At 69.5% G+C, this 55,327-nt stretch carries 62 protein-coding genes (2 of these 62 only partly in view); 30 read left to right on the forward strand and 32 right to left on the reverse strand.

What is annotated here, in order from left to right:
* The 5 genes from HDC37_RS13125 to HDC37_RS13145 form a co-directional block, all read right to left on the reverse strand.
* Positions 1-1,557 carry the 5' portion of a cytochrome c biogenesis protein ResB gene (locus HDC37_RS13125; protein ID WP_179560823.1) on the reverse strand. Its footprint begins 168 nt before the window's first position, so the window shows 1,557 of its 1,725 coding nt (coding positions 1-1,557); its start codon is at positions 1,555-1,557; its stop codon lies beyond the left edge, outside the window.
* A complete protein-coding gene (locus HDC37_RS13130; protein WP_179560824.1) occupies positions 1,538-2,419 on the reverse strand; it encodes a cytochrome c biogenesis protein CcdA in 882 nt (293 codons plus the stop codon). Before HDC37_RS13130 ends, HDC37_RS13125 begins: the two co-directional genes overlap by 20 nt.
* A complete protein-coding gene (locus HDC37_RS13135; RefSeq protein ID WP_179560825.1) occupies positions 2,416-3,024 on the reverse strand; it encodes a TlpA disulfide reductase family protein in 609 nt (202 codons plus the stop codon). Before HDC37_RS13135 ends, HDC37_RS13130 begins: the two co-directional genes overlap by 4 nt.
* Positions 3,021-3,650 carry a histidine phosphatase family protein gene (locus HDC37_RS13140; protein ID WP_179560826.1) on the reverse strand — a complete coding sequence of 210 codons (630 nt, stop codon included), beginning with the start codon at positions 3,648-3,650 and terminating at the stop codon, positions 3,021-3,023. The genes HDC37_RS13135 and HDC37_RS13140 overlap by 4 nt, the downstream gene beginning before the upstream one ends.
* Before the next feature lie 83 nt (positions 3,651-3,733).
* Complete coding sequence (locus HDC37_RS13145; RefSeq protein ID WP_179560827.1) at positions 3,734-4,384, reverse strand: DedA family protein; 651 nt, start codon at positions 4,382-4,384, stop codon at positions 3,734-3,736.
* Positions 4,385-4,502: 118 nt separating this feature from the next.
* Between HDC37_RS13145 and aspS the strand changes: the two genes are divergently transcribed.
* A complete protein-coding gene (gene aspS / locus HDC37_RS13150) occupies positions 4,503-5,843 on the forward strand; it encodes an aspartate--tRNA(Asn) ligase (protein ID WP_179560828.1) in 1,341 nt (446 codons plus the stop codon).
* Between the two features lie 10 nt (positions 5,844-5,853).
* Here aspS and HDC37_RS13155 read toward each other — a convergent pair whose 3' ends face one another.
* The 5 genes from HDC37_RS13155 to HDC37_RS13175 form a co-directional block, all read right to left on the reverse strand.
* Positions 5,854-6,111 (reverse strand): glutaredoxin family protein, encoded by a 258-nt coding sequence (locus HDC37_RS13155; RefSeq protein ID WP_179560829.1) that lies wholly within the window; start codon positions 6,109-6,111, stop codon positions 5,854-5,856.
* A 75-nt stretch (positions 6,112-6,186) separates the two neighbouring features.
* Positions 6,187-6,480, reverse strand: coding sequence for a rhodanese-like domain-containing protein (locus HDC37_RS13160; RefSeq protein WP_179560830.1), 294 nt, complete (start codon positions 6,478-6,480; stop codon positions 6,187-6,189).
* An 86-nt stretch (positions 6,481-6,566) separates the two neighbouring features.
* Entirely contained in the window at positions 6,567-6,665 is a 99-nt protein-coding gene (locus HDC37_RS13165) for a 30S ribosomal protein bS22 (RefSeq protein ID WP_003792170.1), read from the reverse strand.
* 83 nt (positions 6,666-6,748) lie between these two features.
* Complete coding sequence (locus HDC37_RS13170; RefSeq protein WP_124294081.1) at positions 6,749-6,940, reverse strand: helix-turn-helix domain-containing protein; 192 nt, start codon at positions 6,938-6,940, stop codon at positions 6,749-6,751.
* A 126-nt stretch (positions 6,941-7,066) separates the two neighbouring features.
* Entirely contained in the window at positions 7,067-8,002 is a 936-nt protein-coding gene (locus HDC37_RS13175; RefSeq protein ID WP_179560831.1) for a TetR/AcrR family transcriptional regulator, read from the reverse strand.
* A gap of 76 nt (positions 8,003-8,078) precedes the next feature.
* Here HDC37_RS13175 and HDC37_RS13180 point away from each other — a divergent pair, with 76 nt between their 5' ends.
* Positions 8,079-9,005, forward strand: a complete 927-nt coding sequence (locus HDC37_RS13180; RefSeq protein ID WP_179560832.1) for an ATP-binding cassette domain-containing protein — start codon at positions 8,079-8,081, stop codon at positions 9,003-9,005.
* Complete coding sequence (locus tag HDC37_RS13185) at positions 9,002-9,796, forward strand: ABC transporter permease (RefSeq protein WP_179560833.1); 795 nt, start codon at positions 9,002-9,004, stop codon at positions 9,794-9,796. The genes HDC37_RS13180 and HDC37_RS13185 overlap by 4 nt, the downstream gene beginning before the upstream one ends.
* A gap of 6 nt (positions 9,797-9,802) precedes the next feature.
* On the opposite strand, the gene HDC37_RS13190 is transcribed toward HDC37_RS13185, so the two are convergent.
* Positions 9,803-10,216: a helix-turn-helix transcriptional regulator gene (locus HDC37_RS13190; RefSeq protein ID WP_179560834.1), complete on the reverse strand. Its 414-nt coding sequence runs from the start codon at positions 10,214-10,216 to the stop codon at positions 9,803-9,805.
* Positions 10,217-10,285: 69 nt separating this feature from the next.
* Here HDC37_RS13190 and HDC37_RS13195 point away from each other — a divergent pair, with 69 nt between their 5' ends.
* From HDC37_RS13195 to HDC37_RS13205, 3 genes are all read left to right on the forward strand, one after another.
* Complete coding sequence (locus HDC37_RS13195) at positions 10,286-11,722, forward strand: TrkH family potassium uptake protein (protein ID WP_179560835.1); 1,437 nt, start codon at positions 10,286-10,288, stop codon at positions 11,720-11,722.
* A complete protein-coding gene (locus tag HDC37_RS13200) occupies positions 11,715-12,386 on the forward strand; it encodes a TrkA family potassium uptake protein (RefSeq protein WP_124294084.1) in 672 nt (223 codons plus the stop codon). Before HDC37_RS13195 ends, HDC37_RS13200 begins: the two co-directional genes overlap by 8 nt.
* Before the next feature lie 150 nt (positions 12,387-12,536).
* On the forward strand, positions 12,537-12,914 hold the full coding sequence (locus HDC37_RS13205; RefSeq protein ID WP_179560836.1) for a nuclear transport factor 2 family protein: 378 nt from the start codon (positions 12,537-12,539) through the stop codon (positions 12,912-12,914).
* Positions 12,915-12,942: 28 nt separating this feature from the next.
* Here the strand turns inward: HDC37_RS13205 and proC are convergent, their stop codons facing one another.
* Positions 12,943-13,785 (reverse strand): pyrroline-5-carboxylate reductase, encoded by an 843-nt coding sequence (gene proC / locus HDC37_RS13210; RefSeq protein ID WP_179560837.1) that lies wholly within the window; start codon positions 13,783-13,785, stop codon positions 12,943-12,945.
* A gap of 96 nt (positions 13,786-13,881) precedes the next feature.
* Between proC and HDC37_RS13215 the strand changes: the two genes are divergently transcribed.
* The gene (locus HDC37_RS13215) at positions 13,882-15,006 is read left to right on the forward strand and encodes an alpha/beta hydrolase (RefSeq protein WP_257021480.1); all 1,125 of its coding nucleotides are present in this window, start codon (positions 13,882-13,884) and stop codon (positions 15,004-15,006) included.
* Positions 15,007-15,022: 16 nt separating this feature from the next.
* Complete coding sequence (locus tag HDC37_RS13220; protein WP_179560838.1) at positions 15,023-15,949, forward strand: LLM class F420-dependent oxidoreductase; 927 nt, start codon at positions 15,023-15,025, stop codon at positions 15,947-15,949.
* A gap of 12 nt (positions 15,950-15,961) precedes the next feature.
* Here the strand turns inward: HDC37_RS13220 and HDC37_RS13225 are convergent, their stop codons facing one another.
* Entirely contained in the window at positions 15,962-16,393 is a 432-nt protein-coding gene (locus HDC37_RS13225; protein ID WP_179560939.1) for a nucleoside deaminase, read from the reverse strand.
* Positions 16,394-16,471: 78 nt separating this feature from the next.
* On the opposite strand from HDC37_RS13225, the gene upp reads away from it, so the two are divergent.
* Positions 16,472-17,104, forward strand: a complete 633-nt coding sequence (gene upp, locus HDC37_RS13230; protein ID WP_179560839.1) for a uracil phosphoribosyltransferase — start codon at positions 16,472-16,474, stop codon at positions 17,102-17,104.
* A 200-nt stretch (positions 17,105-17,304) separates the two neighbouring features.
* On the opposite strand, the gene HDC37_RS13235 is transcribed toward upp, so the two are convergent.
* The 4 genes from HDC37_RS13235 to HDC37_RS13250 form a co-directional block, all read right to left on the reverse strand.
* Complete coding sequence (locus HDC37_RS13235; RefSeq protein WP_179560840.1) at positions 17,305-17,625, reverse strand: DUF3467 domain-containing protein; 321 nt, start codon at positions 17,623-17,625, stop codon at positions 17,305-17,307.
* 43 nt (positions 17,626-17,668) lie between these two features.
* Complete coding sequence (locus HDC37_RS13240) at positions 17,669-21,223, reverse strand: bifunctional RecB family nuclease/DEAD/DEAH box helicase (RefSeq protein ID WP_179560841.1); 3,555 nt, start codon at positions 21,221-21,223, stop codon at positions 17,669-17,671.
* Positions 21,224-21,512: 289 nt separating this feature from the next.
* Positions 21,513-22,040: a nitroreductase/quinone reductase family protein gene (locus tag HDC37_RS13245; RefSeq protein WP_179560842.1), complete on the reverse strand. Its 528-nt coding sequence runs from the start codon at positions 22,038-22,040 to the stop codon at positions 21,513-21,515.
* Positions 22,041-22,251: 211 nt separating this feature from the next.
* Complete coding sequence (locus tag HDC37_RS13250; protein ID WP_179560843.1) at positions 22,252-23,484, reverse strand: sugar MFS transporter; 1,233 nt, start codon at positions 23,482-23,484, stop codon at positions 22,252-22,254.
* 111 nt (positions 23,485-23,595) lie between these two features.
* On the opposite strand from HDC37_RS13250, the gene HDC37_RS13255 reads away from it, so the two are divergent.
* Positions 23,596-24,180, forward strand: coding sequence for a sugar O-acetyltransferase (locus HDC37_RS13255; protein WP_179560844.1), 585 nt, complete (start codon positions 23,596-23,598; stop codon positions 24,178-24,180).
* Positions 24,181-24,184: 4 nt separating this feature from the next.
* Complete coding sequence (locus HDC37_RS13260; RefSeq protein WP_179560845.1) at positions 24,185-24,757, forward strand: TetR/AcrR family transcriptional regulator; 573 nt, start codon at positions 24,185-24,187, stop codon at positions 24,755-24,757.
* A 126-nt stretch (positions 24,758-24,883) separates the two neighbouring features.
* Here HDC37_RS13260 and HDC37_RS13265 read toward each other — a convergent pair whose 3' ends face one another.
* The gene (locus HDC37_RS13265; RefSeq protein ID WP_179560846.1) at positions 24,884-25,825 is read right to left on the reverse strand and encodes a DUF2971 domain-containing protein; all 942 of its coding nucleotides are present in this window, start codon (positions 25,823-25,825) and stop codon (positions 24,884-24,886) included.
* The gene (locus HDC37_RS13270) at positions 25,822-26,871 is read right to left on the reverse strand and encodes a DUF1214 domain-containing protein (protein WP_179560847.1); all 1,050 of its coding nucleotides are present in this window, start codon (positions 26,869-26,871) and stop codon (positions 25,822-25,824) included. The genes HDC37_RS13265 and HDC37_RS13270 overlap by 4 nt, the downstream gene beginning before the upstream one ends.
* Positions 26,872-26,915: 44 nt before the next feature.
* On the opposite strand from HDC37_RS13270, the gene HDC37_RS13275 reads away from it, so the two are divergent.
* The 3 genes from HDC37_RS13275 (at position 26,916) to HDC37_RS13285 (ending at position 29,772) form a co-directional block, all read left to right on the forward strand.
* On the forward strand, positions 26,916-27,677 hold the full coding sequence (locus tag HDC37_RS13275; RefSeq protein WP_179560848.1) for a TetR/AcrR family transcriptional regulator: 762 nt from the start codon (positions 26,916-26,918) through the stop codon (positions 27,675-27,677).
* Complete coding sequence (locus HDC37_RS13280; protein ID WP_179560849.1) at positions 27,674-28,327, forward strand: GAP family protein; 654 nt, start codon at positions 27,674-27,676, stop codon at positions 28,325-28,327. The genes HDC37_RS13275 and HDC37_RS13280 overlap by 4 nt, the downstream gene beginning before the upstream one ends.
* Before the next feature lie 62 nt (positions 28,328-28,389).
* Positions 28,390-29,772, forward strand: a complete 1,383-nt coding sequence (locus tag HDC37_RS13285; protein WP_179560850.1) for a DUF2252 domain-containing protein — start codon at positions 28,390-28,392, stop codon at positions 29,770-29,772.
* A 130-nt stretch (positions 29,773-29,902) separates the two neighbouring features.
* Here HDC37_RS13285 and HDC37_RS13290 read toward each other — a convergent pair whose 3' ends face one another.
* Both HDC37_RS13290 and HDC37_RS13295 read right to left on the reverse strand, forming a co-directional pair.
* A complete protein-coding gene (locus HDC37_RS13290; protein ID WP_218869740.1) occupies positions 29,903-30,700 on the reverse strand; it encodes a CPBP family intramembrane glutamic endopeptidase in 798 nt (265 codons plus the stop codon).
* Positions 30,701-30,866: 166 nt separating this feature from the next.
* Complete coding sequence (locus tag HDC37_RS13295) at positions 30,867-31,076, reverse strand: hypothetical protein (protein WP_179560548.1); 210 nt, start codon at positions 31,074-31,076, stop codon at positions 30,867-30,869.
* A gap of 133 nt (positions 31,077-31,209) precedes the next feature.
* Here HDC37_RS13295 and glsA point away from each other — a divergent pair, with 133 nt between their 5' ends.
* The 6 genes from glsA to HDC37_RS13325 all read left to right on the forward strand — a co-directional run bounded on the left by glsA (position 31,210) and on the right by HDC37_RS13325 (position 36,129).
* A complete protein-coding gene (glsA, locus tag HDC37_RS13300; protein ID WP_179560852.1) occupies positions 31,210-32,139 on the forward strand; it encodes a glutaminase A in 930 nt (309 codons plus the stop codon).
* A gap of 186 nt (positions 32,140-32,325) precedes the next feature.
* Positions 32,326-33,003, forward strand: a complete 678-nt coding sequence (locus tag HDC37_RS13305; RefSeq protein WP_179560853.1) for a response regulator transcription factor — start codon at positions 32,326-32,328, stop codon at positions 33,001-33,003.
* Positions 32,996-34,357, forward strand: a complete 1,362-nt coding sequence (locus tag HDC37_RS13310) for a cell wall metabolism sensor histidine kinase WalK (protein WP_179560854.1) — start codon at positions 32,996-32,998, stop codon at positions 34,355-34,357. Before HDC37_RS13305 ends, HDC37_RS13310 begins: the two co-directional genes overlap by 8 nt.
* Positions 34,358-34,413: 56 nt before the next feature.
* Entirely contained in the window at positions 34,414-35,202 is a 789-nt protein-coding gene (locus HDC37_RS13315) for a hypothetical protein (RefSeq protein ID WP_179560855.1), read from the forward strand.
* A gap of 220 nt (positions 35,203-35,422) precedes the next feature.
* Entirely contained in the window at positions 35,423-35,593 is a 171-nt protein-coding gene (locus HDC37_RS13320) for a hypothetical protein (RefSeq protein ID WP_179560856.1), read from the forward strand.
* Positions 35,594-35,721: 128 nt separating this feature from the next.
* On the forward strand, positions 35,722-36,129 hold the full coding sequence (locus HDC37_RS13325; protein WP_179560857.1) for a GNAT family N-acetyltransferase: 408 nt from the start codon (positions 35,722-35,724) through the stop codon (positions 36,127-36,129).
* On the opposite strand, the gene HDC37_RS13330 is transcribed toward HDC37_RS13325, so the two are convergent.
* The gene (locus HDC37_RS13330) at positions 36,113-36,625 is read right to left on the reverse strand and encodes a DUF1990 family protein (RefSeq protein WP_179560858.1); all 513 of its coding nucleotides are present in this window, start codon (positions 36,623-36,625) and stop codon (positions 36,113-36,115) included. The two genes, HDC37_RS13325 and HDC37_RS13330, sit on opposite strands and share 17 nt — an antisense overlap.
* A gap of 54 nt (positions 36,626-36,679) precedes the next feature.
* On the opposite strand from HDC37_RS13330, the gene HDC37_RS13335 reads away from it, so the two are divergent.
* From HDC37_RS13335 to HDC37_RS13365, 7 genes are all read left to right on the forward strand, one after another.
* Positions 36,680-37,096 carry a pyridoxamine 5'-phosphate oxidase family protein gene (locus HDC37_RS13335; protein ID WP_218869742.1) on the forward strand — a complete coding sequence of 139 codons (417 nt, stop codon included), beginning with the start codon at positions 36,680-36,682 and terminating at the stop codon, positions 37,094-37,096.
* Positions 37,097-37,180: 84 nt separating this feature from the next.
* Entirely contained in the window at positions 37,181-37,546 is a 366-nt protein-coding gene (locus HDC37_RS13340) for a hypothetical protein (protein WP_179560859.1), read from the forward strand.
* Positions 37,547-37,737: 191 nt separating this feature from the next.
* Positions 37,738-37,947 carry a hypothetical protein gene (locus tag HDC37_RS13345; protein ID WP_179560860.1) on the forward strand — a complete coding sequence of 70 codons (210 nt, stop codon included), beginning with the start codon at positions 37,738-37,740 and terminating at the stop codon, positions 37,945-37,947.
* A gap of 143 nt (positions 37,948-38,090) precedes the next feature.
* The gene (locus tag HDC37_RS13350) at positions 38,091-38,570 is read left to right on the forward strand and encodes a nucleotidyltransferase domain-containing protein (RefSeq protein ID WP_374939187.1); all 480 of its coding nucleotides are present in this window, start codon (positions 38,091-38,093) and stop codon (positions 38,568-38,570) included.
* A 45-nt stretch (positions 38,571-38,615) separates the two neighbouring features.
* On the forward strand, positions 38,616-39,062 hold the full coding sequence (locus tag HDC37_RS13355; RefSeq protein ID WP_179560862.1) for a GNAT family N-acetyltransferase: 447 nt from the start codon (positions 38,616-38,618) through the stop codon (positions 39,060-39,062).
* Positions 39,063-39,065: 3 nt separating this feature from the next.
* The gene (locus tag HDC37_RS13360) at positions 39,066-39,383 is read left to right on the forward strand and encodes a hypothetical protein (protein WP_179560863.1); all 318 of its coding nucleotides are present in this window, start codon (positions 39,066-39,068) and stop codon (positions 39,381-39,383) included.
* A 67-nt stretch (positions 39,384-39,450) separates the two neighbouring features.
* Positions 39,451-41,529 carry an NAD(+) synthase gene (locus HDC37_RS13365; protein ID WP_179560864.1) on the forward strand — a complete coding sequence of 693 codons (2,079 nt, stop codon included), beginning with the start codon at positions 39,451-39,453 and terminating at the stop codon, positions 41,527-41,529.
* Between the two features lie 698 nt (positions 41,530-42,227).
* On the opposite strand, the gene HDC37_RS13370 is transcribed toward HDC37_RS13365, so the two are convergent.
* The 3 genes from HDC37_RS13370 to HDC37_RS13380 form a co-directional block, all read right to left on the reverse strand.
* On the reverse strand, positions 42,228-42,782 hold the full coding sequence (locus HDC37_RS13370) for a hypothetical protein (protein WP_308472216.1): 555 nt from the start codon (positions 42,780-42,782) through the stop codon (positions 42,228-42,230).
* A gap of 128 nt (positions 42,783-42,910) precedes the next feature.
* Complete coding sequence (locus tag HDC37_RS13375) at positions 42,911-43,354, reverse strand: hypothetical protein (RefSeq protein ID WP_179560866.1); 444 nt, start codon at positions 43,352-43,354, stop codon at positions 42,911-42,913.
* A 74-nt stretch (positions 43,355-43,428) separates the two neighbouring features.
* Positions 43,429-44,622: a phosphotransferase gene (locus HDC37_RS13380; protein ID WP_179560867.1), complete on the reverse strand. Its 1,194-nt coding sequence runs from the start codon at positions 44,620-44,622 to the stop codon at positions 43,429-43,431.
* A gap of 90 nt (positions 44,623-44,712) precedes the next feature.
* On the opposite strand from HDC37_RS13380, the gene HDC37_RS13385 reads away from it, so the two are divergent.
* Positions 44,713-46,278: an ATP-binding protein gene (locus HDC37_RS13385; protein WP_179560868.1), complete on the forward strand. Its 1,566-nt coding sequence runs from the start codon at positions 44,713-44,715 to the stop codon at positions 46,276-46,278.
* Positions 46,279-46,288: 10 nt separating this feature from the next.
* A complete protein-coding gene (locus HDC37_RS13390; RefSeq protein WP_179560869.1) occupies positions 46,289-46,945 on the forward strand; it encodes a response regulator transcription factor in 657 nt (218 codons plus the stop codon).
* Between the two features lie 180 nt (positions 46,946-47,125).
* Here the strand turns inward: HDC37_RS13390 and HDC37_RS13395 are convergent, their stop codons facing one another.
* The 4 genes from HDC37_RS13395 to HDC37_RS13410 all read right to left on the reverse strand — a co-directional run bounded on the left by HDC37_RS13395 (position 47,126) and on the right by HDC37_RS13410 (position 53,173).
* Complete coding sequence (locus HDC37_RS13395; protein WP_179560870.1) at positions 47,126-48,598, reverse strand: MFS transporter; 1,473 nt, start codon at positions 48,596-48,598, stop codon at positions 47,126-47,128.
* Positions 48,595-48,783 (reverse strand): hypothetical protein, encoded by a 189-nt coding sequence (locus HDC37_RS13400; RefSeq protein WP_179560871.1) that lies wholly within the window; start codon positions 48,781-48,783, stop codon positions 48,595-48,597. The genes HDC37_RS13395 and HDC37_RS13400 overlap by 4 nt, the downstream gene beginning before the upstream one ends.
* Before the next feature lie 152 nt (positions 48,784-48,935).
* Positions 48,936-52,022 (reverse strand): AAA family ATPase, encoded by a 3,087-nt coding sequence (locus HDC37_RS13405; protein ID WP_179560872.1) that lies wholly within the window; start codon positions 52,020-52,022, stop codon positions 48,936-48,938.
* Positions 52,019-53,173: an exonuclease SbcCD subunit D gene (locus tag HDC37_RS13410; protein ID WP_179560873.1), complete on the reverse strand. Its 1,155-nt coding sequence runs from the start codon at positions 53,171-53,173 to the stop codon at positions 52,019-52,021. Before HDC37_RS13410 ends, HDC37_RS13405 begins: the two co-directional genes overlap by 4 nt.
* An 89-nt stretch (positions 53,174-53,262) precedes the next feature.
* On the opposite strand from HDC37_RS13410, the gene HDC37_RS13415 reads away from it, so the two are divergent.
* Positions 53,263-54,024 (forward strand): alpha/beta fold hydrolase, encoded by a 762-nt coding sequence (locus HDC37_RS13415; RefSeq protein WP_179560874.1) that lies wholly within the window; start codon positions 53,263-53,265, stop codon positions 54,022-54,024.
* Between the two features lie 3 nt (positions 54,025-54,027).
* Here the strand turns inward: HDC37_RS13415 and HDC37_RS13420 are convergent, their stop codons facing one another.
* From HDC37_RS13420 to HDC37_RS13430, 3 genes are all read right to left on the reverse strand, one after another.
* Entirely contained in the window at positions 54,028-54,342 is a 315-nt protein-coding gene (locus HDC37_RS13420) for a hypothetical protein (RefSeq protein WP_179560875.1), read from the reverse strand.
* Entirely contained in the window at positions 54,342-54,581 is a 240-nt protein-coding gene (locus tag HDC37_RS13425; protein WP_179560876.1) for a hypothetical protein, read from the reverse strand. Before HDC37_RS13425 ends, HDC37_RS13420 begins: the two co-directional genes overlap by 1 nt.
* A 429-nt stretch (positions 54,582-55,010) precedes the next feature.
* Positions 55,011-55,327, reverse strand: partial view of a DUF1622 domain-containing protein gene (locus HDC37_RS13430; protein WP_179560877.1) — the 3' portion only. Its footprint extends 100 nt past the window's final position; the window shows 317 of its 417 coding nt (coding positions 101-417); its start codon lies beyond the right edge, outside the window; it ends in the stop codon at positions 55,011-55,013.

The raw sequence follows: 55,327 nt of genomic DNA on the forward strand, positions 1-55,327 counted from the left end.
CATGCGGCGACGCGGGACGAAGAGGCCCGCGAGCAGCCCCACCATGGCGAGAACCGAGAACGCCAGCACCCACGGCGCGCCCACATCGCGGTGCACCGACAGCGACACGTAGCGCTTGACGGACTCGTCGTACCCCTGCGCTCCCTCGGTCGCCTCGTCTTCGAAGGTGATCGTCCCGCGTCCGCCGGGCAGGTCGGCGGTGTCGCCGGGGGCGAGCTGGATCGAGTCGACGCCGGTGTCGCCACCGGTCAACCGGTCCATGTCGCCGGTGTCGAGCGCGTATACCGAACGAGGAATACCGCCGTCGATCCCCAGGTCGCCCTCGTAGACGTCGAGCGAGACGACGGGGTTGATGAGCGCCGGGTAAGCCGAGGTGAATGCCCCGGTGTCCAACGGAGCCTCGGTCGGGTAGAAGAACCCGACGAGGCCGAGCTGCTCCGACAGTCCGTCGGGGATCTTCACCACGCCGAGCGAGGTCATGTTCGTGTCCTGCGGCAGGAACGGCACCGCCTCGGAGAACACCACCTCGCCCGCGGGATCGCGGACGGTGAGGGTCGGGGCGTACCCGTTTCCCATCAGGTAGATGCGGTCTCCGGCGAGCTCCAGCGGCGCGTTGACGCGCACCACGCCCTCCTGCGGCTCCTCCCCGGCGAGCTGCGTGGTGAGGTTTGCGGCGAAGTCGCCCGCCTGCCCCGCGCCGTTGGAGCCGACCGGCTGGTAGGTCACCTCGAAGTCCTCGAGGGTCATCGAGTAGGGCACGAGCTGCTCTTCGTCGACGAACCGGCCGGGGTTGAACGAGGAGTAATCGAGCAGAGAGTTGACCCAGGTGCGCCCCTCGATGATCACGCTCTGCCCGGTGTAGGTGAAGCCGCCGCCGATGCCGACCGCGAGCAGCACGCCGACGAGCGCGCCGTGGAACAGCAGGTTGCCGGTCTCGCGCATGTAGCCGCGCTCGGCCGACACCGACAGCCCGTCGTCGTATCGCTCAACGCGGTAGCCGGCGCGACGCAGCTGATCGTGGGCGAGGTCGATCGCGAGGCGCGCGTCATCCGTAGCATCCTCCGACGGCACCGGCACGACCCGCGTGCGGTGGTCCTCCAGCCTCGCCAACCGCGCAGGTGTGCGGGGCGGACGGGCGCGCAGGGCCTTCCAGTGGTGCTTGGTGCGCGGGATCACGCAGCCGATCAGCGAGATGAACAGCAGGATGTAGATCGCCGAGAACCAGGGCGAGCTGTAGACGTCGAACAGGCTCAGGTTGTCCAGCACCGGCGCCAGGTCGGGGTTGTCGGTGAACCACTGCGTGACACCGTTCGGGTCGGCGCCGCGCTGCGGGAAGATCGAGCCCGGCACGGCGGCGATGGCGAGAAGCAGCAAGAGCACGAGCGCCGTGCGCATCGACGTCAGCTGCCGCCACGCCCAGCGCAGCCAGCCGACGATCCCGAGGGCGGGTTGGTCGGGTGCGGATGCGCCGGAGTCGGCGTGGTCCGCAGGCCGCAGCGGATCCGCGGCGACACCGCCACCGACAGCGGCGCCGGCGTCAGAGCGGGAGCGGGACACTGAGGAACACCCCCTGCAGCTGCGCCATGATGGCGGTCCAGACGCCGGTCACCATCAGCAGGCCGAGGATTACCAGCAGGGCGCCCCCGACGAGGTTGACGGTGCGGATGTGGCGGCGAAGGAACGCCACCGATCGCGTCGCCCAGCCGAAGCCGAGGGCGAGCAGGATGAACGGGATGCCGAGGCCGAGCGAATATGCCAGTCCGAGCATGCCCGCCCGTACCGGGTCGCCGAAGTTCCACGACATCGCGAGGATGGCGCTGAGCGTCGGGCCGATGCAGGGCGCCCAGCCCACGCCGAGCGCGAGACCGAGCAGGGGTGCTCCGACGAGGCCCAGGCTGCTGCGGATCTGCGGCCGCGCGATTCTCTGCGCGAACCCGAAGACCCCGATGAACACCAGGCCGAGGAGGATGACCACGACACCGAGCACCCGCGTGATGAGGTCGGTGTACTCGACGAAGAAGCGCCCGAGCGTGCCGCCGAAGATGTTGATGGCCATGAACACGACGGTGAAACCGGCGATGAAGAGCAGGGTGCCGAGCACGAGGCGTCCCCGGGCAGGACGCGCACCCGCGGCATCCTCGTCACCGACCGCTCCGCCCGCGTCCGCGCGCGGGGAATCGGTTGAGAGGAGGACGCCCGAGGCCGAATCGTCCGCGTCCGGGCCGATCGTCCGCGCGCCGGCCGGCGCGGAAGCGCGCACCGCCGCTGGTCGCGGGGCCACCGCACCGCCGATGAACCCGAGGTAGCCCGGCACGAGCGGCAGCACGCACGGCGAGAGGAACGACACCAGCCCCGCCGCCACCGCGATCGGCAGCGCGAGCCAGAGGGCGCCGTCGGCGACCAGCGCGGAGATGTTCACGACGGGTCCGCCAGTTCGCCCACGATGGTGTCGAGCACCGACGCGTCTTCGAGCTGGCCGATGATCCGCGCTGCGACCCGCCCTTCGCGGTCGAGCACGAGAGTGGTGGGCGTGGCGTTCAGCGGCGTCCGCTCGGCGAAGGCGAGCTTGATCGAGCCGTCCTCGACGGCGAGCGCGCTGGGGTAGGTGACCCCGTAGGTCTCGGCGAAGGCGAGCGACGCCTGGGCCGAGTCGTAGGTGTTCACCCCGAGGAACGACACGCCCGCGTCGGCGTACTCCTGGTTGACCTCCTCGAGGAACGGCGCCTCGACGCGGCACGGCGCGCACGCGGCGTACCAGAAGTTCACCACCAGCACCTCACCGGCGTAGTCGGCCTCGGTCACCGTCGAACCGTCGTCGAGGACGCCCGAGAAGGCCACCGGCTCCCCGCGATCGGCCTCGGGGATCTCCACGACCCGGAAGTCGCCGGCGATGAACCCGGTGTTCGCGCCCTCCCGATACTGCTCGGCGAGCGGATCGCTCGTGCAGGCGGCCAGCCCGCCGACGAGCACGAGGGCGAGAAGAGCGGATGCCGCGGCCCGGCCGCGACGCATGAGGGAGGTCATACGGCCCCCTCGTCGCGCGCGCCGGCCAGACTCGCCGGTTCGACGTAGCCGACCTCGGTCCACTTGTTCTTCACCATCTCGAAGCTCGTCACACTCGACAGGGCGCAGCGGCGCTCGCGAGGATCGTGGCGGGACGGGAGGCCGGCCGCGGCGAGGTGGGTGACCCAGATCGGCAGCTGATGCGAGACGATGACCACGTCGCCGCCGTCCACCGCCTCCCACGCCTCGGTCATCGCCGCGTTCATCCGCGCGATCACCTCGTTGTAGGGCTCACCCCAGCTGGGCAGGGCGGGGCGGCGCAGGTGCCGCCAGTTCCACGGGTTCAGCAGGGCTCGAAACATCCGCTTCCCCTCGAACACGTTCGTCGGCTCGATCACGCGCTCGTCGACGATGGGCTCGAGACCGAACGCCTCGGTAAAGGGCTCGGCCGACTCGCGGGTGCGCTGGAGCGGAGAGCACACCAGGCGACTCACCCCGCGCCCGGTCTCGCGGACGTATGCAGCCGCCTCCTGCGTCATCCGTCGCCCCTCGGCGCTCAACCCGTAGCCGGGGAGGCGGCCGTAGAGCACGCGACGGGGGTTGTCGACCTCCCCGTGACGCACGAGATGGAGGCGATCGGCGGGCACATGCCCAGTCTAAAGGCGCCGCTTCTGGGGAGATTCTGAACCATGCTCGGCGTCGAGAGATCGGCTCAGCGACGCCCTCGGACTCAGCCCTCGGCCTGTCGTTCGTGCCTCAGCGACCTCACACGCGACACCACGAACCACACCACCGCGATCACCACCGCGGCGATGACGAGATACTGCAGGATCTCGGCGTACTGCTCCACGACGGGCCATGCCTCGCCGAGGAAGAAGCCCGAGAGCACGAAGATCGTGTTCCAGATAAGACTGCCGCTGGCGGTGAGCAGACCGAACTTCCACAGCGGCATGCGGGTGATGCCCGCGGGGATGGAGATGAAGCTCCGGAAGAGCGGGACCATCCGTCCAAAGAACACGGCCTTCCCGCCGTGACGGTGGAACCACGCCACCGTCTTATCGATGTCTTCGCCCTTCATCAGGGGGATCCGATCGGCGAGCCGCCGCAGCCGGTCGACGCCCAGCCACGCACCGAGGCCGTAGAGCACGAACGCACCGACGATCGACCCGAGCGTGGTCCAGATGAGCGCCTCGGCGAGCGTGAACGACCCTCTGCTGGCGGTCAGTCCCGCCAGCGGCAGGATGACCTCACTGGGGAGGGGCGGGAACAGGTTCTCCAGCGCGATGCCGATGCCGGCCCCGACCGGGCCGATCACCTCCATGAGCGAAACGGTCCAGTCGATGAGTGCACCCAGCCATGAACCGTCGCTTTCCGAAGCCATCCGTCCAGGGTAGGCGGTCGAGATCACCGGCACCTGTGCGTCAGCCGCCGGGTCTTCTCCGGGATACCCCCCACCCCTGGCCGGGGGCGCCGAGACCCGCCGACTAGACTCGACCCTCGTGAGCGAACGTGTGCTGGTGGAAGAACTGCAGGGTCGTGCCGACGGGGCGGTCACCGTCTCGGGATGGGTCGAAACCGTCCGGGACCAGAAGAAGGTGCAGTTCGTCATTCTGCGCGACGAGACCGGAGCGGTGCAGCTGGTCAATCCCGCCACACGGCCGACGGAGGAACCGTCGGATCAGGATGCCGCGGCGCTGGCCCTCACGGAGACGATCTCCGGCCTCGCGACGGGAACCTTCCTCACCGTGCACGGCGAGCTCAAGCACGACGAGCGCGTCAAGCTCGGCGGGGTCGAGGTGAAGATCGGATCGCTCGAGATTGCCGCCGCCGCGCTGCCTGAGACCCCCATCGCCGCCGACAGCGGCATGGACAAGCGCATGGACTGGCGCTTCCTCGACCTCCGTCAGCGCCGCAACAACCTCATCTTCCGCGTGCAGACGACGCTCGAGCACGCGATGCGGTCGTACTGGGTGGAGCGCGACTACATCGAGATCCACTCCCCCAAGCTCATGGCCAGCCCGTCGGAGTCGCGCGCCGAGCTCTTCCAGCTCGAGTACTTCGGCGACCAGACCGCGTACCTCGCGCAGAGCCCGCAGCACTTCAAGCAGATGGCGCAGGCCGCCGGCTTCGGCAAGGTCTTCGAGATCGCCGACGCGTTCCGCGCCGACCCGTCGTTCACCAGCCGCCACGCGACCGAGTTCACCTCGATCGACGCTGAGATCAGCTGGATCGACTCGCACGAAGACGTCGCCGCGATGCAGGAGGAGCTCCTGGCCACCGCGTTCGCCGCGGTCAAGGAGAATCACGGCGACGAGATCCGCGAGCTGTTCGGCATCGAGGTCGAGGTGCCCGCGGTGCCCTTCCCCCGCATCCCGCTCGCCGAGGCGCGCGAGATCGTCGCCGCCCGCGGCTACGAGATCCCCCGCGCCGACGGCGACCTCGACCCCGAGGGTGAGCGCCAGCTGTCGGCGCATGTGAAGGAGACCTTCGGGCACGACTTCGTGTTCGTCACCGACTACCACGCCGAGATCCGGCCGTTCTACCACATGCGCAACGAGGAGACCGGGCTCACCAAGAGCTACGACCTGCTCTTCCGCGGCACCGAGATCACGACGGGCGCACAGCGCGAGCACCGGGTCGAGGTGCTCGAGAAGCAGGCGGCGGAGAAGGGCCTCGAGCTTGAGGGCCTCGAGCACTACCTCGACTTCTTCCGGTACGGCGTGCCCCCGCACGGCGGCTTCGGCATGGGCCTCGCGCGGGTGCTGATGCTGCTGCTCGGCGAGTCGTCGATCCGCGAGGTGACGTTCCTGTTCCGGGGTCCGACGCGCCTCGCGCCGTAGTCCCTGAGCGTCAGGACTGTCTGGCTTCGCGAAGCGCCGTGCCCAGGCGATCGGCCGATACGCGCCAGTAGGTGTGAAGACGTCCGTCGATGAGCACGACGGGGATCTTCTCCCACCATTCGGCGTGCAGCGCAGGGTCGTCGACGATGGAGCGGTGCTCGACCGTGACCTCATCCTCGGGGAAGTCGGCGACCACGGCCTCGACGACGCCCTGCGCGACATCGCACAGGTGGCAGTCGGGCTTTCCGATGACGGTGAGAGTGGTCACACCCGCCATTTTACGCGGCGCACGATGGTCGGGGTCGGTGTGCGGTCGGCCCCTCCTTCGCCGATGCGCCCGGCGTCAGCGCTCGATCGGGAAGCCCGCCTCGGCCCACGCGCTCGTGCCGCCTTCGACATTGGTGGCGTCGTAGCCGCGCGCCTCGAGTGCCTCGACCACACGGGCCGAGCGCCCGCCCACGGCGCAGACGACGCGGAACGGCCCCTCGGGCAGCTCGTCGATCCGCTCACCGAGCGTCGACATCGGCAGGTTGATCGCACCGGGCACGCGCCCCTCGGCGAACTCATGCTCCTCGCGGACGTCCACGAGGGGGAGATCCGGGTTCTGCTGCAGTTCCTGAACGGTGATCGTCTTCATGATTCCTCCGAACGTCGGGCACCGGGCGACCGCGCCACGAACACGAAGCGCCCGTCCATCGGACAGGCGCTCGGTGTCGGTGCCGCTTACTTCTTGTTGCGGCGCTGGTGGCGAGTCTTGCGAAGCAGCTTGCGGTGCTTCTTCTTCGCCATGCGCTTGCGGCGCTTCTTGATGACTGAACCCACGGAAAACCTCACTATGTCGGGGTCTGATCGCACGGGCACGCACGATCGGGAACGGGCAAAAGCGGAAAATGCCTCGGGTCAGTCTAGCCGACGTCGGCGATGGGCCGTTGCAAGGCTTCGGTGACCGCGGATTCGGGCACGCGGTAGCTCCGCCCGAAGCGGACGGCGGGGAGCTCGCCCGCGTGCACGAGGCGGTAGACCGTCATCTTCGACACCCGCATGAGCTCGGCCACCTCAGCGACGGTGAGGAAGCGGACATCCGGCAAATCAGCCACGGTGCCCCCTTCCGGCGCTCGGCTCGCTTTTTGCAGTTCTGCTGGGCCTACTTTATGGGGTCGCCGCGACGCGTGTAAACCCGTGTGACTCGTGAGTTCTCCGCAGTCCGCCGGCGCCGTGCACCGTCACTGCCCCGGGGAACCCTTCGGGCGACGTTCGCGGGCTTCACGCGCCGCGACACGCATCGCCGTCCGCGCGGTTCGCAGTGCCTTCTCCGCCTGCCGGACTGCCCGGCGAGCCTCGCGATATCGGCGGTCGTCGGCGATGTCGACGTCGTCGGACTCGGGCCACGATGCGGATGCCGGGGCGGGAGCGAGGTCGGCAGTGAAGGCGTCGATGTGGGCGGCGACGCCGTCAAGACTGAGTTCGAGGATGAACGCGAACGGGTCCGCCTCATCGAGGAAGACACCCGCGTCGATGGCGGCGCGCAGGTCGGGGAACGCGTCGGCGGTGATGAGGTGGCGGAACACCGCGTCTTCGCTCCGGGCGACCGCCTCGGCGTCCGCTCCTCGGTCTCGCTCGATGCGGGCATACGCCGCGAAGACGATCCCCGCCCATCGGGCGTGGCCGGTGACCATCAGCACCACAGCGAGGCGTTCACTGGCCGGAAGCGGCGTTTCGGCCAGGACATGGAGACATGCATCCATCCAGGCGGCGCTGTTCGGCGTTGTCGGCGCCCCGGCGATCGGAATATCCAGCAGCCAGGGATGCGCCAAGTACAGCGCCACTTGCTCGCGGTAGATGGCGCGAATACCCTCCCGCCAGTTCCCCGCCGACCTCGCCTCGTCGGACGGAAGACCTGTCGCCTCTTCCTGCATGAGGAGGATGAGGTCCTCCTTCGCACTGACGTAGCGGTACAACGACATCGGGGTGTAGCCGAGCTTCGCTGCGACCGCAGCCATGGACACCGCCGACAGACCCTCCGCGTCCGCGATCTCGACGGCGGCCTCCACGATCCGCTCGACGCTCATCTCGCGCTTCGGGCCCCGCTGCGGGCTCGCCGCGACGCCCCACGCGAGGGCGACGCCGCGAGGAAGGGCGAAGTCGCCGTCATCCGTCATGAGTCCACACTAGAACTATCTACGTTATAAACAGTATGTTACGGTCATAAACAGTTTATGGCGTAGAGGAGCGGGAATGGGTACGCAGGAACACCACGGAGACGAGGAGGCGTTCGCGATCCGGATGACGGGCGTCGTCAAGCGCTACGGCTCGCGACAGGTCCTCGACGAGATCGACCTCGCCGTCGCGCGGGGCGAGATCTTCGCGCTTCTCGGCGCGAACGGGGCGGGGAAGACCACGACGGTCGAGATCCTCACCACGCTGCTGCGTCCTGATGGGGGCAGCACCCAGGTCGCGGGATGGGACGTGGCTACGCACCCCGATGAGGTGCGTCGACGCATCGCACTCACCGGCCAGTCCGCCGCCGTCGACGACGTACTCACCGGTCAGGAGAACCTCGTGATGGTGGCGCGGCTGTGCGGACTGTCGCGGCGTCGGGCACGATCGCGCGCAGCCGAACTGCTCGAGCAATTCGCCCTCACCGACGCCGGAGCACGCCGTGCCGGGACGTATTCGGGCGGCATGCGACGACGTCTCGATCTCGCCCTCAGCTTCGTCGTGCGCCCGGAGGTGCTCTTCCTGGACGAACCGACCACCGGCCTCGACGCGCGCAGTCGTCGCGAGCTCTGGCAGGTCATCCGCTCGCTGCGCGACGCGGGCACCACGGTGCTCCTCACCACGCAGTACCTCGAGGAAGCGGACGAACTCGCGGATCGGATCGCTGTGCTCAACGGCGGCCGGATCGTCGCGACCGGCACCCCCGCGGAGCTGAAGGCCCGCGTGGGCGACGAGTCCGTCGAGGTGCGTGACGCGGACGGGTCGCTGCGCGGCCGCATTCCCACCGACGGCAGCCTTTCGGCTGTCCGCGCGGCCATCGATGAACTCGTCACCGCCGGCATCGACGGCACCGTCGTCCTTCGGCGCCCGACCCTTGACGAGGTGTTCTTCACCCTGACCGAATCGCCGTCCCCTCACGACCTTCACGACAGGATGCCCGCATGAGCACCGTGGCCGCCGCCCCTACCGTCCGTCCACGCCTCGCCGGCACGACAGCCGAACGCGTCTTCGTCGGCCGCAGTCTCCTCCACTCCCTTCGAGACGGCGAGTCGCTCCTGATGGCGATCCTCCTGCCGGTCCTGTTGATGCTCATGTTCACCTTCGTCTTCGGCGCCTCGATCGATCCCACCGGCGACTATGTGAACTACGTCGTGCCGGGCATCATCCTCACCTGCGCTGGGTTCGGCGCATCATCCACGGCCCTGTCGATGGCGAGCGACATGCGCAACGGCATCATCGACCGGTTCCGCACGATGCCCCTTCGCTCGAGCGCGGTGCTGACCGGGCACGTCGTCGCGAGTCTGGTACGAAACCTCGTGGCCACGGCAGTCGTCGTCGGGGTGGCGCTGCTCGTCGGATTCCGCCCGACGGCGGACATCATCGGGTGGATCGGAGCGCTCGGTGTCGTGGCCCTGTGGATCCTCGCCATCACCTACCTGTTCGCGGCGATCGGGCTCGCCGCGGGAAGCCCCGAGGGTGCGAATGCCTACGGCTTCATCCTCCTGTTCCTCCCCTACCTGTCCAGCGCCTACGTGCGGGTCGAGACCCTGCCGGAGTGGCTGCAGTGGGTCGCGGCGAATCAGCCGGTGACGCCGATCATCGAGACGATCCGGGCTCTGCTCATGGCCGAGCCGGTCGGCGACACCCTGTGGTGGGCGCTCGGCTGGTGCCTGGTGATCCTCGCCGCCGCCGTCGTCTGGGGCTCGTGGCTGTTCCGGCGTCGCACACGCCGCTGACGCGGGTCAGCGCCCGGGAAGCTTCTTCAGCGCGTTCGCGACGGCGTGCTGAGCGGATGCCGCGGCGCGCCCCACGAGCTCGGCAGCGTGGGCCGCGGGCTCAGGCAGGGAGATCAGCGCAGCAGCGTCGGCGGCGACGAGCTCAGGGGTGTCCAGGAAGGGCACGAGCCAGTCGTCCACCTCATCCAGGGGCGCGGCAAGCAGGCTGTAGTAGCGGTGCTGGCCGACCTCCCGCACCGAGACGAGGTGCGCCTCGCGCAGCACCTTCAGGTGCTTCGACACCGTCGGCTGGCTGACACCGAGGGCACTGACGATCTGCGACACGCTCGTGCCGTTCTCACCGGCGGTGGCGCGATCGAGCAGAAGCCTGAGGATGTCGCGTCGCGTCCCGTCTGCGATCACGTCGAAGATGTCCGCCATGGCTTTAGGTTAGTGCCGCCCAGCGGCGGAGTACCATGACTCAGGTTTTCTCGGCGAAAGGGGCGGCGCATGCCGACGGGCCAGGCACGTGCGCTGCGGCGCCGACTCCTTGCCGCCGGCGAACGCGCCTGGGACGCGCTGCGGAACCTCACCACCTCCTCCCCCGCGCGCTTCGCGGTGCTGGTGTTCGCGTCGCTGATCCTCGTCTTCACCGCGCTGCTGTCGCTGCCGGCGGCGACCGTCGGCGAACGCCTTCCCCTCGCCGACGCACTCTTCATGGCGGTGTCCACCATCTGCGTGACGGGCCTCGCAACCGTCGACGTCGCGACGACATTCACGCCGCTCGGCCTCGTCATCATCTTCATCGGCGTCAACATCGGGGGCATGGGCGTGCTCACGCTCGCCTCGATCCTCGGCCTCATCATATCCAAGCGCCTGGGGCTGCGCGCCAAGCTCATCGCCGCCAGCGACACCAACCCGCTCCGCAGCCACGGCGGACCCGTGAACGAGGGCCAGGCGGTGCGGCTGGGCGAGGTCGGCCAGCTCTTGCGCACGGTCGCCCTGTCGACCCTCGTGATCGAAGCAGCTGTCGCGATCGCGCTGTGGCCCGCGCTGGTCTTCGCGGGCATAGGCCCGCTCGAGGCTCTGTGGGAGGCGCCCTTCTACGCCGCGATGGCCTTCACGAACACCGGATTCACCCCCAACGTCGGCGGGCTCGAGCCGTTCGCCGACGACTACATCCTTCTGACGATCCTGATGATCGCGGTGTTCCTCGGCAGCATCGGCTTTCCGGTCATCTACGCCCTCTGGAAGAACGTCTGGCACGTCAAAGCCTGGTCGCTGCACACGAAGCTCACCCTGATCACGACGGCGGTGCTGTTCGTCGCCGGCGCCGCGGCCTTCCTCACGCTCGAGTACGACAACCCCGGGACGTTCGGCTCGATGGACGCCTGGGACACCACGTTCCAGGCCTTTTTCCTCTCCGCAATGACACGCTCCGGAGGATTCTCGGTCGTCGACATCGGCGAACTCAACGGCTCGTCGCTCGTCGTCGGGTCGATGCTCATGTTCGTCGGCGGCGGCTCCGCGTCCACGGCGGGCGGCATCAAGGTCACGACCTTGGCCGTCCTGGCTCTCGCGGTCTGGTCAGAGGCGAAAGGCCGCCAGTCGGTCGAGGTCTTCGGTCGGCGCATCCCCAGCGACGTGCAGCGCGTGGCGCTGTCGGTCGTGGCGTGGGGCGCGACGATCGTCGCTCTCTCGACGATCACCATCGCGCAGATCACCAAGGCGCCGGTCGACGAGGTGCTCTTCGACGTCATCTCCGCCTTCGGAACCGTGGGACTGTCGACCGGCCTCACCGCTGAGCTTCCCGACTCCGCCGTGTACGTCCAGGCACTCACCATCTTCATGGGCCGCATTGGTACAGTGACTCTCGCCGCGGCCGTGGCCGCGTCATCCCGTTCGCAGCTGTATTCGCTGCCCGTGGAAAGGCCGATCGTTGGGTGATCGCATCAGGGGCGACGCGCCCGTCCTCGTCATCGGGCTCGGGCGCTTCGGCGCCGCCTGCGCCGGCGAGCTCGACCGGCTCGAACGCGAAGTGCTCGCGATCGACGAGAGCCTCGAGCTCGTGCAGAAATGGTCGGACCGGGTCACACACACCGTGCAGGCCGACGCGCGCAACATCGATGCGCTGAAGCAGATCGGTGCGCAGGACTTCCAGGTCGCCGTCGTCGCGGTCGGGTCGCTCATCGAGGCATCCGTCCTCATCACCGCCAACCTCGTCGACCTGAAGGTGCCGCAGATCTGGGCGAAGGCGGTCTCGCAGTCGCACGGCAAGATCCTCGCCCGCGTCGGCGCGAACCATGTCATCTACCCCGAGCGAGAAGCCGGCGAGCGCGTCGCCCACCTCGTCAGCGGTCGGATGCTCGACTTCATCCGATTCGACGACGACTTCGTCTTGGCCAAAATGTACCCGCCGAAGTTCATCCGGGGCGTGGGACTCAACGAATCCGGCGTCCGCACCAAGTACAACGTCACCGTGGTCGGGGTGAAGAGCCCCGGCAAACCGTTCCGCTACGCGGAGGCCAACACGGTCGTCACCAACCACGACCTCATCATCGTCTCGGGGACCAACTCCGACATCGAGCGGTTCGCGGCGCTCGACCGCTGACCGGGCGCGTGCGCAACTCCTGCAGAATCGGCCGAATGGCCGTGTGGAATCGGTTGCATCGGCCCTGAGCGCACGAATTGCAGGAGTTACGCACACGCCGCGTCCGTCAACCCTGTCGCGGCCATCGGAGGACGGCGCCAGAATGCCCGCATGACGGACAGAAAGCAGACGGATGCCGCGGCGCGCCGCTTCATCGAGGCCTACCTGGTCGCCTGGCGATCCAACCAGCCCGACGACATCCGAGCCCTCTTCACCGAGGATGCGGAGCTGCGCTTCGAACCCTGGACGCCGGCGTTCACCGGTCACGACGCGATCGTCGCCGAGTGGCTGCGACGACAGGACGAGCCCGGCTCCTTCACCTTCACCTGGGATGTCGCGGGCATCGACGGCGACCGGGCGTTCATCCCGGCTGAGACGGCCTACACCGGCGGCCGGAGCTACAGCAACCTGTGGGTGATCGACCTCGCCGAGGACGGCCGGGCGCGGTCGTTCGTGGAGTGGTGGATGGACCGGTCGAAGACCAGCTGACCCGCGCTGCGGCACACGTCGCGCAGGCTCATGCCCCCGCGGCGAGTTCCTTCGCGCGCGCGAGCGCCGCGTCGGTCGCCCGCGCGAACACCTCATCGAGACGGGCCTCCTGCAGCACGGCGACGGCGCGCTCGGTCGTGCCCTTCGGGCTCGTGACGCGGCGCCGCAGCTCGGCGGGGTCCTCCCCCGTCGCCGCGAGCAGCGCCGTCGCACCGGCGAAGGTGTGCTCGACCATCACGCGGGCGTCGGCCTCGCTGAAGCCCTTGCCGATCGCCGCGCGCGTCAGCTCCTCGATGAGGAGGAACACATACGCCGGCCCCGACCCCGAGATCGTCGAGAGCGCATCGATCTGCTCCTCGGGCAGCTCGATCACCGTCCCCACGGTCTCGAAGAGACGCCGCACGACGGCCGCGTCAGCCTCGTTCGCGCCGCTCCCCGCCGCGACACCCGTCACGGCCCTCCCGACGAGCGCCGGCGTATTGGGCATGGAGCGGAACACCGCGACATCCGTCCCGAGGATCCCCTCGAACGTCGCCAGGGTGACCCCGGCAGCCAGGCTCACGACGATCGTTCCGGCGCGCAGGTGCGGGCCGATCTCACGGAGCAGGTCGGGGACCATCGCGGGCTTCACCCCGATGAGCACGATGTCGGCCTTCGCCGCCGCCCGCACATTCGCGTCGGGGTCGTCCTCGAGGGCGAGGCTCGTCACCGAGGGAACGGATGCCAGCTCCTCGGCCTTCGCACGGGAGCGGTTGGTCGCGATGATCCCTCCCGTGGCGAGGGCCGATGCCGCGATGCCCCGGAGGACCGCTCCCCCCATCGACCCTGCTCCGAGGACGGCGATGGACGGGAGAGTGTAGGCGTCGGTCATCCCGCCATCCTACGAACCCACCCCAGACGCGCCAGGGGCCCCGGGCTATAGTCGAAACGGCGGGGCGTGGACGCCCCGGGCGAGAAGGAGACCGCGATGATCATGCCCCCGAATTCGCTCTTCGACGGCATCACCTCCCGCATCCTCGACACGCCCGACGTGGCGATCAACATCCTCGAACGCCGCGGCGACGATCCCCAGACGACGCCGCAGAAGACGGTCGTGCTGGTGCACGGCAACGTCTCGTCGGCGCTGTTCTGGCAGCCCACCATGCTCGATCTTCCGAGTGACCTGCGCGTGATCGCGATCGACCTCCGCGGGTTCGGCGGCAGCGAGCACACCCCCGTCGACGCCACGCGGGGGGTGCGCGACTTCAGCGACGACGTCTTCGCCGCGCTCCAGGCGCTCGGCATCCCCACCGCGCACTTCGTCGGCTGGTCGATGGGTGGCGGTGTCGTGATGCAGTACGCCCTCGATCACCCGGTGCTGAGCCTGACCCTGCAGGCCCCCGTCTCGCCCTACGGCTTCGGCGGCACGCGCCGCGACGGTTCACGCCTCACCGACGACGACGCCGGCTGCGGCGGCGGCGGGGCGAATCCCGACTTCGTCGAACGCCTCATCGCCCACGACACCGGCGACGCGGCCCAGACCTCGCCGCGCAGCGTCTTCCGCGCGGCCTACGTCGCGCCCGGATTCACGACGCCCCACGAAGACGTCTTCGTCGAGTCGATGCTCACCACCTCGACCGCCGAGGGCAACTATCCCGGCAACTCGGTGCCCAGCCAGAACTGGCCGGGATTCGGCGCGGGACACCTCGGGGTGCTCAACACCATGGCGCCGAAGTACTTCGACGTCTCGGGCATCGTCGGCCTCGACGACAAGCCGCCGATCCTCTGGATCCACGGCAGCGTCGACGCGATCGTCGCCGACGGCTCGTTCTACGACTTCAACCACCTCGGCGCGCTCGGCATCGTCCCCGGGTGGCCGGGGTCGGAGGCGGCGCCCGCTCAGGAGATGGTCTCGCAGACCCGCGACGTGCTGAAGGCGTACCAGGCCGCCGGCGGGGAGGTCACCGAGGTCGAGCTCGAGGGTGCCGGGCACTCTCCGCATCTGGAGCGACCCGACGAGTTCCGCCGCGCGCTGCTTCTGACCATCGGCTACACGGGCGACCGCCCCGACGCTCCGCCGACCGAGGCGATCGTCATCCGTTCGGCCGACTGACCGGCCCGAACGCGCGATGGAGTACTGCGTCTTCACCGAGCCGCATCTCGGTGCGAGCTACGACGACCAGCTCGCGTTCGCCCGGGCCGCCGAGCGCCACGGGTTCCACGGATTCTTCCGCTCCGACCACTATCTCAACGGCCGCGACGAGGGCCTTCCCGGACCCACCGACGCCTGGACCACCCTCGCCGGGCTCGCGCGCGAGACGAGCAGCATCCGCCTGGGAACCCTTGTCTCCCCCGTCACCTTCCGCCACCCCGGGGTCCTCGCGATACAGGTCGCGCAAGTCGACGCGATGTCGGGCGGCCGAGTCGAGCTGGGGCTGGGTGCGGGATGGTTCGAGCGGGAGCATGAGGCCTACGGCATCCCGTTTCCGAAGAACCGTTTCGACCTCCTCGAGGAGCAGCTGCAGATCGTCACCGGGCTCTGGGAGACACCGGTGGGCGAGGGCTTCAGCTTCCTGGGCGAGAACTATCGATTGGTGGATGCCCCGGGGCTGCCGAAACCGGTGCAGCAGCCGCTGCCCCTCATCATCGGCGGCGCCGGGCGCCGGCGAACTCCCGAGCTCGTCGCGCGTTTCGCCCGCGAGTACAACGTCGGCTTCCCCACCGACGCGCAGATATCCGAACGCCTCGACAACCTCCACGCCGCCTGCGAGCGGGTGGGTCGCGATCCCGCGACGATCAGGCTGTCGGTGGCGATGTCGGTGATCGCCGGCGCCGACGATGCCGAGGTCGCCCGCCGTGCGGGCCGACTCGGGAAGACGCTCGATGACGTGCGGGACGGGGTCAACCTCGTCGGCGGGCCCGCCGAGATCGGCGAGCGCGTGGAACGGTGGCGTTCGTTCGGCATCGAGCGGGTGTACTTCCAGTTCCTCGACAACCAGGATGTCGCCCACGTCGACTACGTCGGCGAGGCGGTGCTTCCGGCGCTGCCGCGCTGACGAGCAGCCCGGTCAGCGCTTCGCGGCGAAGAACTCCTGCAGCAGCGCGGCACCGTCGTCGGCCCGAAGTCCCCCGACGACTTCGGCACGCACCGGCAGCCGACGGTCACGCAGCACATCGTGCACCGACCCGGCCGCGCCGGCCTTCTCATCCCACGCGCCGAACACCACCCGGCTCACGTGCGACTGCAGTGCCGCGCCTGCGCACATCACGCACGGCTCGAGCGTGACCACGAGGGTGCACCCGGTGAGATTCCAGGAGCCGAGGGATGCCGCGGCGGCGCGGAGCGCGACCACCTCGGCGTGAGCGGTGGGGTCACCGATGGTCTCGCGCAGATTCCTTCCTTCGCCGATGACGTGCCCCGTGGCATCCGTCACCACCGCCCCGACCGGCACTTCACCCTGGGCGGCGGCTTCGGCTGCCAGTGCGAGCGCGCGCGTCATGGCGGCGTCGTCGGCGGGGTCGGGTTGCACGTCTCCAGCGTACGGACCGACACCCCCGCCGCGGGTACCCTGGGAGCCATGCGCCTCCACGTCGCCGACCACCCGCTCATCACCCACAAGCTCACGGTGCTGCGTGACAAGACGACCTCGTCGCCGGTGTTCCGTCAGCTCACCGAGGAGCTCGTCACGCTTCTCGCCTACGAGGCGACGCGGTCGGTGAAGGTCGACCCGATCGAGATCCAGACCCCGGTGTCGCTGACGATGGGTGTGAAGATCAGCGAGCCGCGCCCGATCGTCGTGCCGATTCTGCGCGCCGGACTCGGGATGCTGGAGGGCATGGTCAAGCTCCTCCCGACGGCTGAGGTGGGATTCCTCGGCATGGTGCGCAACGAGGAGACCCTGGAGCCCACGACCTACGCCGAGCGCCTGCCCGACGACCTCTCCGATCGGCAGTGCTTCGTGCTCGACCCGATGCTGGCAACCGGTGGATCGCTGGGTGCGGCTGTCGAGTTCCTCTTCAAGCGAGGAGCGCAGGATGTCACCGCCATCTGCCTCCTCGGCGCACCCGAAGGGGTCGCTGCGATCGAGCGTCAGGTCGGCGACAAGGACGTGACCCTGGTGCTCGGCGCGCTGGATGAGCGACTGAACGAGAAGGGGTACATCGTGCCCGGCCTCGGTGACGCGGGTGACCGCCTGTACGGCACGGTCTAACGGGGACTCTGAGCCTCGTCCTGGCGACGATTCGCGCGGCTTTCGGACCGCTCTGAGACGAGTGTGGCGCGGTGTCCGCCCCTCGCCGAACGGACACCGCGCCTGCGCCTTGCGGCGCGGAACCAAGGGTATGACGGCGCCGATTCCCTTTCTTAGGGGGTTGACATCGTCACCTCGAATCGCTACCCCGCGGGACTGGCTCAGTCGGGTATGACAGGCTCGATCGGAGGCTTGCGGCCGGTCTCCTGCTCCCAGAATTCGAGCTGCTGCGTGAGGGCCTTGGCGAGCTCGAACACCTGCTCCGGAGGGATGCGGATACGGCTGACCACGCGCGCCGGCACGATCGTGCGACGCTCCCCCGTCTCGGGGTCGGTCTCATCATGCGGCGGCTGGGCGAGGGTGAGGAAGTCCATCACGAACACCGTCGAGCTGTGCCAGACGTTGGCGAAGTCGGCGTAGTTGCCTCCGATCAGATCGGGCGGCAGATCGATCTCGAATTGACGGGGCACCTGGTCGGACATGCAGCAGTTCCTCCTCGCCGGGGTGATGGGGCGTCTGGCGAGTCTATGGGGCCGCCATCGCCGGCTGAACGGGGTTGCGCTCGGCGTCCTCGACGCTCGATACGGCCGTGGCGGCCGCGTGGACACCGACGAGGCGCGCGAAACCGCTCAGGCGCGCGACGCCCTCGGGGGTGCGCGGCAGATCGTCGAGAAGCCCCGGCGAATAGACCAGATACGCGGTGTGCATCGCCCGCGAGATGGCGACGTTCAGGCGGTTACGAAGGAGGAGGAACTCCAGGCCCCGGGGCGCGTCGCGCCCGGAGGATGCCGCGAGTGACACGATCGCCACTGCCGCCTCCTGCCCCTGGAACTTGTCGACCGTGCCGACCGGCACGTCGTCGAACCCCGCCGCGGTCAGCGCCTCCTCGACCAGCACCTGCTGAGCGTTGTACGGGGTGACGACGATGATGTCCTTTCCCGCCAGGGCTCGCGGTGGTGTCAGCGCCGCACCGCCGGTGTCGTCGATGTCGATGCCGGTCCACTCCCGCCCGACGAGGTCGCGGACGAGCTCGACGACGACCGCCGCTTCCTCGGGCGAACGGGTGGCGTTGCCCCGATGACGGAGCGGCAGCGGATGAAGGCCCGGCGTCACACCCTCGAGAGCGCGCATCGCAGTCGCCCGCTGCGCGGCGAGCTCGCCCCGGTAGGACAAATCGGAGACGGCGCGGGCCACGGCGGGGTGCATGCGCCACGACCGGGCGAGGAAAAATCCACAGTCGGGCGGGATGACGTCGGCCCCGTCCATGACCCAGCCGAGCGCGGAGGTGTCGACCGGTTCGGGGTGGGTGCCCTGGCTCACCTGTGGCAGCTGCTGCGGGTCGCCGAGGAGGAGCAGGCGGGACGACGCGAGCGAGACCGCGATGGTCGAGGCGAGAGAGAACTGCCCGGCCTCGTCGATGACGAGGAGGTCGAGGCTCCCCCGCGGGATGCGTCCCTCATGCGCGAAGTCCCATGCCGTGCCGCCGACGACGAATCCGGATGCCGCGTGCTCGGCCGTGAAGGCTGCGACCCCGTTCTTGGGGATCGGCGTGAAGCGCACCCGCTCCGCGTCATCCGGCTTCTTCAGCGCCTTGCCCACCCGCTGCGCGGGCACGCCCGCCGCGACGATCCGGTCGAGCATGTGCTCGACGACGGCGTGCGACTGGGCGACGACGCCGACCTTGTAGCCGTGCTCGGCGACGAGGCGGGCGATGACGTGCGAGCCGACGAAGGTCTTGCCCGTTCCGGGCGGTCCCTGCACGGCGAGGTAGCTGCGGTCGAGGTCGAGAAGGGCGGCGGTGATGTCGCCGATGTCGTCGCCGGTCTGCGGTGGCAGCGCGCCGGTGCGGGTGCGGGGCGGACGGCGGAGCAGGATGTCGGTGGCCGGGTCGTACGGCAGCTTCGGCGCGGCGGCGGCGACGGCGTCGGCCCAGGCGTCGATGGCGGTCTGCTGGTTCAGTGCACGGGGTGGTGCGGGCGGGGTGAGCGCGAGGGGGAGCTCAGTCCAGGTCTCGCCGTCGATCGCGAATTCCTCCACGATGGCGCCGTCGTCGAGGGTCTCGATGACGGTGACCCGGTGGTCGGCGTGGATCCAGCGTGGTTTGTCGGCGAACGGGAACGACACCGGCAGCTCGTAGAGCGCGAACGGGTCGCTGCCTTCGCTGATGCGTGTGCCGGGCGCGAGCTCGCCGCGCAGTTCGAGGCGGCGGCGGAGGGTGCGCTTCCCCTCCTCCTGGTACCAGTCGGTGACGACGTGGCAGCGCGAGGAGTCGAGCATGATGACATCGCGTGTCTCCTCCCACACCGACGCCGGCTCGCGCAGGCGCAGGAAGTGGGTGGCCCAGAACGACTTGGCCTCGCGCGGGTAGTAGTCGATCGCGGCCGCGCCGAGCCGGAGCGCACGCGACTCCGCCGAGTCGGCGTCGCGCTGCGCGGAGAGGGCGTTGAGCCGGTCGGCGCGCTCGGACGGGGTGTAGACGTGCTCGTCGGGATCGGGGTTCGGGGTGGGGCGCAGCTGCGCTTCGCGAGCACGGTCGACGAGCCAATCACGCAGGCGCAGCGTCGAGACGCAGTCGTAGCGGTTGTAGTCGGCGAGGTCGTCGAGAATGCGGGCGGCTTCAGCCGCGGCATCCGGTCCATCCTGCTGCAGCGCCCGGGCCTGCACGTACTTGACGATCGAATCGTCGCCCTTCTGGACGTCGCTCGTGCGCACCTCGTCGCCCATGTAGAGCGGTTCGAGTTTCTTGATGGAGTACGAGCGCGAGCCGACACGGAGAGCCCGACGCACGATCGGGTAGAGGTCGACGAAGACCCCGTCGCGCAGCAACTGGTCGACATCGGACTCGCGCACGCCGTAGCGCGCCGCCATCGCCAGAAGGTGCGTGGGCTCGTAGGGCGCGTAGTGGTAGATGTGCAGGTCGGGGTGGGTCTGGCGCCGGAGAGCCACCATGTCGAGGAACCGTTCGAGCGCCTCCTTCTCCTCGGCGAAGGAGTGCGCCCACAGGGCCGAGTAGTGCTCGTTCAGGTCGACCCAGCCGAAGAGGTAGTCGATTCCCCAGGTGGTCCCCTCCCCCTCGGTGTAGAGCGGGTCGCCTTCGAAGTCGAAGAAGACGTCGCCCTGACTCGGACGCGGGAGGGCACCGAGGGCCTGCGGCTGCACGACCTCGTAGTTCGGGATGTCGCCGGGCGAGCTCAGCTGCAGCCGCGCCTGGGTGCGCAGCAGCGCGATGGTGTCGGGATTCATGCCCGCCGGCGCGGTCTCGAGGCGCGCCAGGTCGTCGATCGTCTCGACTCCCGCGGCGCGGAGTCGCTCGCGCTGCACCGGCCGCATGCCCGCGACGAGGAGAAGGTCGCCGGATGCCGCGACTTCAAGGTCACAGGTCGCGCAGCGTCCGCAGGCGACGACGCCGAGGTCGCCGCGCGGGTCGCCCCACGCGATCGGGTCGCCGGTCGCCCCGAGGTCGAGGCGGCGGTCGGCGATGAGGGCCTGCAGGCGATCGCGTCGCAGCTGGAACACAGGGAGGAGGTCGTCGACCTCGTGGCTGCTGGTCGTGCCGTCGCCGAGGAGGAGCTCGACGCGGTCGGAGCGCGGGATGCCGAGCCGGTCGAGCTGGGCGACGTACGCGGCGAGCTGCATGAGCGCAGTGACCCGGGCGTGACGGGCGAGCTTGGTGTCTTGCACAATCCACGCGCCGAACTCGTCGCGGACGAGGAAGTCGGCGAACCCGACGAAGTCGTGGGTGGCGAATGTGGCCTGGTAGATGACGTCGGCATCGGAATTCAGGGCGGCGTCGGTGAGCCGCACCGCCTCGGCGAGCGCGTCGGCATCGGAGGAGCGGGTCTCGGGGATCTCGACGACGCCGTCGCCGAACTGCTCGCGGTACCGGGCCAGAACGCGGCGTTCGTGCTCGCCGCCGAGCTCGCCCGCGCGACGCAGGGTCGGGTCATCCGGCTCCTCTACCGGGTCGACGCGACCGAGCTTGGCATCGATCGCCCGCAGCCACGCGAACTCGCATTCGGCGGCCGCTTTCAGGTCGCTCGCGCTCCAGACGATTCGGCCCTCGGCCTCGATGTACCGCACTCTGCCCTTCCCGCCGGCTCATCGGAAGAACCGTCCTCACGACCATAACCGGGGCCGCCGACGTCTCTCGGGGCGCAGCGCTAGCGGTGGAGCGTTGAAGCGCCCACGATCGTGCAACTCAGCGGGCGGGGTAAGTGATTCGCTCTGTGCTCGCGTCACAACTGGGTGCACTCGGGCCGGGCGACGCCCGGTGATCCATCGGGAACGGGCGCGACTCGGTGCCCGCAATCAAGCGGTTTCAACCGGACGTCGGGTTCTTGTGTGATTCGCGTAGTGCGGTGCGCCTCTCTCAGGTGGCGGTTGGGGTGAGCCGCGCGATTGGGAACACTCGCGTCGTCCGGGTCTTGTAGTAGCCGAATGGCGGGTACATGCGTACGAGTTTGTCCCACAGCCATGCACGGTCGGCCTCATCGATCACCTCGGTGAGCGACGCGGTCACGGTGGTTGGACCGTCTTCGATGGTGGCGGCGCCGGCGGCGCGAAGGTTCAACCACCATGAGGGGTGCGCGTCGGCACCGGAGTAGGCCGCGCAGATGACGTAGTCGCCACGGTCGCGCACGAACACCAGCGGCGCGGTCCGCGGCTTCCCGCTCGTGCGGCCGGCCACGGTCAGCAGCAGCGTGGGGTACGAGCGCGCCTGCGCGCGTCCACGGGTGAGCCGGTAGAGCCGGGTGTGCGCGACCGTGCCGAAGCGCACGAACGGCCGCGCGGCTCGCGTGCGCGCGAAGCCTGTGGCGATGCGCCACACTCGCGAGGCGACGCGAGAGAGGAACCCGGCGATCCTGGCGTCGGGCGTGGCCGGGGCATCACTAGTCATTTCACGCAGGGTAGCGGGCGTCGCTGCGATCCGATGCGTCACGACCGGCTACCACGACGTACCCGTGATCCGGAAAGGAACAGAAGGGGTCCGGCGGCGAAGCACACCGCACGCGGCTCGGACTGCACCTCACCCGTCCTGTGCGCGCGGTCTGCGATCACGGACGGCGGCGAGCGTCGGCTCCGCACGTCTCACCGCCGACAGACCTCCCTCACCCCGTCATCGCGGGAGTGTGCTCTCGGCGCCGCACGAGGCGGTTGAGACCCTCGGACGTGAGCAGGCCCACACCCACCAGCACTGCGAGGAAGAGCGGGAAGATCCACAAGCCCTTCCATGTTGAAATCACGCCGAAGAGCGGCGGTATGAACGTGGAACCCGTGTAGGCGGCGGCCATCTGGATGCCGATGATCGCCTGCGAGTTGCGGCGGCCGAAGTTGATCGGGGTCGAGTGAATGATCGCCGGATAGATCGGGGCGCATCCGAGACCGAGGATGGCGAGCCCGACAAGCGCGATCGCATTCGGCTGCGGCACCGCGAGCATCACGATGCCGAGGGCGACGGTGAGGAAGCCGCCGCGGATCATCCACCGGTCGCCGACGCGGTCGGCGACGAAGCCCGCGATGAATCGTCCCGCCGTGATTCCCAGCAGGAAGAGTGAGGCGAATGCGGCCGCCGTGGCGACGTCGACCCCGCGATCGATGACCAAGTAGGTCGATGCCCACAGGATCGCCGTGCTTTCCAGCGCGCAGTAGGCGAAGAAGGCAATCAGGATCAGGATGACGCCGGGAATGCGGATCGCCCGCGCAAGGGGAACGTGCGTACGGCCCCTCTTCGCCTCGCCGTCAGCGTCGAGCCCGTGGTCGGCTCCGCCGCGGTCACTGGCAGGGACGAGTGGATTGACCCTGCGCCACATCGGGATGCTGACGAACAGGGCGAAGGTGAGGATGACCTGGAGCAGTCCGACGATGAAGTAGGCGCTGGACCAGTTACCACCGCCCGCCAGCGCGTAGCTCATGATGAACGGGCTGATCGAGGCGCCGAGACCCCAGCAGGCGTGCAGCCAGTTCATGTGGCGCGCGGCGTAGTGCAGAGCGACGTAGTTGTTCAGTGCGGCATCCACCGCGCCCGCGCCGAGCCCGTACGGGATCGCCCACAGGCACAGCACCCAGAACGAACTCGACGTGGAGAATCCGACGAGAGCGGCCGCAGTCATCGCGACACTGACCGAGGTGACCAGTCCAATCCCGAAACGACGGGTGACCCGCTCCGAAGCGAGGCTCGAGAGGATGGTGCCGCCCGCAATGATCATGGTGACGATCCCGGCGAACGCGATCGGTACCCCGAGGTCTCGATGCATCACGGGCCACCCGGCCCCCACGAGGGAGTCCGGCAGGCCGAGGCTGATAAAGGCGATGTAGATGATCGCGAGGAGGAGCGAGTACACGGTGCGGCGGCTTTCGATTCGCGGGAGCAGGCGGAGGACGCGCTTAGATCACGTTGGTACGATCGTACACACTATATGTACGTTCGTACACATTCGAGGTAGGGTGAGGTTATGACCGATGACTACTTCGCCGGGGACCCGCGGACAAACCGCGAGCGGATGCTGGCGGGCGAGCTCTACATCGCCGATGATCCGGAGAGCGGGCGCCTGCATCGGAGAGCCGTGCAGCTCGCGGACGCGTACCATCGCGCCGAAGTCGCGGGCGATCCGTCAGCCCGCGACCTGCTGGTCGATCTCGTCGGGAGTCTCGGTGAAGGGGCGCACGTCAACGCCCCCCTGTTCGTCGATTACGGCGAGAACATCCACATCGGCGCCCGCACCTTCGTCAACTACAACCTCACCGCGCTCGACGTCGCCCCGATCACGATCGGTGAAGACTGCCAGATCGGACCGAACGTTCAGCTTCTGACTCCCACCCATCCGACCGATCCGCAGCCACGCCGGGACAAGCTCGAAGCCGCCGAGCCCATCGTCCTCGAGGACAATGTGTGGCTCGGCGGTGGTGTGATCGTGTGCCCCGGCGTGACCATCGGGAAGGACTCGGTAGTCGGTGCCGGGTCGGTCGTCACGAAGGACATTCCCGCCGGCGTCGTCGCCGTGGGCAACCCCGCACGCGTCATCCGCTCGATCGGATAGCGACGTGGCCCCTCCGGAGCGACCCGCCGGATCCCGACGGGGTCGTCGAAACGATCCCGACCGGCGCGACCGGATCATCGACGCGTGCCTCGCCGTGATCGCGCGTGCGGGGGTCGCCGGCACTTCGCACCGCAAGGTCGCCGCCGAAGCCGGCGTCCCGCTCGGCGCGATGACCTACTACTTCGGCAACATGGACGAACTCCTCCGCGAAGCGTTCACCCGATTCGCCGAGACGATCAGCGACCGATTCGAACGACGGATGGCGTTCGCCTCGGACGCGATCGCCGCGCGCGATGCGGTCGTCGCAATCATCCTCGAGGACGTCTTCGGCGACGATCGCGAACTCGTCCTCTCGCACGAGCTGTACACGCTGGCTGCCCGTCAGCCCGCGTACCGTTCGATCACCACGGCCTGGATGGAACGCAGCCGCGCGGCGCTCGAGCGGCACTTCGACCCCGCGACCGCCCGGATGCTCGACGCGCTCATCGAGGGACTCACGATCCACCGTGCCCTCGATTCCCACCAAGGAGACAGCCGCGACGTCCAACTCGCGGTTTCCCGCATCGCGGCAGGGTGAGAGACCGATCGCCGCCGATGGCTCACGCTCCGGACGAAGCCCCGGGTCGACCCACGCTGACGTACGACGACGAAGCGCGTCGACCGAGCGGGGGCCCGTCGTTCGACGAGGCGGTGTGTACCGTCCTCACTCGCGGAACGGGATCCGCGAAGAGATGATCGGCACGTCCCGCATCCGATGGTGTGTCAGCAGTGCCGCCACGGCGCTGCGGGCAATGGCTCCGTTGGGGCTGGGCGAGATCGCGATCGCGCGGATGGGAAGCGGGGCCGGGCGTGAGGTGACGGATGCATCTGCGTCATCGGAGTCACCGGTGAGTTCGAGGTAGGGCGTCACTCCGTACGCGGTGTGGCGGAACCGCGCGACGGGCGCTAACGCCCGATCAGGCGAAAGGGGACTGAGGAGCGTCGTCGTGTGCCGCGTCTCCTGCTCTTCTCGGAATCCGGGGTGCTTGATCAGGAGGAGCGCTTGCGAGGCGGCTTCCACCGTCTCTTCGAGGGCTGCGAGGTATTGCCGCATGGTGGGGGTCGCGTGTTCTCGCATGACCATGACGCGCTGAAGCTCGTTCTCGAATTTCTCGTAGACGGTGCTCACGAGCTCTTGTTGGCCGGCCGGGTCATATCTGACCGGACTCCATGGGTGGTTGCTGATGATGAGGTCAGTGCAGGCACCAGGGTCGGCTACGAGTACCTTCAGGTGGGCGGGTGGGTCGAGCCCCAATGCGTAGGATTCCCCGCGGCCGCCGTAACTGCGCCACATCGCCAGCGAGTCAGGCGATCGAGATGCGCTGAGAATGAAGAACCACTCCGCTGATCGGCGGGGGGTTTGGGTTGACTGCCGAAGTCGCTGCTGAATGTCGCGGAAGAGCTCGTGGTCGTCGTCGGCGAGGGCCTGGAAACGTTCGAGCAGCAAGCGCTGACCGAGCGCTACCTCGCTGGTGTCATTGAGGAAACCAGAGGCGGTCGACCAGAGAACTTGCCGACTGAGGATGGACAGCAGTCCGGTCCCGTCGGTGTAGTGCCATACCAGCCCTTCCGGCGCGGGCGGGATGTCTTCGTAGGGCGTACTCACGTGGTGGCGACCTCGATCGTCGGAAGGGTGCGAGAGGTCATCAAGAGGTTGCGTATGGCGAAGATGCCTTCACGCAGGCCGCCGGTGTCGATCCAATTGGGGTGATCGGATGGGTCAGGGCCGAGAACCAGTTCGTAGTGGCCGTCCGCCGACGCAACGATGTCACGTGCAGTGCGGAAGCATCGGGTGACGCGGTAGTCGGAGGTGTTGAACCATCGATCGTAGAAAACGAACGAGGTGTAGACCGCGTCGGGCATCGTTCCCCTGACGCGGAGACTCTCGCCGTCGCCGAGCGACACCCAGCATCCGTCGTAGGTGTTATCCCGGGTGGGAAACAGGGCCCCGGTGTACCGCGGCCGATGCACGGCGGCATCTGCGGGCGGGTAGCTGTTCACGCTGGCGGTTCTGAGCGCGTCCGTCACTCCGATCGTGGACAGAACCTCATCACGGAAGTAGTGGACCGCGTTACGGGAACGCGCGGACGAGGACATCGACGGGACGTCGCCGCCGACACGCGTGATGCGAACATCCGGGCGCGGGTGGCGGATGTCGGAGTAGTAGAGGCGGACGATGAGGACATAGTCGGCTTCCGCGAGCGGCACCCACGGGTGCCCCTCGCGTGCCGGACCGCCCACCGCGACATCGATCTCCTCTGGACCGTGCGGCGCGGCGTGCGCTCCCCCGACATTGCCGGTCGGCGCGTTGTAACCCGAACCGCGGCCGTAGACCTGGATGCCGATGTAGGTCGCCTCGGGCGCGACTCCGGTCACTCTGTACACCCCGTCGGGGTGCACCGGTGCGGAGAGGTAAACGGTGCCTGGGTTGTCGCCGCCGTACTTCCGCCACGGCAGCTCCCAGTCTGTGAATTCGGGTTGCGCCGGATCACCCTTCTGGAACCACATCTCGTCGGCGAGGGTGAGGGCAGAGTGCAGGAAGAACCGCGCTCGGTCGTACTCGCGCTCGTCCTTCCCGCGCAGCTCGTTCTCCACGAGCGCCGTCATCTCGGAGATCGCGTCGCTGTACCCGGCGAACTGAAGAGTTCCCATAGTCCATGTTTACAGAAAGCATGAATATGTAACAAGATGTCGTTGTGCACGGCCGAGCTCCCTCTCCCTCCGATGGCGGCGATCAGTCCAAACCGCAGCGGTCGACCCCCGGAGAGCGGACACGCGCTCGCCTTCTCGACTGCGCGGTCACGGTTTTCGCGGAGACACCTCGAGGTGACGTGCGTCTGGCAAACATCGCCCGCTGCGCCGGCGTCACCAGTCAGGCCATCTATCGGCACTTCCGCAATCGTGACGATCTGTATTACGCGGCAGTGGCGCACGATATCGAGCGACTGCAGAACAACGTGCTCACCGACATCCGGTTCGACGCGCTCCCGCACATGACGGGTCGCTTCTGGGAGAGCTACCAGCAGCACGCCGGAGACCACCCACTGGCTCGACTGGCGGTCTCGAGCCGCGATCCTGTGGTGCTGAACTACCTCGTAGGTCTTCCATCGTCGCAACGCATCTTCGCCTCAGGAGCGAGAGACTTGGCGGCTTCCCAGCGGGCCGGTCTCATCCGCGCGGACGTGAATCTCGACAGCTTCGCACACACCGTTCAGTCCATATCGATGCGCATGATGGTTCCCTTCATCTTCGACGGTGCGTATGAGGGTGCGGACTGGCAGGAAGCGGAGCGCTTGCTTCTCGCTGCGCTGTTCTACCCTGTTCCCGACCTGTCAGACGATGCGTCCCGACGCGAGATCGAACGTCGTATGGCCGAGGCGGCGAAGGAGATCGCCCGCGAACGAGGCCAAGATGAGATCCGGGTCCCGCTCCCGCCCACCGGAGGGGAAGCGGTATGAACGCGCCCGTGATCGCCACTTTGCTCCCTATCGCTGTGGGAGTCGCTTTGAGTCCTGCCGCCATCGTTCAGCTCATCCTCGTGCTGCTGTCGCGGAGACGCATCCTGAACGGCGTGGTGTTCGTCATCTCCCTCCTTCTCTTCAACGCCGCGGCGATGCTGGTAGGCGGCTGGGGCGCAGCCGCTGTGGGGGAACGGTCCGATGCCGAGCCGTCGCTGGGGGTCAGTGTGGTGATGATCACTCTCGGCGCCCTGCTTCTCGTGATCGGAATCCGGAATTGGCGGCGGCGTCACGACACGTCCGAACTCGCCGTTCTCGCGACGATCTCGGAGATGGGACCCGGCGCGGTCGCTGTTCTCTCCTTCGGCGCCACCTTCGTCAATCCCAAGAACCTGCCGCTGCTCGTGTCCGCGGGGGCAACGGTCGCGTCAGCGGCCGCGCCACTGCTCTCGGGGCTGGTCTTCCTGCTTGTGGCGACCCTGCCGTACTCCGCCACGATCGTCTACGCCCTCGCCGGCGGAGAACGCGCGGCCCGGAATCTGGACAGGGCACGGGCATGGCTGGTCGCGCGGAATCGACTGATCATGGGCGTGCTGTGCATCGCGTTGGCGATCGTCCTGGTTGCAAGGGGTGCAGCCGGGCTGTTGTAGGCGAGGGCCTGTCATGGCGCTACCGACGAGGTGCCCGGGCGAACGGGCAGGCAGGAACAACCATGGAACTGACCGGATACGAGGCTGAGGCGCTGCTGACGAGAACGCGCCCGGACAGGGAGACCCGCCGGGCGCGTGGAAAGGCCCGTCGCAAGCAGGTCCCCCGGGGCGCCCATGCCGAGGTGCCCACCGCCGAGGCACGCCGTGACCCGCTCAGCCTGCTGCGAGCGCAAGACAGCACGAGAGAGCCGAGTCTGGTTTCCCTCCGATACGAACGCATGTCCGCGAACCCCTTCGCCTATCTGCGCGGGTCAGCTGGTGTGATGGCCAGCGATCTGAGCCTCGTCGCCGACAGCGGCATCCGAACCCAGCTCTGCGGCGACGCTCACCTTGCGAACTTCGGTCTCTTCGCCAGCGCTGAACGGACACTGGTGTTCGACCTGAACGACTTCGACGAGACGCTCGCAGGACCATTCGAATGGGATGTGAAGCGCCTGGCCGCCAGCGTGGCTGTCACAGCACGACTGCTCGGGCTGTCCGACAAGCACACCCGCGACGCCGTCAGAGCAGGCGTCGCCGAATACCGCGGGGCGATGTCGCGCTTGGCGATGCTCCCCACCCTCACTGCCTGGAACACCCGCGTCGATGGAGCCGCGCTTCGCAACCGTCTCAAAGGCACCCCGCTCGGAAAGGCCATGGCGGCCGCGGCCGAGAAGTCGACACGGAAGACCAGTTCGTCGGCAGCGCGAACCCTCACGGAAGGCGCGGGCGCACAGCGCCGGTTCCGGAGTGAACCCCCCCTGCTGGTGCCGGTACCCCGCGCCGATTTCGACACCTTCCTCGCATCCCTCACCGACATCTACCGCGGATACCTCGAGACAGTGCCGATCGACCTGGTCGCGCTCCTCTCCCGATTCGCATTCGTGGACCTGGCTCACAAAGTCGTCGGCGTCGGCAGCGTGGGAACGCACGCCATCGTCGTCCTGCTTCAGACCGGCGACGACGAGCCCCTCGTGCTGCAGCTGAAACAGGCCGGCCCTTCCGTCCTCGAGACGTACCTGGGCGCCAGCCGTTTCGCGAACTCCGGGCAGAGAGTGGTGGCCGGCCAGAAAGCGATGCAGGCTGCCGGCGATCCGTTCTTGGGCTGGTCTCGTGCGCACTCTGGCGCAGGACCGACCGAGGACTTCTACGTCCGTCAGCTCCGCGACTTGAAGGCGTCCATCGAGGTGGAGAAGCTCAGCCGGAACGCTCTCGTGGTCTATTCACGAGTCTGCGGTGGAGTTCTCGCGCGAGCACACGCACGGGTGGGAGACTCGGCCGAGATCAGCGGATACCTCGGCAGCCGTCCCGTCTTCGACGACGCGGTCGCCGAGTTCGCGGTCCACTACGCCGACCTCACCGAGAAGGACCACGCCGAACTCATGGCGGCCACGAGCCACCCCTGAACGAACTCTCCCGGCCCGCCGACCTGACCCGACCGGCCGCCGCCGCCGACTTCCGGCGCCGCCTGGAGATCCTCCTGCACCAGATGTCCGCACGGGGCAACGTCATCGCCACGTTCACGGCGGGTGGATGTCACCCGCTTCGTGCGGAGGCCACCTGTTCATCGAGTGCGCCGGGCTTCGTCCACCACGAGCGTCGAACGATGATCGGAATGCTGAGGACGATGACCGCCGTGCTCGATACCGCGGCGATGACGCCCGCGGCGACGCCGGTCGCGGCGGTGTAGTTGAAGGCGGTGTGCCACAGCGCGACGACGAGGATGGACCGCCCGGCCCCGAGGTACATCCAGAGAAGGACGATGGAACCGCTGAGCAGTCCGATTGCCCACCCGATGATCCCGCCGAGGCCGAGCTCGCGGAAGTTCTCCACGACGAAGAAGAGGGGTATGTGCCACAGACCCCAGACGAACCAGACGATGAAAGCGGCGACCCCCTTGCTGGTCCGCCGAACGAGCGTGTCGCCCAGGTACCCGCGCCACCCGGTTTCCTCACCATAGCCATTGACGACCAGCACGTAGAGAACCGTGAGGACGCCCCACGCCGGGGCGCCGGAGTAGTCCGTGGATCCGCCCCGTGCCGCTCCGATGACGGTGGCGCTGATGGCGACGAGAACGGTCGCGGAGAGGACGAGGACAACGCCACGGGAAGGACGCCAGCGGATCATTCTCCGGCAGAGCTCGATCACACCGGCGCGCCCCCGACCGGCGAACACCGCCGCGAAGGCTCCTAGGGCTGGGCCGAGCAAGCCCGGAAGATGGCTCGGCCATCCCTCCCCTGCTCGCACCGTGGTCCCTGCCAGGGCCAGCGGAATCCACGAGGCCCACGAGAACCCGAACGCCACGAGCAAGAACACGGACGTCTCGGTCCGCACCCGCGACGCCTGCACCGTTCCGGCCTCCCTCGAGCTCCCGTGTCTCAGGATGCAACGCGGGCAACGGCACGACAAGGGTGCAGAGGGATGCGACACCGATCCGCGCCGCGGGTGCCGCGTCGATCAGCGACATGCGACTGCCTGCGGTGAGGCGGTGCGACGGCGGTCAGGCTCCCGCTTGCTCGTCCTCTTCCGGCTCGAAGCTCGAGGGCTCTCCGGTGTGTCCCGCGGCAACCCCGTCAGGCTCGTCGGGAATCGTCCCGTCCTGCCCCAGTCCGCCGGGCTTCTCGTCGCCCTCCGACCTCTCGACGTCCGGGCCTTCGTACCCCTCCTCCTGGTCAGCGGGAGAGTGCTGGTCGTGCGAATCCTGCGTCATCGTGGGTACCTTCCTCTGTGCTGACGTCTAGCGTCCACCTCCGGCGCCCGCCAGCAGACGGGGTTGACAACGCGACGGCGTCACCTCGGCCGCCGCGCGCCGATTCACCTCGAAGCCGTGACAGGGTCGAACCATGACCGCCACCCAGGAACCGGGTTCGTACGACCTCGACGCGCTGCGCTCGCGCGTCCTCCCCCACAGCGAGGGCGTCGTCGACGACAGCATCCCGAGCCTTGCCGAGGCCGACCCCGGGCTCTGCGCCGTCGCACTCGCGCTGCCGGACGGCACGGTGCGCGGCAGCGCGCACGCCGACACCGCCTTCACGATGCAGTCCTCGGTGAAGCCCTTCCTCTTCGCTCTCGCCCTCCTCGACACCGGCGGCGACGCGCTCCATCGCGTCGGCATCGAGCCAACCGGCGAGGCATTCGACGCGATCAAGCTCGAAAGCGGCACCGGCCGCCCGCCGAACCCGATGGTCAACGCCGGCGCGCTCCTGACCGCCTCCCTCGTCGACGGCGACGACGTCGAGGCCAGATCGGACCGCATCCTTCAGGGGCTCTCCGCCTTTGCCGGACACCCGCTCGAGATCGACGAGCGCACGGCCGAGGAGGAGCGCGAGCACGGCGAACGCAACCACGCGCTCGCGCACCTCATGCGAGCCGAAGACACCCTCGAGGTGACCGCCGACGACGCCGTCGAAGTCTACGGACGGGCATGCGCCGTGCTCGTCGACGTCGAAGCCCTCGCCGTGATGGGCGCGACCCTGGCCTTCGGAGGTGTGAACCCGGTGACGCGCGAACGCGTGGTCCCCGCCTCCGTCGCGCGCGACGTCGTCTCAGTCATGGCGACCTGCGGGGTCTACGACGGCTCAGGAACATGGATGCAACGCGCGGGCGTCCCCGCGAAATCCAGCGTCTCGGGGGCCATCGTGCTCGCCGCGCCCCGCAGGCTCGGGGCCGCCGTACTCAGTCCACCGCTCGACGATCAGGGCACCAGCGTGCGCGGTCGCATCGCGAGCGAGATGCTCAGCGACGACCTCGGGCTGCACGTCTTCGCGACCTAGGGTCACTCGGACATCGCATTCGTGGCCGTTGGACGTCTCCCCTGACTCCAGAGTTCTCCGTTCCACGAGACCGTAACGGCCACCAAGGTCCGTAGCGGACACACCCATCGACGGGGTCACCGCGCGTTCAGCACGCGTTCGGCGTGCTTCAGCCGGGATTCAGCGTGCGCGCATCAGGCTGAACGCATGAGAGTGCTGCTCGTCGACGATGAGGTGCGCCTCGCCGACGGCATTCGGCGCGGTCTCGAGGCAGAGGGCATCGCGGTCGACGTCGCCCACAACGGCGTCGACGGGCTGTGGATGGCGAGCGAGAACACGTACGACGTCATCGTGCTCGACGTCATGATGCCGGGCAAGAGCGGCTATCGCGTCTGCGCCGAGCTCCGCCAGTCTGAGAACTGGACCCCGGTGCTCTTCCTGACCGCCAAGGACGGCGACTGGGACGAGGTCGAGGGCCTCGACACCGGGGGTGACGACTGGCTGACGAAGCCCTTCTCCTACCCCGTGCTGCTCGCGCGACTGCGTGCGCTCATGCGCCGCGGTGGCCGCGAGCGTCCTGTCGACCTGACAGCGGGCGACCTCGTCCTGAATCCGGCCACACGCCGGGTGACCCGCGGTGACGCGCGCATCGACCTGACGAGCCGCGAGTTCGCCGTGCTCGAGTACCTGCTGCGCCGCCGCGGCGAGGTCGTCTCCAAGCGCGAGATCCTCGAGAACGTGTGGGACGGCGACTTCGACGGCGACCCGAACATCGTCGAGGTGTACGTCGGCCACCTCCGATCGAAGATCGACCGTCCGTTCGCTCGGGACGCCATCCAGACGGTGCGCGGCGCCGGATACCGGCTGGCGGCCGACGGTGGCTGAACCGACCGGGTCTGCCGCGGAGACGGCACAGCCGAGGCGCCCGCGGATCCTGCGTGGCATTCCCGCCCGGATCACCGCCGGCGCGGTCGCGATCGTCGCCGCCGTCCTCGCCGCCGACTCCGTCGGCGTTGTGCTCGCACTCGACCGCATGCTGGCCGGAGGGGTGGCCGCCACCCTCGAGCAGGACGTCGCCGGGCTCTCCGCCGACGCCGCCAACGACGACCTCGTCGCGCTCGACGTCCTGCGAATCAACGACGATGAGCGCCTCGTGCGGCTGGAGGAACCGTCAGGCACGGTCGTCAACGACGAGGGCGCCGCCCTCTTGCCGAGCCCCGAGCCGGGCGAACAGGTGCGCGCCCTCGTCGACGGTGAGCCCTACCTGGTGGCGTCCTTCACCGTCGACGAGCAGACGGTCGTCATCGCACGCTCGCTTGTCACCGTCGATGAGGCGGTGTCCGCGACGAGCCTCGCGCTCGCGGTCGCGATCAGCTTCGCGCTCGTCATCATCGCGATCGTCATCCGATTCGTCGTTGCACGCTCGTTCGCACCCGTCGAACGGATGCGGCGCACCGTCGACGCGATCGACCCCGGCGACCTGGGTGCTCGCGTACCCATACGCGGCGTCGACGACGAGGTCGACCGCCTCGCAGGCACTTTGAACGGGATGCTCGACCGCCTGGAAGGGGCGCAGTTGCGTCAGCGCCGCTTCGTCAGCGACGCCTCGCACGAGCTGCGCTCGCCGCTCGCGACGATTCGCCAGCATGCGGAGCTGGTCCGTGCGCATCCCGATGCCGAGACCGAGCGTCAGCTCGCAGACGTCGTTCTCGACGAGGCGGAGCGCATGCAGTACCTCGTGGACGACCTGCTGCTCCTGGCGCGCCTCGACGAGCGCGGCGACGTCGGCACCCGCACCGACCTCGACATCGACGACGTCCTGCTCGCTGAGGCGAGCCGCGTCCGGGGCGCCACCACGCTGAACGTCGACACGTCGCAGGTCCATGCCGCGCGAGTGCGGGGCAACGAGCGGTTGATCGCCCGCGCGATCCGAAACGTCGTCGACAACGCAGCGCGGCACGCGCGAAGCGGCCTGGCATTCGCATCGCACGCGAGCGACACGGGCGTGGTCGTCACCATCGACGACGACGGTCACGGCATCGCCGAGGCCGACCGCGAATCGGTGTTCGACCGCTTCGTGCGCCTCGACCAGGGTCGCGATCGCGACAGCGGGGGCAGCGGTCTGGGCCTTGCCATCGTGCGACAGGTGATCGTCGCTCACGGCGGCTCCGTCGCGGTCGAGAGTGCGCCGCTCGGGGGGGCTCGACTCATCATCGAGCTGCCCGCCACCGCCTCCTGAAGACGCCTTCAGGTCGCTTCAGATCTGTTTCAGTGCTCACCCGCGAGCATCTGAGCATGGACACCACACAGAACCCCAGCACCCCCGCCCCCGCCCCCGCCCCCGCCCCGGCCGAGCAGGCCACCGGCTCCCGCAAGCGACTGCTCGCGTCGTGGGTCAAGCACCCCGTCACCATCGGCCTCGCCGCCGGTACGGGCGTGCTCGCCCTCGTCGGCGGCACGATCGTGATCGCCGATGAGATCGCCGAAGAGGTCTGGCCCGACCGCTACTACGTCGAGTACCTCGGCAGCGGCATGGCGGTCGACGATTCTTCCGCCTCATCGACGCTCAGCGCGCCGCTGCAACCGAGCACTGTGGAGCCGCTCGCCCCGGTCGAGGACACCGCCACTGACGTGCCCGCAGCGCCCACGGCGCCGGCCACGCCGACGGACGCCTCCTCGCAGGAGGCACGCGAGTTCATCGCGGCCGTCGACGCCGCTGTGGCCGCCGCCGACGGGGTCGGAGTGACCGAGATCGCCGTCACCGGCGGTGGCTTCGAGCTCGACGTGCTGCTCTCGAGCGGCCGCGAGATCGACGTCGCCGTCCTCGCCGACGGGTCGACGGTCGTCGACCGACTGCCGTACCCGGACTCGACGAGCGACCCGGCCCTCGACCGCGACCGGATCGAGGCCATCCTCGATGCGGCGCGCGCCGCCCTCGGGACGTCCGACGCCGCCGCCGTCTCGCTCTCGACCGAGGCGAGCCCCGGCACCCGCTACGACGTCGAATTCGCCACTCCGAGCGGCACGTTCTGGGTCGAGCTCAGCGCCGACCTTGCCGTCGTCGAGGTGGACAGCGACTGGTAGACACCCGTTCGCCGCGGGCCGCGAGGAGTCGTCCTCGCGGCCCGTTGTCATGCGGTCGACCGGTAGCCTCGACGCCACCGCGATGGTCAGGCCGGCCCGCTGCGTCCCGGAGCATCGAACGCGGCGAGGTATCGATGCACGAGAAGGGCGCCGTCGCGGGTCATGGATGTCCGCCCCACGGGGGATGTGGACGACCGGATAGGTAGGCAAGCTCAGTACTATGAGCGAAACCATCTTTGCGCCAGGAACAGACGTGCTCGCCGGTGACGAACGGGGCATTGTCGTCGACATCCGGGCAACTCCTTCTGGCAAGTGGGTGTTCGGGGTGGAGAACGCCGACGGGGGTGTGAGCTACTTCACCGAGAAGGCGTTGCGGCTCGCCGAAGGCTAGGGCCACCTTGGCCGGGGCAATCGCCCTGGGACCCAGGGGGCTGCTGGAGGTGTCGGCGCCTGCGTGTCCGGCCACCGTGTGCGAAGCGGCCTGGTCGCCGCATCCGTCAAACCCGTGAGAATGAGCCCATGGAGTACAACGTCGACGAGGATCCCGCCCGCATCCAACCGGATGTCGTCTGGGCGTGGCTGTCGACCGAGGCGTACTGGGGCCGGCAGCGGAGCCGTGCCGATGTCGACGCGCAGATCGCGGGCGCCTGGCGCGTGGTCGGGGCGTATCGCGCCGACACCGGCGAGCAGGTGGGCTTCGCACGCGCTGTTTCCGACGGCGTCACCTTCGCCTACCTCGCCGACGTCTTCGTGACCGCGCCCCACCGCGGTGCGGAGCTCGGCAAGCGCATCCTTCAACGCATGATCGACGACGGGCCGGGCAAGGACTTCCGCTGGGTCCTGTTCACCGGAGACGCACACGGCCTGTACGCGCAGTTCGGATTCGCCGCCCCGGACGCCACCGCGATGGTCAGGCCGGCCCGCTGAGACGCGGTCCATCGAGTGCGGCGAGGTATCGGCGGGTCATCCACGCCTGGAACCGGCGCGCCGCCGGCCCTCCGATCCTCGTGAACCAGCGGCCCGGACGGGAGAACGCGACGATCGCGAACACGACCTCGCCCGAGGGGGAAAGTCGCAGTTCGAATCGCTCCTCGCCCTCCTCCGGGTGACCGGGGAGAGTGCCGTACGCGAAGCCGCACGCGTCGGGCGTCCGCTCCGCCCACACCACGAGACACGGGATGCGGAAGACCAGGGGGCCGAGACGCACCCGCATGTCCACGCGCGTCCCCTCGCGAAGCGGGTCCTTTGACATCCGCACCTCGGCGCCCGCTCGGCGCTGCACCTCGCCGGCGAAGAGGAGGTCTGCCGCACGCTCGAAGTCGGCGCGCCCGTGCCCGACCACCCGCTCCATCCGCGTGTGGTGGTAGCCGGAGGGGAGGTCGCCGGCCGTGCCGCCGACCTCGTCGTATGTCAGATTCGTCACCTTGCCACGCTATTGGTCTGCGCGGCGCCACCCCCGGGTGAGAGACTGTCGCCCGTGACTCAGCTGACGACATCCGACAGGAAGCTCCTCTCGCGGCCGCTGCAGGCGATGATCACGGTGGCGCCGGCAGGTGACCTCTGGCCCGCTCCGCGACCTGTGTGGTTCGAGTTGACGCCGGCAGACGAGGTGCAGATCTTCTCGTTCGCGTCGACGCCACGGGTGTCGCGGGTGCGCGAGACTCCTCGCGCATCGATCGTCGTGGCGACCCCGGTCGGCGAGCCTGAGCAGTGGGTCTCTCTCGAAGGATCTGTCACGGTGCACGACGATGGCGCCTACCAACTGGCCGATCGGCTTGCGCGGCGCTACTACGCCGGTGAGCCGGCGAAGCTCGCCGTGCTGGACGAGTGGCGGCGCGCAGATCTTGTTCGCATCGTCGTCACCCCCGAACGCATACAGCGGTACTCGGTGTGATCCCCTGCGAGCACTCCGGGCTCTCCGGGTCAGTTCTGGACCGTCGGGGATGACCAACGACGTGACCCCGGATATCGTTACGCCATGCCGACTGTGACGGACTGGATCTCGAGCATCGGGTCGCTCATCGGATCACTCACGGGAATCGGCGCCTTGGTCGTGGCCGTCCTCAGTTACCGGCGCTCCACCCGGGCACTGGCCGCCGACGCGCAGACACGCGGGGCCGTCGGGGCGACACTCGAGGCGGTGGACGCACTCGGTCGCTCGGATCAGTTCGACGCGATGCTGGATGACGCGCTTCGTCGCCGCTCAGACGCGGAGACGCACGAGACAGTCGTCGAGGACGGATACATCGTCAGCCGCGAGCGCCCCGGTGGGCGGGTGAAGAAGGATGCCTTCGAGGCGGCGTTGCTGAAGGCGAGGCGCGAGCTCGGGCTCGCCGATGCCTGATCGCGTTGAGGCGGTTGCCGCTCGCGATCGATTGAGCGACTGCTGCAGCGGCCAAAGCTTGATGTCGCAGCGTCTCCCCGGCTGAATGTCGCGGCGTCGGAACCGGAGCGTTGTTTCGCTGTAACGCGCGTCGCTTACGATCGCACGCGGATGGCGCTGCTCTTTGAGCGCCGGAGGCGAGGTGGGGCGACGTGACGGCACCGCAGTACGAGATCAGCGTGTGGGAGCGCTACGCCACCGAGTTCGCGCTGGCCTTCGCCGACACGCCGACGCGGATCCGCGCGGTGCGCGATGCCTACTTCGTGCACGGGTTCGACGTCAACCTGATCGAGCAGATCAGCGGGTTTCCGATCTGGCGGATCCGACAGGTCATCCGCGACGGGCTGACCCGATCGCAGTGACCGCCCGTTGCGGGCGGGTCTGCGCCGACGACATCGGCGGTGCCCACGCCGAGTGAACGTCGAAATCGCTTGAAGCGCAGGCTGCGACGACGCATACTGCCGACGCGACGGTCAGACGTATCACCGCCACCGAGGTCATCGGCATTCTCGACCTGATAGATCCCGGCGGCGACGAGGTGACCGTCGACGGCGGTTGGGGCGTGGATGCCCTCCTCGGCGGACAAACCCGGGAGCACGGCGACCTGGACCTGGCTGTTCCCGCGCACGGGCTCGACCGCATCGTTAGAACCCTCCGGCGCGCCGGCTTCGAACGCTATCCGCGGTCGGATGACACGGAGTTCATGTTCGTCATGGCAGCGGGCGCGATCGACGTCGATCTGCACGCCTTCGCCTTCGCCTCGGACGAACAGGTCGCATCCGTCGGCGTCGCATACCCCCGCGCCGCGCTGACCGGCCATGGTGCTATCCTCGGGCGGCCGGTCCGGTGCATCGCGGCGGACGGGGTCATCCGCTTCCACAGCGGATACGAGCCGGACGATGACGACCTCGCCGACGTCCGGGCCGTCGCTCAGGCATTCGACCTGCCCCTGCTCCCCGAGCACAGACGGAGTACGAAGGGGTGATGCCTGTTCGGGCGCCGTGTCCTACCCTGTCGCTATCTTTCCCTCATGAGCGATCTCCGGCTGGCTGAACTAGACGCCGATAACCTTCCTGCGGTGATCCAGATCCCCCCGGCGGTGGGCGAGAAGGCATATGTCGCGCCGGTGGCGTACTCCATCGCCGAGGCGTACGTCACTCCGACAGCCTGGCCGCGCGTCATTCTGGACGGAGACGCCGTGGTCGGATTCGTCATGGCGAACTGGGATCCCGACAACGAGATACCCGCGTTCCGCGGTGGGATCTGGCGCCTGAACATCGCTGATGACGCGAAGGGTCGGGGCGTGGGACGCTTCGCCGTCGAGGAGGTCGCTGCGGAAGCGCGGCGACGCGGCTACGACGAGATCACGGTTCTCTGGAATCCCGCGCCCGACGGCCCGGAAGGGTTCTACCTCCGCGTCGGCTTCCAGAAGACCGGTGAGCTGTTTGGCGAGACCATCGGAACCCGGAGGGTGTGACCCATGGATGAGAATCGCTCGGTCGTCCGGATGTGGCGGGGCGCAGTGCGGACAGAGGACACCGCGCAGTACGTCGCCTACGTTGAGCGAACCGGAATGGAGGCGTATCGCGCGACTCCGGGCAACCTCGACGCGTGGATCCTCACGCGCGACCTGGGCGACGGCACCACCGAGATCGTGACGGTGTCGCGCTGGGACTCCCTTGCATCGATCCGAGGTTTCGCCGGCAACGACATCGACGTCGCGGTGTTCTACCCCGAGGACGACCGATTCCTCGTCGCGCGCGACGAAACGGTTCACCACTGGGTGCAGGCGTCGTGAGTGCGGGTGTGCCTCCGCCCGAGGCAAGGGGGCGCGCCCGAAGAACACCGCCTGCCAGACTGAGGCCATGAGACTGCCGTTCGAGAGCGCCTACCGGCACGGCTTCGCCCGCGTCGCCGCCTGCACCATCCCGGTTGCGATCGCCGACCCGGCGGCCAACGCCGCCGCCGTGCTCGACACCGCGCGCGCGCTCGACGCTGATGCGGTCGCCGTCGCCGTCTTCCCCGAACTGTGCCTCACGGGATACGCCGTCGAAGACCTGTTCCTCCAGGACGCGGTGCTCGACGGCGTCGTCACCGCTGTCGAAGGGCTCGTCGCGGCATCCGAAGATCTCATGCCCGTGCTCGTGGTCGGCGCGCCTCTTCGCCACCGCAACCGCCTGTACAACTGCGCGGTGGTGATCCACCGCGGCGAGCTGCTCGGTGTCGCACCGAAGTCGTATCTGCCGACGTACCGCGAGTTCTACGAACGGCGGTGGTTCGCGCCGGGCGACGACCAGCGCCTCGAGGACATTCAGGTCGGCGCACTCCAGGCGCCCTTTGGGCCCGACCTTCTCTTCGAATCCCTCGACGTGCCCGACCTCGTGATCCACGCCGAGGTCTGCGAAGACGTCTGGGTGCCCATTCCGCCGTCCTCGACGGCGGCGCTCGCGGGAGCCACCGTGCTGCTGAACCTGTCGGGAAGTCCGATCACGATCGCCCGCGCCGAAGACCGTAAGGACCTGTGCAAATCGCAGTCGCTGCGCTGCCTCGCCGGCTACGTGTATGCCGCGGCGGGCATGGGCGAGTCGACCAACGACGTGTCGTGGGACGGCCAGACGATGATCTACGAGGGGGGCAACCTCCTCGCCGAGACCGAGCGCTTCCCCGATGGCCCCCGGCACGCTGTCGCCGACATCGACCTCGATCGGCTCCGCCAAGAACGGATGCGACAGGGCACCTTCGACGACAATCGTCGCACCCAGCGCGCCGACGCGCTGTTCCGCACCGTGCACTTCCGTCTCGATCCGCCGGCCCGCGACATCGGCCTGCGGCGCGCGCTCGACCGCTTCCCGTTCGTACCCGACGACCCCGCGCGTCTCGCGCTGGACTGCTACGAGGCGTTCAACATCCAGGTGTCGGGCCTGGAGCAGCGGATGCGTGCGATCGGCGGACCGAAGCCCGTCATCGGCGTGAGCGGGGGCCTGGACTCCACCCACGCGCTCCTCGTCGTCGCACGGGCGATGGATCGGATGGGACGCCCGCGCAGCGACATCCTCACCTACACGATGCCGGGGTTCGCGACCTCGGATCACACGAAATCCAACGCCATCGCCCTCGCCGAGGCCATCGGCGCGTCGATCGAGACGATCGACATCCGGCCCGCCGCGACCGAGATCCTGAAGGGAATCGACCACCCGTTCTCGGGCGGCGAGCCCGTCTACGACGTCACCTTCGAGAACGTGCAGGCCGGCATCCGCACCGATTTCCTGTTCCGCCTGGCCAACCAGAACGGCGGCATCGTCATCGGCACCTCCGACCTCTCCGAGCTCGCGCTCGGGTGGGCGACCTACGGCGTCGGCGACCAGATGAGCCACTACGCCGTCAACGCCGGCGTGCCGAAGACGCTCATCCAGCACCTGATCCGCTGGGTGATCTCGCGGCCGGCGACCGAGGGCGGGTCGACCGAACTGTCCGACCGCGCCGTCGAGGTGCTGCAGTCGGTGCTGGACACCGAGATCAGTCCCGAGCTGGTGCCGGCGGGCGAGGACGGCGAGATCCAGTCGACCGAAGACAAGATCGGCCCCTACTCGCTCAACGATTTCACGCTGTTCCACGTGCTGCGATTCGGCTTCCGGCCTTCGAAGATCGCTTTCCTCGCCGAGCGGGCGTGGGCGGATCCGGATGCCGGGGCGTGGCCCCCCGGGTTCCCCGCCGACGATCGCTACGCCTATGAGCTCTCCGAGATCGTGCGGTGGCTGCGGAACTTCCTGCAGCGCTACTTCGCCTTCGCGCAGTTCAAGCGTTCGGCGATCCCGAACGGGCCGAAGGTCTCGCCCGCGGGCTCGCTCTCACCGCGCGGTGACTGGCGCGCCCCGTCCGACGGCAATGCCGCGGCGTGGCTGGCTGAGCTCGATGCGGCGCTGCCGCAGTTCGCGGGCGACTGAACGCTTTTCTGCGACACCCTCGCGCCGCGTGTCCCAGAAGGCGCGGCCTACCGTCTGCGTCGGCGCATCTTCTGAGACATCCGCGTCCGCGTGTCCCAGAAGGCGCGGCCCGCCGCCTTCGTCGGCGCAACTTCTGCGACATCCTCTCCCGCGTGCCCCAGAGAACCCGCCCTGCGGCCTGCCGTCTGCATCGGCGCAACTTCTGCGACAACCTTGCCCGCGTGCCCCAGAGGACCTTCCCTGCGGCCTGCATCGGCGCATCTACTGCGACACCCTCCCCCCCCCCGCGTGTCCCAGAAGACCCGCCCTGCGGCCTGCATCGGCGCATCTTCTGCGACACCCTCCCCCACGGGTCCCAGAAGACGCGGCCTGTCGTCTGCATCGGCGCGTCTTCGGAGACATCCTCGCCCGCGAGTCTCAGAGGCGCGGTCGCAGAAACGCGGTCGCAGAGGCGCGGTCGCAGAGGCTCGATGTCGCACCTTCTGCAACATCGGCGCGACCCAGACACGCTGACCGCGTCATCCGGGCGTCAGAAGAGCTTCGGCGACATCGTCCGTCGCGCTCCACGCGCGGGAGCAGGCGCGCGCGTAACGGCGGGGCATAGCCGCGACATGCCGCGGCCCGGCGGACCAGCCCGGCGTGTCGGCAGCGATCCCCGCGGGTGTGCACGCGGGGCGACGCGCACGCGCACCGCGGGGTCAAAGGCCGGTGTCTCGCACCCCGACGCGGTCGGGGATGTCGAAGGCGAGCCGCGGCAGCCACGTCTCGGGCTCCGGCCAGGGGCGCGAAGACGGCAAGGCTGCGAGGAGGCGCCGCAGCGCCGCATCCCTCGGCGACGTCGGCGCCGCCGCCGGAAGCACCCGGCGAGGAGCGCGGTAGCCGAGCGCGCCGCACCACCAGTGCCGCCACGTGTCGCCGGCCTCGGCGGGATCGAGGACGATGTAGTAGTCGGGCATGATGGCCGCGCCGTCCTCGAACTGGGCGAGGGCGTTCTCGACCTCGACCTCGAGCACACCGAGGGTGGCGCGGGCCTCGAACAGCTCGACCCAGGCGGCGGCGACGTGCTCGAGCGGGTCGGCATCGTGGACCACGACAGGAGCGGATGCCGCGGCGATGCGCCGCGCGCCGAGAGCGGGCTCGCTGCCCTGGAGACTGAGAGTCTCCACGCCCGGGACGCTGCTGAGAACGTGCAGCGCCTCTTCGGACGCGGAGCCCACGACGGCGACGACGGTTCCGGAAGCCGATAGTGACACCATGCTTCACATTACGTCGGCACCGTCCGGGTGGCACGGAACGTTCGCGAGTCGCAACGAGAATGTAACGCGCACACGCACAGAGGGGATGACCTGGAGGTCATCCCCTCTGCTGTGGGGGGCTGGTGTCAGCTGTTCGCCGAGGCCACCGAGCCGGCCGACGCCGCGGAGGCCGGCGAGTCGGCGGGGGCGGGCGCCGGCGCGGGCGGTGCCGGCGCGGGGGCAGCCGGAGCGGGGGCCGGCGCGGGCGGCGGCACCGGGGTGGGAGCGCTCACGACCGAGACCGTGCTCGAGGGTGCGGCCGGGCTCGCAGGCGACGGCACGATCGTCGGCGAGGGCGTGGGGGAGGTCGCCGACACCACGGTCGCCGACGTGTCGGTGACGCTCATCTGCACGCCGGTGCGGTCCAGGACCGAGCCGCCCGGGCCGACGATCGCTCCACCGGGGACGGTGGTGCCGTCGGTGGACTGCAGGTTCATCGAGGCGGCGGTGGCGGCAGCCGCCCCGCCGACGAGGGTGAGCCCCAGGGCGCCGGCGATGCCGTAGGTGAGCCACTTCTTCTTGTCGTTCATCTCGTTCTCCTTCGTCTGTCCGCCGGGGCTCCGGGGGGTCGGCCCCGGCGGTGATTCCAGAATCGCGGCCGCGACTAAGCCGATTCCAAGGCGTTCATGAGACCCCTCTTACCGTCCCCCGTCTGCGCACGCCGGACCTCGCGGCCGGGGTCGAGTACCGCCTCGGTAAGGACGAGAAGGTGCCCGGCGGCATCGTCGCGACCGCGTTCCTGCGCACCGAGCACCTGCCCGAGCAACAGGGTCGCGGCTCTCGCCCGGACCGGGTCGCTCCCCCACCGCGTGAGCGCACCACGGGCCAGTTCCCACGCCCGCTCGTCACGGTCTTCGGGGGTGAGGTACGCGCTCGCCACCGCGTGGGCGATGAAGGCCGCGGCGTCGTCGTCGGGGTTTCCGCGACCGGCGGTGTCGACATCGATCAGGCCCGAGATCGCGCCCTCATCGTCGAGGAACAGCTGGCCGAAGTGCAGGTCGCCGTGCACCGTCACACCCGGGTCGACCTCTCGCCAGGAACGCGCAACACTGTCGAGCAGGTTCTCGACGCGCGTAGCGCGGGCCGAGTCGGCTCCTTCGCGAAAACGCGTCGCGTACCAGTCGCGACGCTCCGCGAGGCCCACGCGCGCCGCGTGGTCGAGCGGCACCGCGGCGAGCGCGGCGCGCAGCTGGTCGACGGCGTCGAGCAACGCAGCCGGGCGCCACGCGACATCCGGCGCGCCTGTCCCCCGCGCCTGATCGAGCACGATCAGGCCCTCGGGCGACCAGCCCTCCAGGTCCGCCATCGGGATGCCCGCATCGGCGAGGCGGCGGTGCGTGCGGACGATGCGGTCCACACGGCGCGGCGGCACCACCTTGATCCACCGCGCCCCGCCCCGGGCTTCCACGCGCAGGACGGCGCGGCGTCCGGCGCGATAGCCGACGATGCGCGGTGACGCGGTGGCGACGATGCCGAGCCGGGCGAGCAGGGTCTCGGCCGCCTGCGAGAAGGCGGCGGGGGCGAGCGCCGGCAGGTACGGGTCAGCGGGGTGCACCCAGATGCGGCAATCCGGCGACGTGGGGCTGCCCAGCAGCATCCCGGTCTCCTGGGCCACCACTCTGCGCGACGTGTCGACGAAATAAGTCATGGGCTCGGAGTCCGCGGGTGTCACCTCGAAACCGGCGATCGACCCGGCACCGAACGGCTCCCGGCTGAGCAGCGCCACCGGGGTGTCGGCGGCGAGCTCGAGCGCGTCGCGCAGGAGCTCTTCCTCACTCGCGGCCGTGGAGAGGGTCATCCTACGATTCCAGCACGGATGCCGCGGGCCGGTCATGAGACCTCTCTTAGGCTTCGGCGGCCGGAAGGAGCGCCCCTCGATACTGGAAGGGTGACTGCCGAGCCGACCCCGACGAGCCGCCGGTTGCCGGTGCTGTCGGTGCGGGCGCGGATCATCCTCGCGATCACCCTCGTCGCCGGGCTCGGGATGGTCGTCGTGGGTACGGCGGTGTACCTCGAGGAGCGCGGGCGGATCCTCCGCCAGGTCGATGACCTGTTGAGCGCGAATCTCGAGGCCGCCCGGTTCCTCGTCGAGCAGGGCGACGCCGACACCGGCACCTGGGCTTCGACCGAGGGCGCCCTCGCCGCTGTCGTGCAGCGCGCGGCACCCGACGACAACACCGGCGTGATGGGCCTCGTCGCCGGCGAGCCGCGGCTCGTGCCGGGGGTGCCGCTGGATGTCGATCTGCGCTCCGCTGCCGGTTTCGTCGCCCATGTGAACGAGGTGACCGAGGGCGGCTCGCCCTACATCGGCACCTACGCCGAAGACGGAGTGACGTGGCGCTTCCTCGCGACACCCATCGAGGTGGCGGTCGAGGGCAGCGCCGTGGCGGGGGGCGGCGATGAGGCGGTGTTCGTCATCGCCTACGACCTCGACGCCGAGCTCGCCGAGATCGACGCCGCCGCGCGGGTGTGGATCATCGCCAGCTCCGTCACACTGATCGCCATCGGCGCGGTGGCCGCGCTCGTGACCGGGCGCCTGCTGCGACCCCTGCGCCAGATGCGTGACACAGCCGAGCGGGTCTCGGCGCAGTCGCTGTCCGAGCGCCTGCCGGTCTCGGGGCGCGATGACGTGTCAGAGCTCGCGCGCACCATGAACGACATGCTCGACCGCCTCGACCAGGCCCTGGAGTCGCAGCGACAGCTGCTCAGCGACGTCGGGCACGAACTGAAGACGCCGATCACGATCGTGCGCGGCTATCTCGAGGTGGTCGACCCCGACAGCCCGACCGATGTGCGCGAAACCCGCGATCTCGCTGTCGACGAACTCGAGCGGATGGGCCGCCTCGTGCAGGATCTCGCCGCGGCCGCGGCGCTCCACGGTCCGGCGCCGGTGAAGCCCGTGCCCCTGGACGCCGCCGACCTGTTGCGCCAGATCGCTCGCAAAGCCGAGGGCATTGCGAGAGCGGAGGTCGAGGTGGGCGCTTTCGCCGAGGTGGTCGCCGTCCTCGACCCCGCGCGGGTGACGCAGGCGGTGCTCCAGCTGGCCCAGAACGCGGTGACCCACGGCGGTGGACGCCTGGTGCTCTCGAGCCGGCGCGTGGGCGACGAGTTGGAGATTTCGGTGCGCGACTTCGGCCTCGGCGTCCCCGATGACGACAAGGCGGCGGTCTTCGACCGGTTCCATCGGGGGGCGGCGTCTGCCGAGCAGACCGGCAGCGGGCTCGGCCTCAACATCGTGCAGGTGATCGCGCGCGCTCACGGTGGTCGGGCGAGGGTGGAGGATGCCGCGGACGGCGGTGCCCTCTTCGTGATGTCGCTGCCCGTGGTCGACGGGCTCGCACCCCGGCTGGTCATCCCGCCGAGGCCGCCGCTGCCCGCGTGGGCCGCGGCGGGAGCGGCAGGCGGTGACGGAGCATCCGGGCCGGGGCGCCCCGGCGCCGGGGTGAGCGCGTGAGGAGGACGACGTGGCATCCATATTGATCGCCGACGACGAGGCCCGCATCTCGGGTTTCATCGACAAGGGTCTGCGCGCCGCGGGGTTCGCCACGCGCGTCGCGCCGACCGGGCCCGAGGCGTTGAATCTGGCGCTCAGCGGTGAGTTCGACCTCCTGGTGCTCGACGTGAACCTGCCGGGCATGGACGGATTCCGGGTGCTCGAGGAGCTCCGCGGCAGCGGGTCGTCGATGCCGGTCATCATGCTGACCGCCCGGGTGGAGCTCGAGGACACCGTCGCCGGGCTCGAGGGCGGCGCCGACGACTACCTCGGCAAGCCGTTCCGGTTCGACGAACTGGTCGCGCGGATTCGACTGCGCATGCGTCGAGACGACGCCGCCGCACCCACGCAGGTGAGCCACCGCGACCTGGTGCTCGACATCCGCACCCGGCGCGCGCACGTCGGCGGTGCGGCGGTGGAGCTGTCGGCCCGGGAGTTCGCCCTCGCCGAGGAGCTCGTTCGGCACGCCGGACAGGTGCTCAGTCGCGAGCAGCTGCTGAGCCGGGTCTGGGGGTTCGACTTCGACCCCGGCTCGAACGTCGTCGACGTCTACATCGGGTATCTGCGCCAGAAGCTCGGCCCCGGCCGCATCGAGACGATGCGCGGCGTCGGCTACCGCCTCACCTGAGCGCAGCGCCGGGGGCCGACGCGGCCAGGTGCCGACGCGGGCTGTGCCGTGCTTCGGAGAATCGGTCGGACTTCGGAGCGAAGCGGCGAGACGCTCCGAAGTCCGCGCGCATCTCCGAAGCTGGACACTCGGCGAGCCGACAGGACCCACGGGCCGGCGAGGTGGGCCGCAGCGACCGGTTCAGCTCTCGGCGGCGGCCGCTTTGCGTTTGGCGAGGTCGAGGATCGAGACGATGAGGGCCAGCATCAGGAAGGCGGCGACCGAGAGCATCCCGAACAGATACGCGTCGTGATAGACGACGAGGTCGTCGACGGTGCCCTGCTCGCGGTTGATCGTGGCGTAGAAGAGCGACAGCGCGACGGCGGTGCCCACGGCAGTGCCGATCCGCTGACCTAGCTGTCCGACCGAGCCGGCGACACCTCCCTGCTTGACCGGGATCTCGGCGAGCGTGAGGGTCTGATTCGGAGCGATCACCAGCCCGCCGCCGAACCCGCCGACGATCATGACCGCAGCCATCAGGTAGGGAGTGAGGGCGGGGGCGGAGAAGACGGCGGCGGTCACGAGCCCGACCACCGAGATCAGCACGCCGACGACGCCGAACACCACCACCGGGCGGCCGAATCGGGTTACCAGATTGCCGCCGACCCACGAGGCGATCGCGCTCGCGAGGGCGAAACCGATCGACACCATCCCTGCGAAGACCGGCTCGAGGCCGAGTCCGAACTGCAGGTACAGCGTCGTCAGCAGGAACAGCGCGGGAAGCGCGGTGAAGTACGTCGTCTGGATGACCGTGCCGTTGCGATATGAGCTGATGCGGAAGAGCTTCAGCGGGATGAGCGGCTGACCGCCGCGCCCTTCGTACCGGCGCTCCCAGAGGAGGAACAGGGTGAGGAAGGCTGCGAAGGCGAGGAGCAGCCACCAGCGGGCGGGGTCGTCGTCGGGCGACCCCGTGGTGAAGAGGAACGGCCACATCAGCGACAGCACGGTCAGGCCGAACAGCAGGAGGCCGACCGGGTCGAGCTGCACCTTGCGGGCGGAGCGGGTGCGGGTGTCGGGCAGCAGCCACAGCACCAGGGCGATCGCGATGAGGCAGAGCGGGACGTTCATCCAGAAGATGAGCCGCCACCCGTCGGTCTCGCCCCCGAGGGCGATGAGAAGGCCGCCGATCGTGGGGCCGAAGGCGGTGGCGATGCCGATCGTCGCGCCGAAGAGACCGAACGCGCGCCCGCGTTCCTTCCCCTGGAAGAGCTCCTGGGCGGTGCCGAGCACCTGCGGCATCTGGATGCCGGCGGCGACCCCCTGCAGCAGGCGCGCGACGAGGAGCACGAGCGCGTTGGGCGCGAGTGCGCACAGGATGCTGGTGAGGGTGTAGAGCGCCAGGCCGACCACGAAGAGGGTGCGGCGCGATCGCTGGTCCCCCAGGCGCCCCATCGGAACGAGCGTGAGGCCGAAGGTCAGGACGAAGCCCGACACGATGAGCTGCACCTCGGTCGACCCGGCGCCCAGGCCCGTCTCGATGGACGGCAGGGCGACGTTGACCTTCGTGAGGTCGAGGATCGTGAGCGCGGCGACGGCGACGCACACCCAGAACGCCTGCCACTTGCGGGCGTTCGAGAGGGGGATGATCGCAGTCGTCGGCGCGCTCGAGGTCACGGCCGCTCCGACCCGTCCCGGGTGAAGACGGCGCGGAGCACGAAGAAGACGATCACCGCGACGACGGCGACGACGATCAGCTTGCCGATGAACCACAGCAGCGAGAAGAGGATGTTGACGAGGAACCACGCGATGACGATCGCGACGATCACTCCGATGACGGTCCAGATCGTGCCCTTGTTCACCCGGATAGCCTACGCCCGGCCGCGTGGGCGGGGGCGGGACGCGTCGTGCGCCGCTGGCTGGGCATGCCGCCGAGAAACCACAGCTGCGGCGAGACCCCCTGTCGGCGCAGCGATGTCTCGGCGCGGATGTGGTTTCTCGGCGGTCTGGGCGGTCAGGCCGGGAGGAGGGATGCTGCGACGGCGGCGTCCTGGCGGATGACGCTCGGCCCCTGCGGGGTTGCCCGCACGTGCAGCTGCGCGGGGATGCGTTCCTTCATCGTCGCGACGTGGCTGATGAGTCCCACGGTGCGCCCGCCCTGGCGGAGCTCATCGAGCGTCGCCATCGCCAGCTCGAGGGTGTCGTCGTCGAGTGAGCCGAAGCCCTCATCGATGAACAGCGTGTCGAGCCGCACGCCGCCGGCGCGCGCCGTGACCACCTCCGCGAGCCCGAGCGCCAGCGCGAGCGACGCGAGGAAGGTCTCCCCGCCCGACAGGGAGTGCGCGGGGCGCGGGGCGCCGGTGTGCGCGTCGAGGATCTCGAGGCCGAGACCCGACGCCGCACCGCGGGCGGCGAGCGCGTCGGTGTGCCGGAGCTGGTACCGGCCCGACGACATGTCGCCGAGCCGCAGGTTGGCTGCCGCGACGATCTCCTCCAGTTCGGCCGCGAGGACGAAGGACTCCAGGGTCATCCGGTGGGTGTTGGGCGCGCGGCCGGCGACAGTGTCGGCCAGCCGCGCGACGATCTGGTGCTCGTCGGCGAGCTCTGCAAGGTCGCCGAGCGCAGCGCGGGCCCGGTCACGCAGGGTGCGGAGGCGTTCGGCGGTCGCCGCGGCGTCGGCGGCCGCGTCCACCGCCGCGACCCACGCGTCGCGCGCGGCGACGAGGGCCGCCTCGGCGGCTGCGACGTCGACGGGTTCCTCGGGCTCGCCGGCGAGCGCGAGCTCGAGGTCGCGGAGACGGTCACGTTCGGCGCGGAGCGCCGCCTCGTGCGCGCGGATGCTCTCTTCGAGGGCGTCGCGCGCGGCAGCGGTGCGCAGGCTGACGCGTGCCGCGATCGCATCATCGAAGCCGGATGCGGCAATGCGGCCGTCACGGTCGGCAGCGGCGCGATCGGCCGTCGCCGTCGCGGCCTCGGCCGCCCGTCGGGCGGCTGCGAGTCGGGTGGCGCGGTCGCGCCGCCGCGTCGCGGCGTGAACGCGCTGGGCGACGGACTCGTAGTCGCCGCGCGCCGCGTCGACCACCCGGCGCTTCTCGCGCAGTTCGGCATCGTGGGCCGAGACCTTCTCGCGGAGGGCCGCGAGGTGAACGGTGAGTCGCTCCCGTTCTTGCATGGCCTCGGCCTCGAGCAGGGCGAGCGTTTCCAGCGTCGCCAGCAGTCGATCCCGCTCGGTGACGGCGGCTTCACCGGCGGCGAGCGTGGACTCCGCTTCGACCAGCGCCGTCGTCGCCGCGTCGAGATCGAGGCCGCCCGCGCGCGCCGCCGCATCGGTCTGGGCCTCACGCGCGGCGCGGAACTCCTCGGCCGCGCGGCGCGCCTGCTCGCCCGCCTGGTGCTGCGCGGCCTCGGCGCGCTCGATGTCGTCATCGGAGACGGGGTCGCTCGTCGGCTCGGCCGGATGGGGGTGTTCGACCGATCCGCACACGGGGCACGCCTCACCGTCGACGAGGTCGGCGGCGAGCGATCCCGCCCGGTCGGCGGCGCGGCGGCGCAGGAGCGACACCACGACCTCGTTCGCGGCAGCCGCGGCCACGGCTGCGGCGAGCGACGCCTCCTCTGCGGTCAGCGAGAGCGGGGCGAGGTCGGCGGCGTGGGCGGCCGCGTCGCAGCGCACGCGCGCCTCGTCGCGGCGCGTGCGCGCGGCATCCACTCCCGCAGCGGCGTCGCGGATCGGCGCCAGCTCGACCTCGACGGAGGCGCGCTGCACGGGAATCCGTGCCCGATCGGCGTCGAGGCGGGCGATCAGCTCCTCCTCCTCACGGATGCGTGCGATGTCGTCCGCGAGCGCCTGCTCGGCGGCATCCATCGTCTTCTCGACGGTCTGCGCTTCGCGCCATACCGCCAGATCCCCGGTCAGCTGCAGCACGAGGGTGTCGAGCTCGTCCAGGAAGAGCGCGGGAAGGTCGCCGTCCTCCTTCTCGACGCCGAGCTCGTCCACCCGCATCTGCACCGCCGACATGGCGGTCGTCTTCTCGGCATCGGCGGCGTCGGCCGCTTCGAGCGGTGCGCGGAGCGCCTCGGCGTCGCGGGCTGCCGCCAGCTCGCGTCGGGCCAGGTCGATGGCCGGAACGTCGGCCTCGAGGCCGGCCAGCGCGGCGCGCGAGCGCGCCCGATCCTCTTGCATCTGTCGCAGGCGCCGCACGGCGGCATGGTGGTCCTCGGCTCCGCGATGCGCCGCCTCCGCGGCGTCGCGGGCGTTCCGCAGGGTCTCGCCCCGGTAGTCCGCGCGTTGCGCTCCGCGCTCGACGGCCTCCAGGCGCCCACCCACAGCGGATGGGGCGGCCGTCGGCGGGGTGCCGGCGGTATCCGTGGCATCGGCATCCGTGGCACCGGCATCCATCGCACTGTCGTCCGAGGCGTCGCCGGGCTCTCGGGCGGGGAGCAGTCGCTCCGCCTCACCCAACAGCAGGGCGGCTGCGCCCGTCGCGTCGGCGACCTCCCTCTCGACGGTGCGACGACGTTCCTCGAACGCGTGGAGGTACTCCTCGTAGGTGCGGGTGCCGAACAGGCGCCGCAGCAGTTTCTGCCGGTCGTCGTTTCTCGCCAGGAGGAACTCGGCGAACCGGTTCTGCGCGAGGAGGATGACCTGGAGGAACTGCTGCTGGCTGAGCCCCAAGATCTCGTCGAGCTCCAACCCCACCTGGCGCGGTCCGCTCGCGAGCCCCCGCCACGCGCCGTCGACGAGCTCGGCGAGCTCGGCGTCCGCCGCGACGACGGTGAAGCCCTCACCCCGCCGCTTTCGACGCGGGTAATCGGGCGATCGGGTGACCCGGAAGCGACGACCCGCGGTGGTGAACTCCACCGCGACGCTCGTGCGGTCATCCGGTCCGCAGTGATCGCTGCGCAGGCGCTTCTCCGAACCGTCGTAGCGCGGAACACCACCGTAGAGGGCGAAGCAGATGCCGTCGAGCACGCTCGACTTGCCGGCGCCGGTGCGGCCGGAGATGAGGAAGATGCCGTCGGCTTCGAAGGCGTCGAGGTCGACCATCTGACGCTCGCGGAACGGCCCGAAACCCTCGAGCTCGACACGGTGCAGCTTCACGCGGTGACCTCCGCGACGATGCGCTCGTCGACGACATCGGCGATGATCTCGCGCTCACGCTCGCTCGCCCCTTCGCCGTCGCGGACGTGCGCGAGGAAGGCGTCGATCAGCTCGCGGTCATTCCGGGCAGCACGTACGCGCCGAGCGTAGGTCGATCCGTCATCCGCGCGCGACCCCTCGGGAGTGTGCATGACGGTGGCGCAGTGCGGGAAACGTTGCAGCAGACGACGCATCGGATCGCTCTGCGGCGTGGGGTCGGTGTACTGCACGCACACCCACGCGTCTTCCCATTCGGCGTGTTCGGCTGCCGCGAGAAGATCGTCCAGTCGCCCGCGCAGCGTGACCAGCCGGCGCGGCACCGGGAGTGCCAGCCAGGTGACGGCCGCCAAGCCGTCGGCATCGAGGTCGACCAGCCAGGAACCCCGCGGCTTGTCGGCCTCGCCGAAGCTGTAGTGCAGCGGCGCCCCGGCGTAGCGGACCGCGTCGGACAGGCGCTGGCGGCCGTGGATGTGGCCGAGTGCGACATAGTCGAAGCCGTCGAAGGCGGCGAGCGGCACCACGTCGAGACCGCCCTGCTGGATATCGCGCTCGAGGCCCGCTGTCGGCTCCACTCCGGCGGCGAAGCAGTGCGCGATCGCCAGAGACCGGCCGCCGCGCTCGGCGAGGTCGGAGCGGATGAGCCGGACCGCCTGGTCGAGCGCCTCCGCCTGGGAGCGCACCTCGGCGCCGGGCCAGAGGTGACGCACCAGCGACGGCTCGAGGAAGGGGATGCCGTAGATGTGAACGGGCCCGTGCTCGTCGGCTACCGTCACCGGCGTGCCGATCGACGCGGGATCGGTGAGGACGTGGATGCCGTCGCGCAGCAGTCCCGCCTGAAACCCCAGCCGCGCCGCGGAGTCGTGGTTGCCGCTCGTGACGACCACGCGGGCGCCGGCGTCGCTGATGCCCCGCAGGGCGTCGGTGAGCAGTCGATAGCAGTCGGCGGCGGGAGCGGCCGAGTCGAAGACATCCCCCGCGACGATCACCAGGTCGATGTCGTTCTCGCGCACCTGGACCACCAGAGCGTCGAGCACTCCGCGCAGCGCATCGAGGGTGGAATGGCCGTGGAACGACCGCCCGATGTGCCAGTCCGAGGTGTGCAGGATCCGCATGCTCCACACCGTAGGCGCAGGCGCCGACATCGCTCGGCTGCACCCCCGCGGTTCGCCGAGAACGCAGCTCTCACCTAGGGTCGGGAGCGATGAGCGACGCCCCCTCTTTCGCGATCGAGCGGTTCACCCACGCCGGGGCGACGCTCGTCGCGCAGGAGTCCGGCGAGGGAGACGACCTCTTCGTCCTCATCCACGGCATCGGCATGGGCCGGTCGGCCTTCAGCGAGCTGGAGGGCCTTCTGTACGACATCGGCCGGGTCGTCGCGGTCGATCTCCCCGGGTACGGCGAGACGCCCGAGCCCGGACGCGTGCTGACCATGGAGGAGAACGCCGATGTTGTGGCCGCGTACCTCGTCGACCTCACCGCCGGGGAGGATCGCGGGCGCATCGTGATCCTCGGTCACTCGATGGGCGCCCAGGTGGCACTGGAGGTCGCCGCGCGGCATCCGCACCTCGTCGATGCGCTCGTGCTCGTCGGCCCGACCGTCGAACCGGGTGCGCGCTCGGCGATGCGACAGCTCTGGCGGCTGATGCGCGACATCATCCCCGAGAGCCCGCAGGTGATCGCCGTCGGGGCCCGGGAGTACCTGCGGGCGGGCCCGCGCCTGCTCGCCAAGATCCGCGCGGTGATGGTGCACCGCCCCGAGGTCACCGCCCGGCAGGTGACCGCACCCGCTCTGGTGATCCGCGGCGAGCGCGACATCGTCGTGCCGGCGGAATGGGCCCACCAGCTCACGCATGCCCTTCCCGACGCATACCTGCGCGAGGTCGCGGAGTTCGGCCACGAGACGATGATCCGCAACGCCGGACCGACCGCGACCCTGATCCGCGATTTCCTCGCGGATCGGTGACCCTCAGGCCTCTTCGTCGCCCGTCGTGACCTGCTCGGCGAGGTCGTCGACCTCGTCTTCCGAGGCGTGACCACCCACGTCCTCCACGCGTTCCCGCAGATCGGTCTCGACCTTCTCCGGGTCGGGGTCGGAGGCCTCGGCACGTGCCTCGGCGGCCGCGACAGCGCGCTCGGCGACGTCGTCTTCCGACGTGGGGGCGGCCGTGTCGGTCGTCTCCTCGGGGGATTCGGATGCGGCGTCCGCCGACGCCTGCAACGGCTCGGCGGGCGGGATGCCGATGCCCACCGCCTCGTGGTCGGGCTCGCGCTGGTCGGCCATCAGTCCTCCTCGGTCTGGTCGTCGGTGGAGAGATCCGGGTCGAGCCCCTGTGTGGGAACGTCGCTCTCGACCTGCCCATCGGGGATCGTCTCGGGGTTGACCGGCAGGCCGGAGCGGTCGAGCGCCTCGGAGTCGGCGCCGGCGCTGCTGCGCTCCTTCGCGGCGCTGTCGTGCTGGTCGCCGTAGCCCCCGGCGGGGTCGGCGTTGATCACGCCCTCGGGCAGGTCCTTGTCATCCATGCCGCCATCCTGCTCCCCAGGGCGGCGCCCGGCGCGGGGTTGACGGGCGGGCGCGGCGTCGCTATCCGCCCCGCTCCGGCTCGTTGGGCGACGAATGCAGGATCGATCACCTCCGCGTCACCTCACGCGCCGCACGGGGCAACACCCGCACCACCGGTCGTGCGAACGTCGCGAGACGAGGGGCGGGGCGCCGGGGTGATCGGACGTCGCGAGACGAGGAGCGGGGGCGGCGTCGCTAATCGCGCCGCTCCACGGCTCGTCGGGCGACGGATGCAAGACCGATCACCCCGGCGCCACCTCACGCGCCGCACCGGGCAACACCCGCACCACCGGTCGTGCAGACGTCGCGAGACGAGGGGCGGGCCGCCGCCACGCCTCGCCCGCCTGCGCCGCGCGGTCGCGCCGGGGCGGGGACGCCGCCGGAAGCCGTCAGACGCCCTCCCCCGCCTGCGCGGCGCGGTCGCGCCGGACGGCATCGCCCAGCAGCTGCCCGCCACTCGTGAGAAGCGCGCGGCGCCAGGGCAGCACGCCCTCGATCTCGATCTGGATCGAGATCGACAGCACGGTCCGGATCAGCACGATCAGGCCGAGGATCAGGGCGTCCTCGATCGATGGCTTGGAGGTGATGGTGCGGATGAGGTCGGCTGCGACGAGGATCTCCAGTCCCAGCAGGATCGCCGAGCCGAGAGCATTGCGCAGCACCGACAATGCGGCCCGCCCGCCCTCGCGGCGACGCAGAGAACGCG

Origin of the sequence: Microbacterium sp. AK009 (assembly GCF_013410955.1) — a bacterium.
Classification (GTDB): Bacteria; Actinomycetota; Actinomycetes; order Actinomycetales; family Microbacteriaceae; genus Microbacterium.

Excerpts from the sequence above, each read along its gene's own strand:
- HDC37_RS13135 (WP_179560825.1), bottom strand. The coding sequence starts at position 3,024 with ATGACCTCCCTCATGCGTCGCGGCCGGGCCGCGGCATCCGCTCTTCTC.
- HDC37_RS13145 (WP_179560827.1), bottom strand. The coding sequence starts at position 4,384 with ATGGCTTCGGAAAGCGACGGTTCATGGCTGGGTGCACTCATCGACTGG.
- HDC37_RS13160 (WP_179560830.1), bottom strand. The coding sequence starts at position 6,480 with ATGAAGACGATCACCGTTCAGGAACTGCAGCAGAACCCGGATCTCCCC.
- HDC37_RS13175 (WP_179560831.1), bottom strand. The coding sequence starts at position 8,002 with ATGACGGATGACGGCGACTTCGCCCTTCCTCGCGGCGTCGCCCTCGCG.
- HDC37_RS13180 (WP_179560832.1), top strand. The coding sequence starts at position 8,079 with ATGGGTACGCAGGAACACCACGGAGACGAGGAGGCGTTCGCGATCCGG.
- HDC37_RS13185 (WP_179560833.1), top strand. The coding sequence starts at position 9,002 with ATGAGCACCGTGGCCGCCGCCCCTACCGTCCGTCCACGCCTCGCCGGC.
- HDC37_RS13190 (WP_179560834.1), bottom strand. The coding sequence starts at position 10,216 with ATGGCGGACATCTTCGACGTGATCGCAGACGGGACGCGACGCGACATC.
- HDC37_RS13195 (WP_179560835.1), top strand. The coding sequence starts at position 10,286 with ATGCCGACGGGCCAGGCACGTGCGCTGCGGCGCCGACTCCTTGCCGCC.
- HDC37_RS13205 (WP_179560836.1), top strand. The coding sequence starts at position 12,537 with ATGACGGACAGAAAGCAGACGGATGCCGCGGCGCGCCGCTTCATCGAG.
- proC (WP_179560837.1), bottom strand. The coding sequence starts at position 13,785 with ATGACCGACGCCTACACTCTCCCGTCCATCGCCGTCCTCGGAGCAGGG.
- HDC37_RS13215 (WP_257021480.1), top strand. The coding sequence starts at position 13,882 with ATGATCATGCCCCCGAATTCGCTCTTCGACGGCATCACCTCCCGCATC.
- HDC37_RS13220 (WP_179560838.1), top strand. The coding sequence starts at position 15,023 with ATGGAGTACTGCGTCTTCACCGAGCCGCATCTCGGTGCGAGCTACGAC.
- HDC37_RS13225 (WP_179560939.1), bottom strand. The coding sequence starts at position 16,393 with ATGACGCGCGCGCTCGCACTGGCAGCCGAAGCCGCCGCCCAGGGTGAA.
- upp (WP_179560839.1), top strand. The coding sequence starts at position 16,472 with ATGCGCCTCCACGTCGCCGACCACCCGCTCATCACCCACAAGCTCACG.
- HDC37_RS13235 (WP_179560840.1), bottom strand. The coding sequence starts at position 17,625 with ATGTCCGACCAGGTGCCCCGTCAATTCGAGATCGATCTGCCGCCCGAT.
- HDC37_RS13245 (WP_179560842.1), bottom strand. The coding sequence starts at position 22,040 with ATGACTAGTGATGCCCCGGCCACGCCCGACGCCAGGATCGCCGGGTTC.
- HDC37_RS13255 (WP_179560844.1), top strand. The coding sequence starts at position 23,596 with ATGACCGATGACTACTTCGCCGGGGACCCGCGGACAAACCGCGAGCGG.
- HDC37_RS13270 (WP_179560847.1), bottom strand. The coding sequence starts at position 26,871 with ATGGGAACTCTTCAGTTCGCCGGGTACAGCGACGCGATCTCCGAGATG.
- HDC37_RS13280 (WP_179560849.1), top strand. The coding sequence starts at position 27,674 with ATGAACGCGCCCGTGATCGCCACTTTGCTCCCTATCGCTGTGGGAGTC.
- HDC37_RS13285 (WP_179560850.1), top strand. The coding sequence starts at position 28,390 with ATGGAACTGACCGGATACGAGGCTGAGGCGCTGCTGACGAGAACGCGC.
- HDC37_RS13295 (WP_179560548.1), bottom strand. The coding sequence starts at position 31,076 with ATGACGCAGGATTCGCACGACCAGCACTCTCCCGCTGACCAGGAGGAG.
- glsA (WP_179560852.1), top strand. The coding sequence starts at position 31,210 with ATGACCGCCACCCAGGAACCGGGTTCGTACGACCTCGACGCGCTGCGC.
- HDC37_RS13305 (WP_179560853.1), top strand. The coding sequence starts at position 32,326 with ATGAGAGTGCTGCTCGTCGACGATGAGGTGCGCCTCGCCGACGGCATT.
- HDC37_RS13315 (WP_179560855.1), top strand. The coding sequence starts at position 34,414 with ATGGACACCACACAGAACCCCAGCACCCCCGCCCCCGCCCCCGCCCCC.
- HDC37_RS13320 (WP_179560856.1), top strand. The coding sequence starts at position 35,423 with ATGAGCGAAACCATCTTTGCGCCAGGAACAGACGTGCTCGCCGGTGAC.
- HDC37_RS13325 (WP_179560857.1), top strand. The coding sequence starts at position 35,722 with ATGGAGTACAACGTCGACGAGGATCCCGCCCGCATCCAACCGGATGTC.
- HDC37_RS13340 (WP_179560859.1), top strand. The coding sequence starts at position 37,181 with ATGCCGACTGTGACGGACTGGATCTCGAGCATCGGGTCGCTCATCGGA.
- HDC37_RS13355 (WP_179560862.1), top strand. The coding sequence starts at position 38,616 with ATGAGCGATCTCCGGCTGGCTGAACTAGACGCCGATAACCTTCCTGCG.
- HDC37_RS13360 (WP_179560863.1), top strand. The coding sequence starts at position 39,066 with ATGGATGAGAATCGCTCGGTCGTCCGGATGTGGCGGGGCGCAGTGCGG.
- HDC37_RS13365 (WP_179560864.1), top strand. The coding sequence starts at position 39,451 with ATGAGACTGCCGTTCGAGAGCGCCTACCGGCACGGCTTCGCCCGCGTC.
- HDC37_RS13375 (WP_179560866.1), bottom strand. The coding sequence starts at position 43,354 with ATGAACGACAAGAAGAAGTGGCTCACCTACGGCATCGCCGGCGCCCTG.
- HDC37_RS13380 (WP_179560867.1), bottom strand. The coding sequence starts at position 44,622 with ATGACCCTCTCCACGGCCGCGAGTGAGGAAGAGCTCCTGCGCGACGCG.
- HDC37_RS13410 (WP_179560873.1), bottom strand. The coding sequence starts at position 53,173 with ATGCGGATCCTGCACACCTCGGACTGGCACATCGGGCGGTCGTTCCAC.
- HDC37_RS13415 (WP_179560874.1), top strand. The coding sequence starts at position 53,263 with ATGAGCGACGCCCCCTCTTTCGCGATCGAGCGGTTCACCCACGCCGGG.
- HDC37_RS13420 (WP_179560875.1), bottom strand. The coding sequence starts at position 54,342 with ATGGCCGACCAGCGCGAGCCCGACCACGAGGCGGTGGGCATCGGCATC.
- HDC37_RS13425 (WP_179560876.1), bottom strand. The coding sequence starts at position 54,581 with ATGGATGACAAGGACCTGCCCGAGGGCGTGATCAACGCCGACCCCGCC.